This window comes from Streptomyces sp. cf386 (assembly GCF_900103585.1).
GTDB lineage: Bacteria > Actinomycetota > Actinomycetes > Streptomycetales > Streptomycetaceae > Streptomyces.
In genome coordinates, this window is record NZ_FNHV01000004.1 from 570,492 (window position 1) to 627,041 (window position 56,550).

General features: G+C 69.8%; 53 protein-coding genes and 1 pseudogene (1 of these 54 cut by a window edge). 28 read left to right on the forward strand and 26 right to left on the reverse strand.

What is annotated here, in order from left to right; translation table 11 throughout:
• From BLU79_RS13675 to BLU79_RS13705, 7 genes are all read right to left on the reverse strand, one after another.
• Positions 1 to 1,009 carry the 5' portion of a PHP domain-containing protein gene (locus BLU79_RS13675; protein WP_093905970.1) on the reverse strand. Its footprint begins 683 nt before the window's first position, so 1,009 of the gene's 1,692 nt are visible here — the first part of the coding sequence; its start codon is at positions 1,007 to 1,009; its stop codon lies off the left edge, out of view.
• Positions 1,010 to 1,025: 16 nt separating this feature from the next.
• Positions 1,026 to 2,852: a LamG-like jellyroll fold domain-containing protein gene (locus BLU79_RS13680; protein ID WP_093905971.1), complete on the reverse strand. Its 1,827-nt coding sequence runs from the start codon at positions 2,850 to 2,852 to the stop codon at positions 1,026 to 1,028.
• A 45-nt stretch (positions 2,853 to 2,897) separates the two neighbouring features.
• Positions 2,898 to 5,819: a glycoside hydrolase family 2 TIM barrel-domain containing protein gene (locus BLU79_RS13685; protein WP_093905972.1), complete on the reverse strand. Its 2,922-nt coding sequence runs from the start codon at positions 5,817 to 5,819 to the stop codon at positions 2,898 to 2,900.
• On the reverse strand, positions 5,816 to 6,655 hold the full coding sequence (locus BLU79_RS13690) for a carbohydrate ABC transporter permease (RefSeq protein WP_093905973.1): 840 nt from the start codon (positions 6,653 to 6,655) through the stop codon (positions 5,816 to 5,818). The genes BLU79_RS13685 and BLU79_RS13690 overlap by 4 nt, the downstream gene beginning before the upstream one ends.
• Before the next feature lie 14 nt (positions 6,656 to 6,669).
• Positions 6,670 to 7,620, reverse strand: a complete 951-nt coding sequence (locus BLU79_RS13695; RefSeq protein WP_093905974.1) for a carbohydrate ABC transporter permease — start codon at positions 7,618 to 7,620, stop codon at positions 6,670 to 6,672.
• Positions 7,620 to 8,906, reverse strand: a complete 1,287-nt coding sequence (locus BLU79_RS13700) for an extracellular solute-binding protein (protein ID WP_093905975.1) — start codon at positions 8,904 to 8,906, stop codon at positions 7,620 to 7,622. The genes BLU79_RS13695 and BLU79_RS13700 overlap by 1 nt, the downstream gene beginning before the upstream one ends.
• Before the next feature lie 77 nt (positions 8,907 to 8,983).
• Entirely contained in the window at positions 8,984 to 10,003 is a 1,020-nt protein-coding gene (locus tag BLU79_RS13705) for a carbohydrate kinase family protein (RefSeq protein WP_093905976.1), read from the reverse strand.
• A 152-nt stretch (positions 10,004 to 10,155) separates the two neighbouring features.
• Between BLU79_RS13705 and BLU79_RS13710 the strand changes: the two genes are divergently transcribed.
• The 4 genes from BLU79_RS13710 to BLU79_RS13725 are packed head-to-tail and all read left to right on the forward strand — an operon-like array spanning position 10,156 to position 16,623.
• Complete coding sequence (locus tag BLU79_RS13710) at positions 10,156 to 10,920, forward strand: DeoR/GlpR family DNA-binding transcription regulator (RefSeq protein ID WP_093905977.1); 765 nt, start codon at positions 10,156 to 10,158, stop codon at positions 10,918 to 10,920.
• Entirely contained in the window at positions 10,917 to 12,257 is a 1,341-nt protein-coding gene (locus BLU79_RS13715; RefSeq protein WP_093905978.1) for a 6-phospho-beta-glucosidase, read from the forward strand. Before BLU79_RS13710 ends, BLU79_RS13715 begins: the two co-directional genes overlap by 4 nt.
• A gap of 55 nt (positions 12,258 to 12,312) precedes the next feature.
• Positions 12,313 to 15,369: an alpha-mannosidase gene (locus tag BLU79_RS13720; protein ID WP_093905979.1), complete on the forward strand. Its 3,057-nt coding sequence runs from the start codon at positions 12,313 to 12,315 to the stop codon at positions 15,367 to 15,369.
• 3 nt (positions 15,370 to 15,372) lie between these two features.
• Positions 15,373 to 16,623 carry an alpha-L-fucosidase gene (locus BLU79_RS13725; RefSeq protein WP_177001005.1) on the forward strand — a complete coding sequence of 417 codons (1,251 nt, stop codon included), beginning with the start codon at positions 15,373 to 15,375 and terminating at the stop codon, positions 16,621 to 16,623.
• A 222-nt stretch (positions 16,624 to 16,845) separates the two neighbouring features.
• Here BLU79_RS13725 and BLU79_RS13730 read toward each other — a convergent pair whose 3' ends face one another.
• A complete protein-coding gene (locus BLU79_RS13730) occupies positions 16,846 to 18,528 on the reverse strand; it encodes a carbohydrate binding domain-containing protein (protein WP_093905981.1) in 1,683 nt (560 codons plus the stop codon).
• Positions 18,529 to 18,705: 177 nt separating this feature from the next.
• Positions 18,706 to 19,836, reverse strand: coding sequence for an ATP-grasp domain-containing protein (locus BLU79_RS13735; protein WP_093905982.1), 1,131 nt, complete (start codon positions 19,834 to 19,836; stop codon positions 18,706 to 18,708).
• 259 nt (positions 19,837 to 20,095) lie between these two features.
• Between BLU79_RS13735 and BLU79_RS13740 the strand changes: the two genes are divergently transcribed.
• Together BLU79_RS13740 and BLU79_RS13745 are read left to right on the forward strand one after the other, a co-directional pair.
• Positions 20,096 to 20,956, forward strand: a complete 861-nt coding sequence (locus BLU79_RS13740) for a metallophosphoesterase family protein (RefSeq protein ID WP_093905983.1) — start codon at positions 20,096 to 20,098, stop codon at positions 20,954 to 20,956.
• Positions 20,953 to 21,633 (forward strand): 4'-phosphopantetheinyl transferase family protein, encoded by a 681-nt coding sequence (locus tag BLU79_RS13745; protein WP_093905984.1) that lies wholly within the window; start codon positions 20,953 to 20,955, stop codon positions 21,631 to 21,633. Before BLU79_RS13740 ends, BLU79_RS13745 begins: the two co-directional genes overlap by 4 nt.
• A 25-nt stretch (positions 21,634 to 21,658) precedes the next feature.
• On the opposite strand, the gene BLU79_RS13750 is transcribed toward BLU79_RS13745, so the two are convergent.
• Positions 21,659 to 21,889: a hypothetical protein gene (locus BLU79_RS13750; protein WP_093905985.1), complete on the reverse strand. Its 231-nt coding sequence runs from the start codon at positions 21,887 to 21,889 to the stop codon at positions 21,659 to 21,661.
• Positions 21,890 to 22,144: 255 nt separating this feature from the next.
• On the opposite strand from BLU79_RS13750, the gene BLU79_RS13755 reads away from it, so the two are divergent.
• Positions 22,145 to 23,188 (forward strand): alpha/beta fold hydrolase, encoded by a 1,044-nt coding sequence (locus BLU79_RS13755; protein WP_093905986.1) that lies wholly within the window; start codon positions 22,145 to 22,147, stop codon positions 23,186 to 23,188.
• Between the two features lie 16 nt (positions 23,189 to 23,204).
• Here BLU79_RS13755 and BLU79_RS13760 read toward each other — a convergent pair whose 3' ends face one another.
• Positions 23,205 to 23,729, reverse strand: coding sequence for a toxin-antitoxin system, toxin component (locus BLU79_RS13760; protein ID WP_093906053.1), 525 nt, complete (start codon positions 23,727 to 23,729; stop codon positions 23,205 to 23,207).
• A gap of 38 nt (positions 23,730 to 23,767) precedes the next feature.
• A complete protein-coding gene (locus tag BLU79_RS13765) occupies positions 23,768 to 24,418 on the reverse strand; it encodes a helix-turn-helix domain-containing protein (RefSeq protein WP_093905987.1) in 651 nt (216 codons plus the stop codon).
• A gap of 222 nt (positions 24,419 to 24,640) precedes the next feature.
• Here BLU79_RS13765 and BLU79_RS13770 point away from each other — a divergent pair, with 222 nt between their 5' ends.
• The 13 genes from BLU79_RS13770 (at position 24,641) to BLU79_RS13830 (ending at position 39,386) form a co-directional block, all read left to right on the forward strand.
• Complete coding sequence (locus BLU79_RS13770) at positions 24,641 to 25,303, forward strand: MmyB family transcriptional regulator (RefSeq protein ID WP_177001006.1); 663 nt, start codon at positions 24,641 to 24,643, stop codon at positions 25,301 to 25,303.
• A gap of 111 nt (positions 25,304 to 25,414) precedes the next feature.
• Positions 25,415 to 26,566, forward strand: a complete 1,152-nt coding sequence (locus BLU79_RS13775) for an NAD(P)/FAD-dependent oxidoreductase (RefSeq protein ID WP_093905988.1) — start codon at positions 25,415 to 25,417, stop codon at positions 26,564 to 26,566.
• Positions 26,563 to 26,865, forward strand: coding sequence for a (2Fe-2S)-binding protein (locus tag BLU79_RS13780; protein ID WP_093905989.1), 303 nt, complete (start codon positions 26,563 to 26,565; stop codon positions 26,863 to 26,865). Before BLU79_RS13775 ends, BLU79_RS13780 begins: the two co-directional genes overlap by 4 nt.
• Positions 26,858 to 28,282 (forward strand): NAD(P)/FAD-dependent oxidoreductase, encoded by a 1,425-nt coding sequence (locus BLU79_RS13785; protein WP_093905990.1) that lies wholly within the window; start codon positions 26,858 to 26,860, stop codon positions 28,280 to 28,282. Before BLU79_RS13780 ends, BLU79_RS13785 begins: the two co-directional genes overlap by 8 nt.
• A gap of 29 nt (positions 28,283 to 28,311) precedes the next feature.
• Entirely contained in the window at positions 28,312 to 29,226 is a 915-nt protein-coding gene (locus BLU79_RS13790; protein ID WP_093905991.1) for a dihydrodipicolinate synthase family protein, read from the forward strand.
• Positions 29,227 to 29,304: 78 nt separating this feature from the next.
• The gene (locus BLU79_RS13795) at positions 29,305 to 30,306 is read left to right on the forward strand and encodes a proline racemase family protein (RefSeq protein WP_093905992.1); all 1,002 of its coding nucleotides are present in this window, start codon (positions 29,305 to 29,307) and stop codon (positions 30,304 to 30,306) included.
• An 86-nt stretch (positions 30,307 to 30,392) separates the two neighbouring features.
• Positions 30,393 to 31,091 (forward strand): GntR family transcriptional regulator, encoded by a 699-nt coding sequence (locus tag BLU79_RS13800; RefSeq protein WP_093905993.1) that lies wholly within the window; start codon positions 30,393 to 30,395, stop codon positions 31,089 to 31,091.
• 87 nt (positions 31,092 to 31,178) lie between these two features.
• Complete coding sequence (locus tag BLU79_RS13805; protein WP_177001007.1) at positions 31,179 to 32,177, forward strand: LacI family DNA-binding transcriptional regulator; 999 nt, start codon at positions 31,179 to 31,181, stop codon at positions 32,175 to 32,177.
• A gap of 154 nt (positions 32,178 to 32,331) precedes the next feature.
• The gene (locus BLU79_RS13810) at positions 32,332 to 33,681 is read left to right on the forward strand and encodes an ABC transporter substrate-binding protein (RefSeq protein WP_093905995.1); all 1,350 of its coding nucleotides are present in this window, start codon (positions 32,332 to 32,334) and stop codon (positions 33,679 to 33,681) included.
• Positions 33,682 to 33,687: 6 nt separating this feature from the next.
• Complete coding sequence (locus BLU79_RS13815; RefSeq protein WP_256333286.1) at positions 33,688 to 34,677, forward strand: carbohydrate ABC transporter permease; 990 nt, start codon at positions 33,688 to 33,690, stop codon at positions 34,675 to 34,677.
• Complete coding sequence (locus BLU79_RS13820) at positions 34,674 to 35,537, forward strand: carbohydrate ABC transporter permease (RefSeq protein WP_093905996.1); 864 nt, start codon at positions 34,674 to 34,676, stop codon at positions 35,535 to 35,537. The genes BLU79_RS13815 and BLU79_RS13820 overlap by 4 nt, the downstream gene beginning before the upstream one ends.
• A gap of 30 nt (positions 35,538 to 35,567) precedes the next feature.
• On the forward strand, positions 35,568 to 37,157 hold the full coding sequence (locus tag BLU79_RS13825; protein WP_093905997.1) for a glycoside hydrolase family 13 protein: 1,590 nt from the start codon (positions 35,568 to 35,570) through the stop codon (positions 37,155 to 37,157).
• A gap of 84 nt (positions 37,158 to 37,241) precedes the next feature.
• Positions 37,242 to 39,386 carry a discoidin domain-containing protein gene (locus BLU79_RS13830; RefSeq protein ID WP_256333287.1) on the forward strand — a complete coding sequence of 715 codons (2,145 nt, stop codon included), beginning with the start codon at positions 37,242 to 37,244 and terminating at the stop codon, positions 39,384 to 39,386.
• On the opposite strand, the gene BLU79_RS13835 is transcribed toward BLU79_RS13830, so the two are convergent.
• Genes BLU79_RS13835 through BLU79_RS13850 form a run of 4 tightly spaced genes read right to left on the reverse strand, consistent with a single transcriptional unit; the run spans position 39,355 to position 42,720 of the window.
• Positions 39,355 to 40,167, reverse strand: coding sequence for an ABC transporter ATP-binding protein (locus BLU79_RS13835; protein WP_177001008.1), 813 nt, complete (start codon positions 40,165 to 40,167; stop codon positions 39,355 to 39,357). The two genes, BLU79_RS13830 and BLU79_RS13835, sit on opposite strands and share 32 nt — an antisense overlap.
• A 20-nt stretch (positions 40,168 to 40,187) precedes the next feature.
• Positions 40,188 to 40,967, reverse strand: a complete 780-nt coding sequence (locus BLU79_RS13840) for an ABC transporter permease (RefSeq protein WP_093905999.1) — start codon at positions 40,965 to 40,967, stop codon at positions 40,188 to 40,190.
• Complete coding sequence (locus tag BLU79_RS13845; RefSeq protein WP_371131856.1) at positions 40,964 to 41,734, reverse strand: ABC transporter permease; 771 nt, start codon at positions 41,732 to 41,734, stop codon at positions 40,964 to 40,966. Before BLU79_RS13845 ends, BLU79_RS13840 begins: the two co-directional genes overlap by 4 nt.
• Before the next feature lie 17 nt (positions 41,735 to 41,751).
• Positions 41,752 to 42,720, reverse strand: a complete 969-nt coding sequence (locus BLU79_RS13850) for an ABC transporter substrate-binding protein (RefSeq protein ID WP_093906000.1) — start codon at positions 42,718 to 42,720, stop codon at positions 41,752 to 41,754.
• Between the two features lie 157 nt (positions 42,721 to 42,877).
• Here BLU79_RS13850 and BLU79_RS13855 point away from each other — a divergent pair, with 157 nt between their 5' ends.
• Positions 42,878 to 43,801 (forward strand): IclR family transcriptional regulator domain-containing protein, encoded by a 924-nt coding sequence (locus BLU79_RS13855; RefSeq protein ID WP_093906001.1) that lies wholly within the window; start codon positions 42,878 to 42,880, stop codon positions 43,799 to 43,801.
• Here BLU79_RS13855 and BLU79_RS13860 read toward each other — a convergent pair.
• The 3 genes from BLU79_RS13860 to BLU79_RS13870 are packed head-to-tail and all read right to left on the reverse strand — an operon-like array spanning position 43,716 to position 45,888.
• The gene (locus BLU79_RS13860) at positions 43,716 to 44,654 is read right to left on the reverse strand and encodes a PDR/VanB family oxidoreductase (RefSeq protein ID WP_093906002.1); all 939 of its coding nucleotides are present in this window, start codon (positions 44,652 to 44,654) and stop codon (positions 43,716 to 43,718) included. The two genes, BLU79_RS13855 and BLU79_RS13860, sit on opposite strands and share 86 nt — an antisense overlap.
• Positions 44,651 to 44,821 (reverse strand): hypothetical protein, encoded by a 171-nt coding sequence (locus BLU79_RS48220; protein WP_093906003.1) that lies wholly within the window; start codon positions 44,819 to 44,821, stop codon positions 44,651 to 44,653. Before BLU79_RS48220 ends, BLU79_RS13860 begins: the two co-directional genes overlap by 4 nt.
• Positions 44,818 to 45,888 (reverse strand): aromatic ring-hydroxylating dioxygenase subunit alpha, encoded by a 1,071-nt coding sequence (locus BLU79_RS13870; RefSeq protein ID WP_177001009.1) that lies wholly within the window; start codon positions 45,886 to 45,888, stop codon positions 44,818 to 44,820. The genes BLU79_RS48220 and BLU79_RS13870 overlap by 4 nt, the downstream gene beginning before the upstream one ends.
• A gap of 410 nt (positions 45,889 to 46,298) precedes the next feature.
• Between BLU79_RS13870 and BLU79_RS13875 the strand changes: the two genes are divergently transcribed.
• The gene (locus tag BLU79_RS13875) at positions 46,299 to 46,550 is read left to right on the forward strand and encodes a hypothetical protein (RefSeq protein WP_177001010.1); all 252 of its coding nucleotides are present in this window, start codon (positions 46,299 to 46,301) and stop codon (positions 46,548 to 46,550) included.
• Positions 46,551 to 46,644: 94 nt separating this feature from the next.
• Here BLU79_RS13875 and BLU79_RS13880 read toward each other — a convergent pair whose 3' ends face one another.
• On the reverse strand, positions 46,645 to 47,121 hold the full coding sequence (locus BLU79_RS13880) for a hypothetical protein (protein WP_093906004.1): 477 nt from the start codon (positions 47,119 to 47,121) through the stop codon (positions 46,645 to 46,647).
• Between the two features lie 36 nt (positions 47,122 to 47,157).
• On the opposite strand from BLU79_RS13880, the pseudogene BLU79_RS13885 reads away from it, so the two are divergent.
• Positions 47,158 to 47,361: pseudogene (locus tag BLU79_RS13885) on the forward strand (IS5/IS1182 family transposase); the annotation flags it as partial.
• Between the two features lie 764 nt (positions 47,362 to 48,125).
• Here BLU79_RS13885 and BLU79_RS13895 read toward each other — a convergent pair.
• Positions 48,126 to 48,758: a type III effector protein gene (locus BLU79_RS13895; RefSeq protein WP_093906058.1), complete on the reverse strand. Its 633-nt coding sequence runs from the start codon at positions 48,756 to 48,758 to the stop codon at positions 48,126 to 48,128.
• Between the two features lie 126 nt (positions 48,759 to 48,884).
• Here BLU79_RS13895 and BLU79_RS13900 point away from each other — a divergent pair, with 126 nt between their 5' ends.
• The 3 genes from BLU79_RS13900 to BLU79_RS13910 all read left to right on the forward strand — a co-directional run bounded on the left by BLU79_RS13900 (position 48,885) and on the right by BLU79_RS13910 (position 50,309).
• Positions 48,885 to 49,316 (forward strand): Hsp20/alpha crystallin family protein, encoded by a 432-nt coding sequence (locus tag BLU79_RS13900; protein WP_093906005.1) that lies wholly within the window; start codon positions 48,885 to 48,887, stop codon positions 49,314 to 49,316.
• 101 nt (positions 49,317 to 49,417) lie between these two features.
• Positions 49,418 to 49,813 carry a DUF2267 domain-containing protein gene (locus BLU79_RS13905; RefSeq protein ID WP_093906059.1) on the forward strand — a complete coding sequence of 132 codons (396 nt, stop codon included), beginning with the start codon at positions 49,418 to 49,420 and terminating at the stop codon, positions 49,811 to 49,813.
• 58 nt (positions 49,814 to 49,871) lie between these two features.
• A complete protein-coding gene (locus BLU79_RS13910) occupies positions 49,872 to 50,309 on the forward strand; it encodes a DUF2267 domain-containing protein (protein ID WP_093906006.1) in 438 nt (145 codons plus the stop codon).
• 122 nt (positions 50,310 to 50,431) lie between these two features.
• Here the strand turns inward: BLU79_RS13910 and BLU79_RS13915 are convergent, their stop codons facing one another.
• Genes BLU79_RS13915 through BLU79_RS13920 form a run of 3 tightly spaced genes read right to left on the reverse strand, consistent with a single transcriptional unit; the run spans position 50,432 to position 53,507 of the window.
• A complete protein-coding gene (locus BLU79_RS13915) occupies positions 50,432 to 50,932 on the reverse strand; it encodes a DUF5131 family protein (RefSeq protein ID WP_256333288.1) in 501 nt (166 codons plus the stop codon).
• A gap of 1 nt (position 50,933) precedes the next feature.
• Entirely contained in the window at positions 50,934 to 51,359 is a 426-nt protein-coding gene (locus BLU79_RS49950) for a DUF5131 family protein (protein ID WP_371131857.1), read from the reverse strand.
• 30 nt (positions 51,360 to 51,389) lie between these two features.
• A complete protein-coding gene (locus BLU79_RS13920; protein ID WP_093906007.1) occupies positions 51,390 to 53,507 on the reverse strand; it encodes a SpoIIE family protein phosphatase in 2,118 nt (705 codons plus the stop codon).
• Positions 53,508 to 54,029: 522 nt separating this feature from the next.
• Between BLU79_RS13920 and BLU79_RS13925 the strand changes: the two genes are divergently transcribed.
• Positions 54,030 to 54,290 (forward strand): hypothetical protein, encoded by a 261-nt coding sequence (locus BLU79_RS13925; RefSeq protein ID WP_143052498.1) that lies wholly within the window; start codon positions 54,030 to 54,032, stop codon positions 54,288 to 54,290.
• 401 nt (positions 54,291 to 54,691) lie between these two features.
• The gene (locus BLU79_RS13935) at positions 54,692 to 55,459 is read left to right on the forward strand and encodes a transposase (protein WP_093906009.1); all 768 of its coding nucleotides are present in this window, start codon (positions 54,692 to 54,694) and stop codon (positions 55,457 to 55,459) included.
• 24 nt (positions 55,460 to 55,483) lie between these two features.
• Here BLU79_RS13935 and BLU79_RS13940 read toward each other — a convergent pair whose 3' ends face one another.
• Together BLU79_RS13940 and BLU79_RS13945 are read right to left on the reverse strand one after the other, a co-directional pair.
• Positions 55,484 to 55,954: a GNAT family N-acetyltransferase gene (locus BLU79_RS13940; RefSeq protein WP_093906010.1), complete on the reverse strand. Its 471-nt coding sequence runs from the start codon at positions 55,952 to 55,954 to the stop codon at positions 55,484 to 55,486.
• A gap of 138 nt (positions 55,955 to 56,092) precedes the next feature.
• Positions 56,093 to 56,550: transposase family protein (locus tag BLU79_RS13945; protein ID WP_256333290.1), on the reverse strand; the 458-nt coding region annotated here is incomplete at its 5' end.

The window sequence follows — 56,550 nt, forward strand, 5'->3', positions numbered from 1 at the left end:
TCTTCCAGGTGTCGAAGACGATGCGGTGGGCGTCGGAGTTCGTGGTGATCGAGAACAGGCGGCCCTCCGCCAGCATCGAGTCCCACAGACCGCCGACCGTCGCGGTCGCCCAGTCGAAGCCGCCGTACGTCAGATACGCCTCCGCCGGATAGCCGGGCCAGGACTGGGCCGACGGCTTGTTCTCGTACTCGCCGCGCATCGAGGTGGCGCCGCGCCAGCCGGGGATGGCCGCGCCCTGGGCGCCGGGCGCGCCCTCCATGCCGATCATGATCTCGGGTGCCGCGTCCCGCCAGCCCCGTATCTCGTGCGGCGAGTCGATACCGAGGCGCATCGGGTGGTTGGCGAGGACGAGGATGTCGTCGACGTAGCCGGTGCGGCGCTGCTCGGCGAGCCACTTGATGCCCTTGACCGCGTGGGCTTCGTTGCGGGCGGTGTCCGCGTCGGCGGCGCCGCCCTTGTCGTAGCCGAGCAGCTTGCCGTCGTAGGCGCTCTCGAACTGCGTGAGCAGGTCGACCTCGTGCGCGCCGGGCGCCGAGAAGACCGTGCAGTGCTCGGCGGCCGGGATATACCACTCCAGGCCCTGGAAGATCAGCTGGCGCGGGTTCTCCGCGCGGGCCTTGCGGATCTCCTCGTGCTCCAGCGCGGCGCCGAACTTGGCGTGCCCGAAGTTGGAGTGCTCGGTGAACACCATCCAGTCGAGGCCGTACTTGGCTCCGGCGGCGGCCAGTTGGGAGAACGTGTACTTGGCGTCGTGGCTGTAGACCGTGTGGATGTGGTGGTCGCCGACGAGGTAGGCGAGGCGCGGGTCGTCGCCGCCGAGACGCCGGTCGCCCGTGGCCGAAGCCGGGGCCGCGGCCGCTGTCGCCGGTACGACCGCGGAGCCCAGCGCGAAGGCGGCGCCGAACAGGCCCGCGCGGTGCAGGAGGCCGCGTCTCGACACGCCCTGCGCGTCGAGGTGGGCGGGGGAGACGGCCGGGTCGGCCCAGGAAGGGAGCTGCTGCTCGGTCACGGTGATCCTCTGGAGGTCAGTGGTTCATGAAGGAGGTGACGGGCAGCGCCCGTTCGACGATACGGACGTCGCCGAGGCGGCCGTACAGGATCTGGTCGATCTTGCCGCCGTACTCGTAGCCGCCGAGCAGCCAGGGCAGGCCGACCGAGGTGAGGCCGATGGTGGTGGCGTGCGGGTTGCGGGCCACCGGGCAGCCCTGGACGTACATCGTGGTGTGTCGGCCGTCGTTGACGACGGCGACGTGCCACCAGGTCTCCCGCGCGGTCTCGTCGCCCCAGTTGGTGACGATGCCCTGATGGTTGAGGGGGCGGACCGCCCACTGCGGGCCGGGCCCGTCGGAGAGGGAGAGCGTGGCGAGCGGCTCGTCGGGGTCGCCCTCCGTCTTGCCGGCGGCCCCGCCCGTACCGGTACGGCTGACCAGACCGGCCCAGGCGTTGTGCGAGGGGTCCCAGCCGGCGGGGACCCGGTAGAACGCCTCGATGGTGTAACCGCTCCTGAACGTGGCCGAGTTGAGCGGGGAGCCGTCGACCGTGCGCAGGTACGCGCCCTTCAGCGGGGACTTGAAGCCCTCGAACTCCAGGCTGCCGTGGCCGGGCTGGTCGGGGTGGTGGTCGGCCGACCAGCCGAGGGTGCCGCCGCCGACGGAGACCACGGTGAGGTCGTTGCCGTTGCCGGACAGGTCACGGACGGTGCCCGACACGGCGGATTCGAAGCGCCAGTAGGCGGCCGTGCCCCGGATCAGCATCTTCGACGCGGGCCGTGCCGGGCGGGCGGGCACCGGGGCGAAGCCGGTGAAGCGCTCCGCGAAGTCGATGTCGACGGAGAACCGGTCGGCGTCGCCGCTGAGCTCGATCTCCTGCCGTTCGAGCTCGCCCAGGCCCTTCTTGGCCCGGCCCAGGATCCACGGGGACACCGTCTCGACGTCGATGACGTTCCGGTCGAGGTCGAAGTGGTAGAGGCGGATCATCGCCGCGCCGCCGAAGTAGCGATTCTGATAGTTCGTCAGGTGCAGGTGGACGTCGTTGCCCGCCGCGTTCTTGCGGACGGCCCGGCCCGCCGGCCAGTAGTGGCCGTTGAGGGTGAGGAAGATCTGGTCGTGGTCCTTGACCAGCTGGTCCCACAGCTGCTGACCGTAGGACGACAACGTGTCGTCCTCGACGACCAGTTCGTGCGTGGTGAGGATGACCGGCGACTTCGGGTGCCGGGCCAGGACGTCCTTCGCCCAGGCATAGCCCTGCGCCGACAGCCGCCAGTCCAGCGCGAGCACCATCCACTCGCGGCCGCCCGCCTTGAACAGGTGGTAGGTGTTGTAGCCGTCCGCGGACGCGCCTCCGAAGGTGGGCTTGCCCTGGAAGCGCTTCGGGCCGAACGTGTCCAGGTACGGCGTCGAGCCGCGCTGGTCGTTCGTGGACGACTTCACGTCGTGGTTGCCGGCCAGGACGCTGTAGCCGACGCCGCGCCGGTCGAGCAGCTCGAACGCCTCGCCGATCGCGGCGCATTCGTCCTTCGCGCCGTTCTCCGTGAGATCGCCGAGGTGGGACAGGAAGACGATGTTCTCCTCCCGGCCGTGCTCCAGCAGATAGCGCAGGGATGCCTCGATCGGGGCGGGGTTGATGCTCGGCCCGTCGAAGAGGTACTGGGTGTCGGGCATCACGGCGAGCGTGAAGCGGCGGCTGTTCGAGTCGGGCCGCCAGTCGCGCGCGGGCGCGGCCTCGGCGACCGCCGGGACGGCGACCGAGGCCGTCGCGGCGGCACCGAGCAGCGCGGTGGCCCGGAGGAAACCGCGTCGTCCGGCGCCGGCCTGCGCGGCCTCGCCCTGGGCATGGTCATGCGAAGTACACACGTGTGCTCCGTGAAGGGTGACAGGGGAGAGGAGGCGTGGGGGGAGTCAGAGAACGCGCAGGGTCCAGCTCCAGCGGTGGATGCCCGGTGCGACGCGGTAGGAGGGGAAGGTGTCGGGGCCGCACGACGCCGTGCCGAGACCCCGGTGCGCCGCGTCGATGTGCACCACACAGCCGGGCCGCGGCACCAGTTCGTCGTGGTGCCCGGCGGTGGCCAGGTCCTCGGCGCGGTAGCGGGTGACGGAGACCTGGCGCGGTTCGTCCAGCGCGACCGAGAGACCGGTGGCGTCCGGCGCCGACAGCGTGAACCGCCGTACGCCGTGCCGGCCGCCGCTCTCCTGCGGACGCAGATAGGGGGTGAACAACTCGTCGACGGGCACGGAGTGATGGCCGACGGGCGCGCCCGTGCTGCGGTCGGGGTACGACTCCCAAGGGCCCTGCCCGAACCACTCCAGCAGGTCGAGCCCCGCGACCGTCTCGAAGACCGTGCCGACCCGCGCCACATCGTGGAACGCCTCCGGCAGCTCGGCCTCCTCCTCGACCCGGACCCCGCCCTCGACGGCCGTGAGCACCTGCCGGTGCCGTACGACGCCGATCGTGCCCGCGTACTCGGCCACCACCGTCACCCGGCCCGCGTCCTCACGCACCGACACGACCTTGCGCACCAGCGCGTCGAGCCCCCAGTCCCGCCAGCGCGGCGCCATCCCGCCCAACTCGTCGTTGTCGGTGGGCGCCCGCCACAGCGAGAGCGCGGGCGCGACCGTCAGCAACGGGTGCACGAGCCGGCCCTCGCCGTCGATCTCCACGCGCCCGTCCACGGCGACGTCCGCGGCCACGGCGGGCCCGCGCAGCCGGATCTGCGGCACGCACACCTCGGTGCCGCGCGGCGCCCACGGCTCGTCCTCGGCCGTCGTCACCCGCAGCGTCAGCCAGGCCTCGCCGCCGTCGCGCGGCACTTCGAAGGGCAGCGGTACGGCGGCCGTCTCGCCGGGGCACAGGTCGGGGAGTTCGGCGGGAGCGGTCAGGGTCCGGCCGTCCGCGAGGACCAACTCCCATACGGCCGCGAGCCAGTTCAGGCCGCGGAAGTGCTGGTGGTTGCCGAGCACGATGCCCTCGTGCTTGAAGCACTCGATGCGCAGCGGCGCCGCGATCTCCCGGTGCTCGTACATCGCGGGCTTGGGCTTGCGGTCGGGAAACACCACGCCGTCCGCGATGAACGCGCCGTCGTGGTCGGGTTCGCCGAAGTCGCCGCCGTACGCCCAGCGGTACCCGGGCGCGGCGACACCGTTGTCATAGAGCCCGGCGCCCCCACGCCCGGCCGGTCTTCCGTCGCTCACGCGTTGCAGAATTCCGTGGTCCCAGAACTCCCAGATGAACCCGCCCTGAAGACCTGGGGTGGCCTCGATGGCGGCCCAGTGGTCGGCCAGCGTGCCGTTGCTGTTGCCCATGGCGTGCGAGTACTCGCACTGGATCAGCGGCCTGGTCTGCTCGCCGGACAGCGCGTGGGCGATGCAGTCCTCCAACGGCGCGTACATCGGACAGGCGATGTCCGAGGCGTCGTCCGTCGCCGCCCAGTCGAGCTTGGCCGCCCCCTCGTACTGGAGGGGCCGGGTCGGATCGTGCCGGCGCACCCAGCCCGCCGCCGCGTCGTGGTTGGCGCCGTAGTCGGACTCGTTGCCCAGCGACCAGATGATGACCGACGGGTGGTTCTTGTCGCGCAGCACCATGCGCGAGACACGGTCCACGAAGGCGTTCAGATAGCGCGGGTCGTCGGCGATCTCGTGGGCGTGGTCGTGGGACTCGATGTCCGCCTCGTCGACGACGTAGAAGCCGAGTTCGTCTGCGAGGTCGTACAGCGTGGGGTCGTTCGGGTAGTGGGCGGTGCGGATCGCGTTGAAGCCGAAGCGTTTGAGCACCAGCAGATCCGCGCGTATGTCGTCATACGACACCGTCCGCCCGGTCAGCGGGTGGAAGTCGTGCCGGTTGACGCCCCGGATGAAGACGCGCTCCCCGTTGACCAGCAGGTCCCGGCCGACGATCTCGACGTCCCGGAAGCCGATCCGGTGGCGGGAGATGTCGGCGACCGTGCCGTCGGCGCGGTGCAGGCGGACGGTCAGGTCGTACAGCTCGGGTGACTCCGCGTTCCAGGTGCGCACCTCGGGGGCCGTGGTCAGCAGCCGGGCCTCGCCGAGGAAGTCGGAGACACGCTCGTCCTCGACGTTGGCGCGGTCGAACTCGGGGTCCTGATCGAGGAGTTGACCGTCCAGCTCCCCGGTGACGTACCACCCCTCGGGCAGCGCACCGCCCGTGTCCCGCACCCGGCAGTCGACCCGCAGCTCACCGCTGTACGGTGCCCGCACGGTGACGTCCGCGAGGTACAGGGGATCCGTCGCGTACAGCAGCACCGAGCGGGTGATCCCGCCGTGCCACCACTGGTCCTGGTCCTCGATGTGCGAGGCGTCCGACCACTTCACGACCGTCAGCCGTACGGTGGCCCGCTCGCCGGGGCGTACGACGCCGGAGAGGTCGAACTCGGCGGCCAGATGGGAGTCCTTGGAGATGCCGACGGGCCGTCCGTCCACGTGCACCAGCAGCACGCTCTCGGCGGCCCCGACCTGGAGCGCGATCCGGCGCCCCGCCCACTCGGCGGGCACGTCCACCTCACGCTCGTACACGCCCGTCGGGTTGGCGGTGGGCGAGCCCGGCGGGAACTCGGGATACGGCATCCGGATGTTGAGGTACTGCGGGAGGTCGGCGGTGTCCTGCATGGTCCAGACACCCGGCACCCGGGCCGAGGACCAGGCACCGCCGACCGGCGCGTCCGGAACCGACAGCAGCTGGAAACGCCAGTCGCCGTCGAGGGGGAGTGCTCCGGAGCGCCGGTCGACGGCGTTCATGGGCAGCCGCCCCCAGGAGGTCACCTCGGGTGCCTCCCAGGGGCGCAGGGCGACCAGGGGATCGGTCGTCATCCGCGGACGGCTCCCTTCGCGAGGTCGCCGATGATCTGCTTGGCGCCGATCGCGAACACGATCAGCAGCGGGATGAGGGCGAGCAGGGCGCCGGTCATCACGATGCCGTAGTCGGTGGTGCCGTGGGTGCCGTTGAGCTGGGAGAGCGCGACCTGGAGGGTCACGTTGTTCGGGTTGGTGAGGGCGATCAGGGGCCAGGCGAAGTCGTTCCACTGGGCCATGAAGGTGAAGATGCCGAGGAAGGCGAGGCCGGGGCGGACCACCGGCAGCGCCACGTGCCAGTACTGGCGCAGGAAGTTCGCGCCGTCGAGCTTGGAGGCGTCGAGCAGCTCGTCGTGGATGGCGGTCTTCATGTACTGGCGCATCCAGAAGATGCCGAAGGCGTTGGCCGCGGCCGGCACGATCAGCGCGGTCATCGAGCCGATCCAGCCGATCTTCGCCATGACGACGAACTGCGGGATGACCGACAGCTGCGCCGGCACCATGAAGATGACCATGAGCAGCCCGAACAGCAGCCCCTTGCCGGGGAACTCGAACTTGGCGAAGACGAAGGCCGCCAGCGAGTCGAAGAGCAGGACCAGGAAGGTCACCGACACCGCGACCAGCAGCGAGTTCCACATCGACCCGAAGAAGTCGACGGCGTCGAAGAGGTTGCGGACGTTCTCCAGGAAGTGCGTGCCCGGCAGCAGCTTCGGCGGGTACGAGAAGATCTCGGACGAGCTGTGCGTCGACATGATCACGGCCCAGTAGAACGGGAAGGCCGAGATCAGTGTGCCGATGATCAGCGGGAGGTGCAGCGCGATCCCTCTGCGGCGGGATCCCTTGATGGAAGCCATGATGCGCGCCCTTCCTAGTCGCCCCGGCGCTGCACGAGGCGCCAGTTGATGATCGAGAAGAGGACGACGACGAGGAAGATGCCCCACGCCACAGCGGCGCCGTACCCGAAGTCGTTGTTGTCGAAGGTCTGCTGGAAGAAGTAGAGGACCATCGTCTGGCCCGAGTGGCCCGGACCGCCCGCGAACGTCGAGTCGTTGGACGAGGTCTGCAGCAGGACCTGCGGTTCGGAGAAGCTCTGCAGGCCCGTGACCGTCGAGACGACGAGCACGAACAGCAGGGTGGGCCGCAGCAGCGGCAGCGTGATCCGGAAGAAGGTCTGGACGGGGCCGGCGCCGTCCATGCGCGCCGCCTCGTACAGGTCGCTCGGGATGGTCTGGAGCCCGGCGAGGAAGATGATGGCGTTGTAGCCGGTCCATTGCCAGGTCATCAGCGCCGCGATGGTGACCTTGATGCCCCACGGCGTGTTCAGCCACGCCACCTGGTCGATCCCCACCGCGTTCAGGACGGCGTTCACCATGCCGGCGTTGGTGGAGAAGATCGAGCCGAAGACGATCGCGATGGCGACGACCGAGGTGACGTTCGGCAGGAAGTACGCGACGCGGTACAGGCCCTTGAACCGGACCGCGGAGTTGAGCATCACGGCCGTGATCATCGCCAGGAAGATCATGGGGAAGGTGGCCAGCGCCCAGATGAGGATCGTGTTGCCGATCGAGTTCCAGAAGTCGCTGTCGCTCAGCAGGTACTGGTACTGCGAGAGCCCGGCCCACTCCATCGAGCCGAGGCCGTCCCAGCGGTGGAAGGACAGGTAGAGCGAGAAGCCGACCGGGAACAGGCCGAAGCCCAGGAAGATCAGGTAGAAGGGGGAAATGGCGGCGTAGAGGTGCCAGTACTTGCGCCAGCCCTTCTTCGGCTGGACCGGGGCGGGCTGTGCCACGGCGGGCGGGGTCTGCTCAAGGACGGCCATCAGTAGCTCACCCCCAGGTGCTTCGCGATGCGACGGCACTTGCTCATGGCGTCACTCCAGGCCTTCTTCGGGTCCTTGCCGAGGACGCCGACGTTCTTGATCTCGTCCTTGAGGGGCTGCCCGAGCGCGATGTCGAACGGGCTGTTGTAGGCGACCACGATCTTCTGCGCGGCGGGTCCGAAGACGTCGGTCGTGACCTGGCCGCCGAAGAAGGGGTCGGGCTCCTGCATCTGCTTCAGGTCGTACGAGGCGGGCGTGGAGGGGAAGAGGCCGGCGTCGACGTAACCCTGCGCCTGGTTGGAGGCGTTGAGGAGCCAGGTGATGATCTCGAAGGCCTGCTCGGGCTCCCGGCACGCCTTGGTGATCGACAGGAACGAGCCGCCGTTGTTGGCGGGCCGCACGGGCATCTGAGCCACCCGCCACTTGCCCTTGGTCTTCGGCACGCCGTTCTTGATGTCGAAGCTGGCCCAGGAGGCGTTCAGCTGGCTCGGCAGCTTGCCGTCCTGGACGGCCGACTGCTGGTCCGGGGTACCGCTGACCAGGTCCGAGACGATCCCGCGCCGCTTGGCCTCCACGGCGAGCGCCCAGGCCCGGCGCACATGCTCCTCGTCGCCGATGAAGTGGCGGTCCTTGTCGACGTACCGCTGCGCGCCCTGCTGTACGACGTTCTCGAAGACCGAGTTGACGTCGGTGAGCAGCTTGGCCCCCGACACGCGCTTGCCCAGCTGCACGCCCGCGTCGAAGAACCTCTCCCAGGTGTTCAGCTCCTTCGACACGTCGTCGGGCTCGTACGGCAGCCCGGCCTTGCGGAAGATCTCGTACTGGTAGTAGTGCGCGACCGGCCCGCAGTCGATCGGGAAACCGACCATCGAGCCGTCGTCGGCGATGCCCTGGTCCCACTTCCAGGACAGGTACTGGCTCTTGTACTTCTCCGCGCCCAGCGTCCGCAGGTCGATGAACTGGTCCGCGTTCGGCAGGTAGGCGGCCATGTCCTCGCCCTTCAGCCCCGCGATGTCGGGGATGTGGGCCCGGCCGGTGATGGTGGTGATGAGCTTCGAGCGGTACTGGCCGCCGATCTGGATGGCATCAAGGTCGACGGAGCTGTCGTAACGCGCCTTGGCGTTCTTCACGACGGTGTCGCTCAGACCGCCGCTCCAGTACCACAGGACCATGTTCCGGCCGGTCGAGCCGGTCGGTACGGCGCAGCCGGACGCCAGGCCGCCGAGGGCCGTGGCGGCCGTACCGGCCAGGCCCGCGCGCAGCAGGCCTCTTCGTGAGAGCCGCACAGCTCCCACCGCCTTTCGGATCTGTTCGGGACTTCGCATGAGCAGGGGCATGTGGGGGATCGGGCAGTGGGGGGAGGTCAGTGCTGCCGTGCGGGTGGGGTGACGGGGGCGTACGCGAGCGGGGGACCGGGGTCCGCCGGGAGCCGGTCCGCGAGGAAGCCGTACGTCTGTTTCAGCACGGGGTCGGTCAGGGAGCGCCACCAGCGGTCGACGCCGTACCAGCCGGGGGCGGCCAGGGCGCCGCCGGCCCGCCCGACGGACAGCCCGGCGGCCAGGACGGCGAACCTGAGCCGTTCCTCCAGGGGCCAGCCGCCCAGCGAGGCCGCGACGAAGCTCGCCCCGAACACGTCGCCCGCGCCCGTCGCGTCGAGGACGTCGACGTCCAGGGCGGGCACCTCCGCGTACTCGCCGGTCACCTGGTCCACGGCGACCGCCCCGTCACCGCCGCGCGTCACCACGGCGACCGGCACCAGCTCGCTGAGCGTCCACAGGGCCGCGACCGCGCTGTCGGTGCGGGTGTACGCCATCGCCTCGGTCTCGTTCGGGAGGAAGGCATGGCACAGGCGGAGTTGGTCGAGCAGGTCGGTGGACCACTGCTGCGTGGGGTCCCAGCCGACGTCGGCGTAGATCTGCGTGCCGTTCGCGGCGGCTTTGGCGAGCCACTCGCGGGGTTCGGCCTCGATGTGCACGAGGGCGGTGCGCGCCTCGGGCGGGTCGCCCATCAGCGCGTCCTGCGAGTACGGGGGCTCCTGGCCGTGGGTGACGAGAGCCCGGTCGTGGTCGTAGGCGAGGGAGACGGTGACCGGGGTGGGCCAGCCCTCCGCCGTGCGGGACAGCGACAGGTCGATGTCCTCCTGGTCGCACAGGACGTCCCGGCAGTACTCGCCGTACAGGTCGTCGCCGAACACCGTGGCCAGCGAGGTGCGCAGGCCGAAGCGGGCGGCGGCCACCGCCAGGTTGGCGATGCCGCCGGGGCCGCAGCCCATGCCGCCCGTCCAGATCTCCTCGCCCGGCGTCGGCGGCTTCCCGAGCCCCGTCAGGACGAGGTCGTAGAAGAGCAGCCCGGTCAGCAGCACATCGGGCCGGTCGTCGTCCACGGTTACGTCCTCTCGTTCGGGACCCGCTCAGCAGAGCTCGTCAAAACTCTTCAATTCGGTGACCGGAATCGTGCGCCGCTCGGAGAGATTGGTCAATACCCGAGCAGAAATGAGCATGGCGATGATTGAAGATGACGAGTAGTGTTCACGGCGTGCTAGCGGAACGACGACACCAACTCATCCTGCGGGCCCTGCGTGCCGGTGGCCCCGCGGCCGTGACCGATCTCTCCGAACAGCTGGGTGTGAGCCCCGCCACGATCAGGCGTGACCTGGTCAAACTCGAGGAGGACGGTCTGCTCACGCGGGTGCACGGCGGCGCCGTCGTGGAGGAGGGCGACCAGCCCTTCGCCGAGGTCGCCGAGATGCGCGTGGCCGAGAAGGACGCCATAGCCGCGCGTGCCGCCGCGATGATCGAAGATGGTCAGTCGGTGCTGCTCGACATCGGGACCACCGCCTTCCGGCTGGCCCGCCAGCTGCACGGCCGCCGGCTCACCGTGATCACCAGCAACCTGGTGGTCTACGAGGAGCTCGCCGACGACGAGGGCATCGAGCTGGTGCTGCTCGGCGGCATGCTCCGGCGCGAGTACCGCTCCCTGGTCGGCTTTCTCACCGAGGACAACCTGCGCCAGCTGCACGCCGACTGGCTGTTCCTCGGCACCAGCGGGGTGCGCCCCGGCGGGCAGGTCATGGACACCACGGTCGTCGAGGTGCCGGTCAAGCGGGCCATGATCAAGGCCGGCGACAAGGTCGTCCTGCTCGCCGACGCGGCGAAGTTCCCCGGGCACGGGATGGCGAAGGTGTGCGGTCCCGAGGAACTGGACGTGGTGGTGACGAACGCGCCGGTCGACACGGCGACGCGGGCCTCTTTGCAGGAGGCGGGCGTCGAGGTCGTCGTGGCGGGAAAGGTGCAAGCGTGAAGCTGACGATTCTGGGCGGCGGAGGATTCCGCGTGCCGCTCGTGTACGGAGCGCTCCTGACGGACCGCGCCGAGGGTCGGGTCACCCATGTCGTACTGCACGACCTGGATGCGCAACGGCTCTCCGCGGTGACCCGGGTGCTCGCCGAGCAAGCGGCCGGCGTGCCCGACGCGCCCGAGGTGACCGCCACCACCGACCTCGACGAGGCCCTGCGCGGCGCCGACTTCGTCTTCTCGGCGATCCGCGTCGGCGGCCTGGAGGGCAGGGCGAACGACGAGCGGGTCGCGCTCGCCGAGGGCGTCCTCGGACAGGAGACGGTCGGCGCGGGCGGCATCGCCTACGGCCTGCGCACCGTCCCGGTCGCCGTCGACATCGCGCAGCGGGTGGCCCGCCTCGCGCCGGACGCCTGGGTCATCAACTTCACCAACCCCGCGGGCCTGGTCACCGAGGCCATGTCCCGCCACCTCGGCGACCGGGTCATCGGCATCTGCGACTCGCCGGTCGGCCTCGGCCGCCGTATCGCCCGCGTGCTCGGCGTGAAGAACCCGGGCGAGGCGTGGATCGACTACGTCGGCCTCAACCACCTCGGCTGGGTCCGCGGCCTGCGCGTCGCCGGCCGCGACGAACTCCCGCGCCTGCTCGCCGACCCCGACCTGCTCGGCTCCTTCGAGGAGGGCAAGCTCTTCGGCGTCGACTGGCTCCGCTCGCTCGGCGCGATCCCGAACGAGTACCTGCACTACTACTACTTCAACCGGGAAGCCGTACGCGCCTACCAGCAGGCCGACAAGACCCGCGGCGCCTTCCTGCGCGACCAGCAGGCCGGTTTCTACGAGCAGATGCGCAACCCGGACGCCGCCGCCCTGGAGGTCTGGGACCGCACCCGCGCCGAGCGCGAGGCCACCTACATGTCGGAGAACCGGGAGACGGCCGGCGCCGGCGAGCGCGACGCCGACGACCTGTCCGGCGGCTACGAGAAGGTGGCGCTCGCCCTGATGCGGGCCATCGCCCGCGACGAACGCACCACCCTGATCCTCAACGTCCGCAACCAGGCCACCCTGTCCGTCCTCGACACGGACGCCGTCATCGAGGTGCCCTGCCTGGTCGACGCCAACGGTGCGCACCCGGTCGCGGTCGCCCCGCTGCCCGACCACGCCACCGGGCTCGTCTGCGCGGTCAAGGCGGTCGAGCGCGAGGTGCTCGCCACCGCCGAGTCCGGCTCCCGGTCGACGGCCGTGAAGGCCTTCGCGCTGCACCCGCTGGTCGACTCCGTGAACGTCGCCCGTCGGCTCGTCGACGGCTACACCGACGTCCACCCCGGTCTCGCGTACCTTAAGTAAGCCCCCTGACGGAAAGCGCTTTCCCGCCAGCGCCAGCTCTCTCTGGAGACCCCTCATGCACGACGAACGCCGCCGCATCGAAGAGCGCGTCGAGCGCCTCCACGACCAGCGCATCAAGCCCGCGACGTACGCGGCCACCGTCCCCTTCGAGGTCGAGGCCTGGCAGGCACCGGGGGAGCCCGTGTCCTTCGAGGAGGCCGCGGCCGCCCGCTACGAACCCTTCGCGATGGACACCCCGTGGGGCCCGCCCTGGGGCACGACCTGGTTCCGCATGCGCGGCCGCGTGCCCGCCGAATGGGCCGGACGCCGCGTCGAGGCGGTCATCGACCTCGGCTTCGTCGGCGACTGGCCCGGCAACCAGGCCGAGGCCCTGGTCCACCTGCCCGACGGCCGGCCCCTGAAGGCGGTCAACCCGCTCAACCAGTACGTGCCGATCGGCAACCCGGTCTCGGGCGGCGAGGAGATCGACTACCTGGTCGAGGCCGCCTCCAACCCGGACATCCTGGCCAACAACTTCGTGGCCCCCACCCCGCTCGGCGACATCCGCACGGCGGGCGACAAGCCCCTCTACACCTTCCAGCGCGCCGACATCGCCGTCCTGGACGAGGAGGTCTGGCACCTCGACCTGGACCTCCAAGTGCTGCGCGAGCTCATGGTCCACCTCGGCGAGCACGAGCCGCGCCGGCACGAGATCATGCACACCCTCGACAAGGCCATGGACACCCTGGACCTGGACGACATCTCCGGCAGCGCCACCGCCGTCCGCGAGATCCTCGCCCCCGTCCTGGCCCGCCCCGCCCACGCCAGCGCGCACACCATCTCCGGCGTCGGCCACGCGCACATCGACTCGGCGTGGCTGTGGCCCATCCGCGAGACCAAGCGCAAGACGTCCCGCACCTTCTCCAACGTGACGTCTTTGGCCGACGAATACGACGACTTCATCTTCGCCTGCTCCCAGGCCCAGCAGTACGAGTGGGTGCGCGACAACTACCCGCACGTCTGGGCCCGCATCCAGGAGTCGGTGAAGAAGGGCCAGTGGGCGCCGGTCGGCGGCATGTGGGTGGAGGCCGACGGCAATCTGCCCGGCGGCGAGGCCATCGCCCGCCAGCTCATCCACGGCAAGCGGTTCTTCATCGAGCACTTCGGCGTCGAGACCAAGGGCGTCTGGCTGCCGGACTCCTTCGGCTACACCGCCGCCTACCCGCAGCTCGCCAAGCTGGCCGGCAACGACTGGTTCCTCACCCAGAAGATCTCCTGGAACCAGACCAACAAGTTCCCCCACCACACCTTCTGGTGGGAGGGCATCGACGGCACCCGCATCTTCACGCACTTCCCGCCGGTCGACACCTACAACGCCCGTTTCAGCGGTGAGGAGATGGACCGCGCGGTCCGCAACTACTCGGAGAAGGGCGGCGGTACGCGTTCCCTCGCCCCCTTCGGCTGGGGCGACGGTGGTGGCGGCCCCACCCGCGAGATCATGGAGCGGGCACGCAGGCTGGCGGACCTGGAGGGCTCGCCCAAGGTCGTCATCGAGCACCCGGACACCTTCTTCGCCACTGCCCGCGAGGAATACCCGGACGCCCCGGTGTGGGTCGGCGAGCTCTACCTGGAGCTGCACCGCGCCACCTACACCTCCCAGGCCCGCACCAAGCAGGGCAACCGGCGCAGTGAACACCGGCTCCGCGAGGCCGAGTTGTGGGCGACGACCGCGGCACTGCACGCGCCGGGCTACGCCTACCCGTACGAGAAGCTCGACCGGCTCTGGAAGACGGTCCTCCTCCACCAGTTCCACGACATCCTGCCGGGCTCGTCCATCGCCTGGGTGCACCGCGAGGCCGAGGCCGAATACGCCCGGGTGGCCGAGGAGTTGGAGGCGCTGACGGCGGAGGCGTTGGCCGCGCTGGGTGGCGGTGAGGCCCGGGTCTTCAACACGAGCCCGTTCGAGCGGGCCGAGGTGGTCCGTACGGCCGAGGACGCACCGGCGTATGTGCAGGTGCCCGCGAGCGGCAGCGCGCCCCTCGCCGCCGCCGAACCCGCGCACCCGGTCACGGTCTCCGGACGTGTCCTCGACAACGGCCTGATCCGGGTCGAGGTGGCGGAGGACGGCACGCTGGCCTCCGTACGGGACCTGCGGGCCGGCCGCGAAGTCCTGGCGGAGAAGGGCAACCTGCTCCGCCTGCACACCGACCTCCCGAACTACTGGGACGCCTGGGACATCGACAAGCACTACAAGAACCGCTTCACCGATCTGCTCGACCCCGAGTCCGTCAAGGTCGTCGAGGAGAGCCCGCTCGTCGGCGCGATCCGCGTCGAGCGGTCCTTCGGCAAGGGCTCGAAGATCACCCAGACGATCACGCTCCGCGCCGACAGCGCCCGAATCGACTTCGAGACCGAGATCGACTGGCACGAGGCCGAGAAGATCCTCAAGGCGGGCTTCCCGGTGGACATCCGTGCCCCGCACTCCTCCGCCGAGATCCAGTTCGGCCACATCCAGCGCCCCACCCACACCAACACCAGCTGGGAGGCGGCCCGCTTCGAGGTCTCCGGCCACCGCTGGGTGCACATCGCCGAGCCCGGCTACGGCGTCGCGGTCATCAACGACTCGACGTACGGTCACGACGTCTCCCGCACGGTCCGCGAGGACGGCGGTACGACGACCAGGGTCAGCCTCAGCCTGGTGCGCGCCCCGCGCGTCCCGGACCCCGAGGCCGACCAGGGCAAGCACCGCTTCACCTACTCCCTGCTGCCCGGCGCGAGCATCGAGGACGCGGTCGCCGAGGGCTACGCGCTCAACCTCCCCCTGCGGGTGGCGGCCTCGGCCGGCGCACCCGAGCCGGTCGTCTCGCTGGACGGCGACGGAGTGACGGTCGAGGCGGTCAAGCTGGCCGACGACCGGTCCGGCGACGTCGTCGTACGCCTCTACGAGTCCCGTGGCGGCCGGGCCACCGGCGTCGTCCGCACCGGCTTCCCGCTCGCGGGCGCCCAGGTGACCGACCTGCTGGAGCGCCCGCTGGAGGAGGACGCGGAGATCACCGCCGACGGCGGGGTCGCGGTCGCCCTGCGCCCGTTCCAGGTCCTCACGCTCCGCCTGAAGCGCGCCGGGGGGAACTGAACCGTGCCGATGCAACCCTGGTTCACCGACGCCAAGTTGGGGATCTTCATCCACTGGGGCATCTACGCCGTGGACGGCGTACAGGAGTCCTGGTCGTTCTACGACGACATCGTCCCCTACGACCAGTACATGTCCCAGTTCGACCGCTTCACCGCCTCCCGCTACGACCCGCGCGACTGGGCGAAGCTCTTCGCGCGGGCCGGCGCCAGGTATGCCGTCCTCACCAGCCGCCACCACGACGGCGTGGCCCTCTGGGACACCGCCCACGGTGACCTGAACGTGGGCCGCGACCTGATCGCCGGCTACGCGGACGCCCTGCGCGAGCAGGGCCTCAAGGTCGGCCTCTACTACTCCCACTCGGACTGGAGCCACCCCGACTACGCCTCCACGCGCAAGCCGGGCCGCCCGCCGGAGCAGGAGGACAACCGGTACTCCGAAGTCGCCGCGGAGTTCGAGGACCTGGACGCCTGGGAACGCTTCATCGCCTACCGGGACGGCCAGATCCGCGAACTCACCTCCCGCTACAAGCCGGACCTGCTGTGGTTCGACGGCGAGTGGGACCGCAGCGCGGAGCAGTGGCGCATCCCCGAACTCGCCGCGCTCATCCGCTCCGAGGTGCCGGACGTAGTCTTCAACGCCCGCATGCTGACCGAGGGCGACTACGCGACGCCGGAACAGGGCGCCCCGGTCATCCCGCCGGAGGGCCCCTGGGAACTCTGTCTGACGCTCAACGACTCCTGGGGCCACCAGCACCACGACCATAACCACAAGTCGGTCGACCAGCTGATCCGCTACTTCGCCGAGACGATCGGGGGAGGCGGCAACCTGCTGCTCAGCGTCGGTCCGAGGGAGGACGGCACGATCCCGCGGGAGCATGTCGAGCGACTGGAGGGGCTCGGTGACTGGATCGCCAAGCACGCGGAGGCGGTGTACGGCACCGAGCGCGGCCTCCCGGCCGGTCACCACTACGGCCCGAGCACCCTCTCCAAGGACCACCGAACCCTGTACCTGATCCTCTTCGACGCCCCCCGCGCCGAGATCAACGTACGCGGACTGCTCGGTTCGGTACGCCGGGTCACGGTGCTCGGCAGCGGCACGGAACTGGCCCACCGCATCACCGGTGGCCTGCACGAGACACCGGGCGTCCTCTGGATCGAACCGCCCGCCGAGGCGGACCTCGACCCGCACGCCACGGTGCTGGCCGTCGAACTGGACGGCGAGCTGGAGCTGTACCGGGGCGCGGGCCGCTTCTGAGCCCTCCGGCCCCGCAGACCAACTCGGACCGGTCGGCCGCCGCCCCCGTGAACAGCGGTCGGCCGGTCCGAATCCCCCGTGCTTCCCCCGTGGTGGTGCATTCCCCCGTTGTTCCCCCGTTGCCTTTCACTCCTTTAGAGCACGCGGTCGGCGCCCTGATACACCCGCGGCGGGAAAAAGTTTCCCGGCGCGGGTGATCTCACGGCGCGGGTGAACGCGGCCTCAGCCGGTGAAGCCGGCCGTGATGGACGTGAACTGCCAGTTGCTCTGGCTGATCCCGGAGCAGTTGCTCGTCACGCCGCCGCCCGGGCACGGCCGGTCGCGGTTGACCGACCAGAACGCGAGACGGGCGATGTGGTGGGAGTTCGCCCAGTCACGGATCTGGGTCCAGGTCGCGGGCGAGGTGAGTTCCTGCTGGTCGGAGAGGCCGTTCATGCCGGAGATGCCGATGTGGGCGTAGGCCGTGGCGTCGTCCCACCCGAAGGTGGACTTCAGCTTGTTCTTCAGCCCCTCCGTCGCGTTCACGGTGTTGCCGTACATGTCGGCACCGCCGCCGAAGTCGAACGGCATGATCGTGAAGACGTCGATGTTCGCGTTCAACGCCTTGGCCTGCTCGATGAGCCGGTTGCCCCAGTAGGTCGGGCCGGACGTCGTGGTGCCGAAGGTGATGATCGTGCGCAGTCCCGGATTGTTGGCCTTGACGATCTTCAGAGCGTTCAGGATCCGGTCCTGCACGGTCGCGTTCTCGAACTCGTCGGTGTTCTCGATGTCGACGTCGATCGCCTTCAGCCCGTACGCGTCGATGACCCTCTGATACGCACCCGCCAGCGCTTCGGCGGTCGCACAGTTCGGCCCGAGCTTGTTGCCGCTCCACCCGCCGATCGACGGCACGATGTCACCGCCCGCGGAACGGATGCTGTTGATGACGCTCTGGTCGTTCCCGCCGGTCAGCGGACGCTGCCCGTCCCAGGCGGGGTTGCAGCCGCCGGAGGACAGGATGAACGCCATCGTGTACCACTTGATGCCGGTCGAGCTCATCACCGACGTCGCGCTCGGCGGGTCGCCCCAGCCCAGGTACAGGTAGGGCGCGGCCTGCTTGAACCCGGTGTCGCCACCGCCCGCGTCCGTCGTGACGGTGACGGCGTTGGAGGCCGCCGAGACGTTCCCGGCCGCGTCCCGTGCCTTGACCGTGAAGGTGTGACTCGTGCTCGCCGACAGCCCGCTGACCGTGGCACTGGTGCCGGACACACTGAGCACCTGACTGGCGCCCCGATAGATGTCGTACGCCGTCACCCCGACGTTGTCCGTCGAGGCGTTCCACGCCAGCGACACACTCGACGACGTCTTGCCGGTGGACCGCAGGCTGCCCGGCACACTCGGCGCCTGACTGTCCGAACCACCGCCACCGGGCCCGTCGAGACTGACGTCGTCGGCGTAATAGGTGCCCTGGGCGTACCAGCCGTGGACGTAGACGGTGGCGCTGGTCTGCGACGCGCCGGTAGTGAAGGAGACGGACAGCTGGCTGTACGCCGACGGCGACGACGTCCATGTCGAGGCACCGCCGTCCACGCCGAGGTAGACGTAGGACCCGCGCACCCAGCCGCTGAGTGCGTACGTCGTGTTCGGCTGGACCGAGAGGGTCTGACTGCACTTGGCGATGTCACTCGAACTGACCGCCCCGGCAAGGGCTTTGGAGCCGCCGCGCACGGGGGAGGAGACGACGGACCCGAGGTTGCCGGTGCAGGACCAGGGGGAGAGGGAACCGGATTCGAAGCCGGGGTTGGTGAGGATGTTGGCCGCCTGGGCGGTACCGGGCAGCGCGACGGCCCCGGCGACCGCGAGGGCGGCGGAGCCGAGGAGAGCGAGAAGTCGACGTCTGGAACGTCTGAACAGTGAGGTGCGCACGCGATCTCCCTGAGGATGTGGGGTGGTTCGGGAGTGCAGGGACATGCGAAACGGTGCGCAACCAAGTTGGTATGGACCAATCCCGGTGTCAAGGTCTGACACCGGGATTGGTCAACGCCCTCAGGGGCGCGGGGAACTGCGCGACCCACCACACGCAACCCGCACCCGGCAGACAACCTAAAGCGGCAGTACCTGAGCCGCCCCGGCTGCACCGACGGAGTCAACCGGCGCCGGCATCGCAGGCAACAACCGCTCCGTCTCCTCCGCCCGCTGCTGCGGAATGGACACGGGCCTGACCTGCCGCGGCCCGGACACCACCGTGTAGTCCTGCCCGAGGAACGGCGGGACGACCTCCCCCGGATCCTCCCCGAGCGCCAGCTGAACAGCCAGCCAGGGCACATTGACCCCGCACAGCGACAGCTGATGCAACCCACCCGCGGGCCGCGTGTTGACATCCATCAGTACCGGCGTCTCCCCGAACATCCGGAACTGGATGTTGGACAGATAGTGCAGCCCGAACCCTTCCGCGATCTGCCGCGCCGGCTCCAGCCACTGCTCCTGCAACGTGAACCCACGACGCCGACCGTTCTTGCTCCGGCCGATCGCCAGCCGCACCCGGTTGTCCGGACCGGTGAGGCAGTCCACCGACACCTCCGGCTGTTCGAGCCGCGGCATGACCAGCCAGTCCACCGGCTCGTCGGCCCGCCGCAGCGCGTCCACCACCAGGTCCAGCTGCACATACGGGGTCGGGAACCCGTTGAGGTGCATCAGCGAGAAGGGGGAGCGCGTGATCACCCGGAAGCCCACCCCGCCCGCACCGGACGCCGGCTTGAAGCAGGCCTTGTAGCCGCCCGCCTCCAACTCCTCGACGGCGGCGACGAGTTCGTCGGCGGTACGCACCCGCCACCACGGCGGCACCGGCACCCCGATCGCCTGCACGGCCTCGTAGGCGATCACCTTGTCCTGGAAGACCGCCACGGCCTCCGGCGGCGGCGCCAGCAGCGCCGTGCCGACCGCCTCGAACTCCGCGCGGTGCGCGACGATCGCCGACTGGTGCATCCGGGGCACGAAGACATCGATGCCGCGCCGCCGGCACTGGGCGAGCGCGTACTCGACATACCCGGCCGGGGACAGGCCCTCCGGCTCCAGATCGGCGGTGTCGGCGGCGGCCAGCACCGGTGAGTCGGCGTCCCCGTGCGTCGCATGGATATCGACCGCCCGATCACTGGGATTTCTCCGCAGCTGATCCATGAAGAACACGTTCTCCGCGTACGTGCGGTTGAGCCAGACGCGTACGCGAGAGACCATGCAGGGCCGTCCTTCCGGGGTTCGCGGGCAGGGCAAAGCGAGCCCGTGCCCGGGCAGGGTGATTGGAGGGACACCAAATCGCCCCGTGCGAAGGGACGTTCAGAGCGGTGGTGTTGGGGCGATCATACGGCTTTCAAAGGGTGCCGCGTGCAACGTACGTGTTACGGATTTCCCGATCATGCCGACGTGATCCCGCCTTGTCCTCGCGCGGCCCGATGTGGTCTCGTGGAGTCATTCGGATCATCGGAAGGGGCGAGGGGTGACGTCGACGGCCGGCGGTGCCGGACAGCTGCTGGCCATCAGTGACCTGCACATCGGCTACGAGGAGAACCGCGCCCTCGTCGAGAAGATGCGCCCCGAATCGGATGACGACTGGCTGCTCGTCGCCGGTGACGTGGCCGAGACCGTGGCCGACATCCGCTGGGCCCTGGAGACCCTCGCCGGCCGCTTCCGCAAGGTCGTCTGGGCGCCCGGCAACCACGAACTGTGGACCCACCCGAAGGACTCCGTCACCCTCCGCGGCGTCGCCCGCTACGAGCACCTCGTCGAGATGTGCCGGGAACTCGGTGTGACCACCCCCGAGGACCCCTACCCGGTCTGGGAGGGCCCCGGCGGCCCGGCGGCCGTGGCGCCGCTGTTCCTCCTGTACGACTACTCCTTCCTGCCTTCCGGCTGCACCACCAAGGAGGAGGGGCTGAGGTACGCGCACGGGACCGGGATCGTGTGCAACGACGAGTTCCTGCTGCACCCCGACCCCTACCCCTCCCGCGAGGCCTGGTGCGAGGCCCGGGTCGCCGAGACCGAGCGCCGGCTCGCCGCGCTGCCCGCGGACCTGCCCACCGTCCTCGTCAACCACTACCCACTGGACCGGCACCCCATGGACGTCCTGTGGTACCCCGAGTTCGCCATGTGGTGCGGCACCGAGCGGACCGCGGACTGGCACCGCAGGTTCCGCGTGGAGACCATGGTCTACGGACACCTGCACATCCCGCGCACCACCTGGCACGAGGGCGTCCGCTTCGAGGAGGTGTCGGTGGGGTACCCCCGGGAGTGGCGAAAGCGCGCGGATCCGCCGGGCCGGCTGCGCCGGATTCTGCCCAGGGAGGACGGGACCCGTTGATCGAGGAACTGCTGCCGGACTCGGTCGTCACCGTCGAGGCGTACGGCGACGAGGAGCTCCCGAACACGGCCCTCTACCCCGAGGAGGAGGCGGTCGTGGCCAAGGCGGTCGCCAAGCGCCGCCGGGAGTTCGCCGTCGTACGCTCCTGTGCTCGCCATGCCATGGAGAAGCTGGGCGTGCCGCCGCAGCCGATCCTGCCGGGTGAACGCGGCGCCCCGAGCTGGCCGGCCGGCCTGGTCGGCAGCATGACCCACTGCGACGGCTACCACGCAGCCGCCCTGGTCCGCGCCGCCGACCTGGCCTCCCTCGGTATCGACGCCGAGCCCCACCAGACGCTCCCGGAGGGCGTCCTGCCGGCCGTCGCCCTGCCCGCCGAGGCGGAGCGGCTGCGCCGACTGGCCGGCGACCACCCCGCCGTCCACTGGGACCGGCTCCTGTTCAGCGCGAAGGAGTCCGTCTACAAGGCGTGGTTCCCCCTCACCGGAAAGTGGCTGGACTTCACCGAGGCGGACATCGACCTCTTCGCCGACCCCGGTGAGCAGTACGGCGGCGGTTTCCGGGCGCGGCTCCTCGTACCGGGCCCGTGGGTGGGCGACCGCCGGGTGGACCTCTTCGAAGGCCGGTGGACGGTCCGGCGAGGGCTGGTGGCGACAGCGGTGAGCGTGCCGCACACCTGAGCCCCCTTGCACCCTGCGGGCTCCGCTACGGCTCCGCCGGACACCAGCTCTGCAGCAGCCGGAAGAACTCCTCCTCGTTGCCGCTCAGTCCCGCGTTCGCCAGGGCCTGTTCCGCCTCGGCGAGGACGGAGGGCGGGACCACGGGTGGTCGGCGGGAGCCGGGGGGACCGTCGAACGCGGCTCGTACGGTGTGCAACAGCCGCAGATAGGCCTGGACGGCGGTGCGCTCGCGGTCGGTCAGTACGGCGGTGGGCATCGGTCGGCTCTCCCCAAGTCGGCGTCGTCGCGTCACGCCCCGCATATGAGGGCGTACCACCAGCTTGCCGCCCACCACTGACAATCGGGCCCGGCCACACCTCCGTTCGCCCGCTTAGCGGAGGCGAAACCTCCCCGAAATCCCTTGTGGGAAAGCCGTCCTACGCTGGGGGAAGGGCTCTCGGCCGCGCTCTCGTGGCAGGCGACGGGGCCAGGAACGGGCAGTGGAACGGCGACAGGAACTGGGGCGAGAAGCGTGGTCGACATCCCGGGACCGCGCCCGGCGCGCGCCGTACGGCTGCGCTCGGTGGGCGACGGAGAACTCGAGTTGCAGTACCGCGTAGTGCACGGCTACCGGCGCGCGTTCCGGATGGCCGGCGAGGGCCCGGCGCTGGTGCTGATCCACGGCATAGGCGACTCCTCCGACACCTGGGCCGAGCTGATCCCCGACCTCGCCCGCACGCACACCGTCATCGCCCCCGACCTGCTCGGCCACGGCGCCTCGGACAAGCCGCGCGCCGACTACTCGGTGGCCGCGTACGCGAACGGCGTGCGCGATCTGCTGACCACCCTCGGCATCGAGTCGGCGACGCTGATCGGGCACTCGCTGGGCGGGGGAGTGGCGATGCAGTTCGCCTACCAGTTCCCCGAGCGCACGGAGCGGCTCATCCTGGTCAGCGCGGGCGGGGTGGGCCGCGAGGTCAACCCGGTGCTGCGGCTGGTCTCGCTGCCGGGCGCGCATCTGATGCTGTCGACACTGCGGCTGCCGGGGATGCGGCTCCAAGTGGGGCTGACCGTACGGCTGTTGAAACTGCTGGACACCGATCTCGGCCAGGACGCGCCGGAACTGCTCACTCTGGTGGACGCGCTGCCCGACGAGACCTCGCGCAACGCCTTCATCCGTACCCTGCGGGCCGTGGTCGACTGGCGTGGCCAGGTGGTCACCATGCTGGACCGCTGCTATCTGACCGAGGGCATGCCGACCATGCTGCTGTGGGGGGACCGGGACAGCGTGGTGCCGGTGCGGCACGCGTTCGGGGCGCACGAGGCGATGCCGGGCAGCCGGCTGGAGATCTTCGAGGGGGCGGGGCACTTCCCGTTCCACACCGACCCGGCCCGGTTCGTGGCGCTGGTCGAGGAGTTCACGGCCACCACCGCCCCCGCCGACTGGAGCCGTGAGACCTGGCGTGAGCTGCTGCGGACGGGCCGGCCCGGGACGGCCGTCGGGCAGCCGGACACGGCCTTTTCTCGCGCGAGGGAACGCGACCTGCGGGAGGCGAGCGAACGCAGCGCGACCTGAGCCGAGGCGCGCCCGGTCAGCCCTGTGGCCCGAGGTAACCGAGCGACGCCTCGATCCGCCCCGCCAAGTGGTCCCGCTGGCCCCGCACCGACGAAACCGCCAGCCATGCGCGGCACTTGCTGGCAAGTAAGAGGCCGAAGGCCTCGGCTTCCTTCTCCTCGGCCTGGTCGAAGTGGCTGCGGGCGGCGACCTTCAGGACCGTCGAGCGCAGATCGGCCCCGTCGTCCAGGAGACGGGCCGCCACGGTGGCGCCCTCGATGCTGTGGCTGCAGTGGCCGGCCTTCATGTGCCACAGCTCATGGCCGAGGATCACCAACTGGTGGTCGGGCGCGGTGCGCTCCTCGATCACGACGAGGTCCTGGTCGGGCATGTCCAGCCACAGCCCGCTCGCGGTGCCGGGCGGGAAGGCGGACGTACGGAAGAGGACGGGACGGCCGCGGCGTCTGCTCATCGCGTCGCACAGGGCGCCGTACAACTTCTCGGGCGCCGCGGGCGCGGGAAGCGTCAGCTCCGCGACCAACTCGCCGCACAGGCGGCGCATTTCCCTACCGATGCCCACAAGTCTCCCGTTCTCCCGCATCACGACTCGGGCCGCTTGACGCTCTCCAGGAGCATGTCCAGCCACTCGGCGACCTTGTCACGGTGCTGGTCGGTGGGCAGTTGGGCGGCCCGCCAGGCGATTCCGCGTACGCCGTGGTCCTGGAGGAGCTTCTCCAGCGGATCCTCGGTGGCCTGCGCCGCCTCGCGCTCGGCGAGCTTCTGCAGCAGATCCTGCTCGGGGCGCTGGAGGGCGCCCGCGAGCGCCTCGGGGTCCTCGGCCGTGAGGAATCCGGCGTGCACGCGGAAGAAGCGCTGGATGGCGTCGCAGTGCTCCATGGTGGGGCGCCGGTCGCCGTTGATCAGGGCGCCCGCCTGCTGGCGCGACATGCCCGCGCCGTCGGCGATCTCCTGCTGGGTGTACTTGCGGCCGTTCGGCTTGAGGCGGGTGCGGCGCAGGAGGTCCAGGCGCTGGAGGAAGCGGGCCTGTACGTCGGGCTCACCCGCGGGACGGCCGCTCAGCAGGGCCTTGACCACGGGCTCCGGGACGCCTGAGGCAACGGACAGGCGGCGGGTGTCGAAGACCTCCGCGTGTGGCACGCCGAGCCGGTCGGCGAGCGCGGTGATACGAGCGACGACGGCCGGCAGCGCAGCCGTCGACGTGGCGCCCGGACCCTCGATGCCATCCGTCACCGACAGATCTCCTACGTCTCTCACAGGCTTCTCACAAGCGGTTGCCGTGAACTGGACGGAGATTACCCGCTGGTTCGAACTCACATCCAGGTCTCGCCACAACTGTGGCCAATTTCAGCCGTCAACAAGCATGGAATGCCACGATAGTTGACATGGTCCGACCCGGGCCGCAGGATCAAGACGCCGCGTGAAGGCCGCATAGGCAAGAGGGGTGACCTCCCGATGGCATATCAGGCAGGTGGGCAGCGGTTCGAGCCGCGGCCCGTCCCCGAGAGCTGCGAGGCCCAGGCCTATCTGCGGGACTACGCCACTCTCGTGGAGGCCGTGCCCTTCCCGTCCGTCATCCTCGACCACTGCTGGGACGTCGTTCTGGCGAACACCGCTTTCGCGTCACTTTTCCGCGGCGTGGGCCCGCATCCGACGGCCATGCCCGACGACAACCTCCTCAGGTTCGTCCTCTTCCACCCGGACGCGAGCACCGTCCTCGGCGAGCACGAGTCCAGCTGGTGCCTGCCGATGCTGGCCCACTTCGCCGCCGCCCTGGAACGGCAGGGCCACGACCACGGGCTGCAGGCCATTCGCCGGGAGATCGCCCAGGACCCGATCATGGAGGCCGCCTACCGGCAGGGCCTGCCGCACTGGATCCGGGCGGTCGGCGAACGTGCCGTCGCACAGGACGGTGCCGTACGACCGCTGCTGCACCCCGACCCGCGCTGGGGTGCGACCGAGTGCCGGGTCGTCGACGAGACGCCCAGGACCCTTCAGGAGATGGGCTACACCCGGCTGACCCTGGTACTGCGCGAGGCGCGCCGCGACCGGCCCAGGGGGCGTGGGGTGCGCCGCACCGCGAGCCATCTGAGCGTCGTGCCCAACCCCGAGGACTGAACGGGGCACCGTCGGCGTTCAGGTCGTCGACGGCGCCCCGTCAGCACGGTTCGGTTCGAAGACGTCGTCTGTCCTGTTCCCTGTCCTGGTGGTGTGTGACATAGTACTGATGTGAGCAAGCGACTGACCTGCGATGTCGTGGTCGTCGGAGCCGGAATGGTGGGCGCGGCCTGTGCCCTGTACGCGGGCCGGGCGGGCCTCGACGTGATCGTCGTCGACCGTGGCCCGGTGGCCGGCGGCACGACCGGGGCCGGGGAGGGCAACCTCCTCGTCTCCGACAAGGAACCGGGCCCCGAGCTGGACCTCGCGCTGCTGTCCGGCCGGCTGTGGGACGAGCTGGCGCAGGAGTTCGGCGCGGCCGTCGAGTACGAGGCCAAGGGGGGAGTGGTCGTGGCCTCCTCGCCCGGCGGGCTCGCGGCGCTGGAGCGGTTCGCCGCAGGGCAGCGTGCCGCCGGGGTCGTCGCCGAACCGGTGGCGGGTGACCGGCTCCATGACCTCGAACCTCATCTGGCCCCCGGCCTGCCCGGCGCCGTCCACTACCCCCAGGACGCCCAGGTCATGCCCGCCCTGGCAGCCGCCCACCTGCTCCGCGCCTCCGGCGCCCGCCTGCTCACCGGCCACACCGTGACCGACGTCCTGCGCGGGCCGGACGGCACCGTGCGCGGGGTCCGCACGGACAAGGGCGACATCCACGCGCCGGCCGTCATCAACGCGGCCGGCACCTGGGGCGGCGAGCTCGCCGCACTCGCCGGCGTCCACCTGCCCGTCCTTCCCCGGCGCGGCTTCGTCCTCGTCACCGAACCCCTCCCGCGCCGGGTCCGCCACAAGGTGTACGCCGCCGACTACGTGGCCGACGTGGCCAGCGACTCGGCCGCGCTGCAGACCTCACCGGTCGTGGAGGGCACGGCCGCGGGGTCGATCCTCATCGGGGCGAGCCGGGAACGGGTCGGCTTCGACCGGACGTTCTCGCTTCCGGTCGTACGGGCGCTGGCCGCGGGGGCGACCCGGTTGTTCCCGTTCCTGGAGCGGGTGCGCGCGATGCGCTCCTACCTCGGCTTCCGCCCGTACCTGCCCGACCACCTGCCCGCCGTCGGACCGGATCCCCGTGTCCCCGGGCTGTACCACGCCTGCGGTCACGAGGGCGCGGGCATCGGACTCGCCACCGGAACCGGCCACCTGATCGCACAGGCGCTGACCGCGAAGACCCCCGACCTGGACCTGACGCCGCTGCGCCCCGACCGTTTCGCCGAGGAGGCCACGTGAGAACCCCGCTGGAGCTTGCCGACGCCCGGCCGGGCCCGGCGTTCACGGTCACCCTGGACGGCCGTGAGATCCAGGCACTGCCCGGCCAGACGGTCGCCGCGGCGCTGTGGGCCGCCGGTGTCACCTCGTGGCGCAGCACTCGGGGCCAGGGTCGGCCGCGCGGGGTCTTCTGCGGCATCGGCGTCTGCTTCGACTGCCTCGTGACCGTCAACGACCGCCCGAACCAACGGGCCTGCCTGGTGCCATTGCACCCGGGTGACGCCATCCGCACCCAGGAGGGGACGGGCCACGATGACTGACCCGAACCGCGAAGGGGCGGTCCCTCACCTCGCCGTGATCGGCGCGGGTCCGGCGGGGCTGGCCGCGACCGTGGCCGCCGCGGCACTGGGCGTCCGGGTCACGTTGGTCGACTCGGCGGCGGAGGCGGGCGGGCAGTTCTACCGCCGGCCCGCGGCCGGGCTGCGCGCCCGCAGACCGCAGGCCCTGCATCACCAGTGGCGCACCTGGGAGCGGCTGAGGGATGCGTTGGAAGGGCACCTCCGAGCGGGCACCGTACGGCACTTGACGGAGCATCACGTCTGGTTCGTCGAGCGGCGTGCCGAGCCGGACCGGGGCTTCACCGTCCACGCACTCCTCGGCCCCGAGCAGGAGGAGCCGGCCGAAGTGCGCGCCGACGCCGTGCTCCTGGCCACCGGCGGCTACGAGAAGGTGCTGCCCTTCCCCGGCTGGACCCTCCCCGGTGTCATCACCCCGGGCGGCGCCCAGGCCATGCTCAAGGGCGCCCTCGCGGTCTCGGGACGCACCGCCGTGGTCGCCGGGACCGGCCCGCTGCTGCTCCCCGTGGCGACCGGACTCGCCGCGGCCGGGGTCGAGGTGGCCGCGCTGGTCGACTCCGCCGACCCCAAGGCCTTCGTACGGCAGTCCCGCGCGCTGGCGGCGCAGCCCGGCAAGGTCGTCGAAGGGGCCGGATTCGCTGCCCGACTGCTGCGCCACCGGGTGCGCCTCCTCGCCCGGCACACGATCGTCGAGGCGCACGGCAGTGAGCGGCTGGAGGCCGTGACCGTCGCCCACCTCGACGGCGACGGGCGGGTCAGGCCCGGCAGTGAGCGCCGTATCCCCTGCGACACCCTCGCCGTCGGCCACGGCATGCTCCCGCACACCGACCTCGCCGAGACCCTGGGCTGCCGGCTCGACGGGCTCGGCGTGCACGTCGACGCCGAACAGCGCACCGACGTGCCCGGTGTCTGGGCCGCCGGAGAGACCACGGGCATCGGCGGCAACGGCCTCTCGCTCGCCGAGGGCCATATCGCCGGACGCTCGGCCGCGGCGCGCCTGTGCGGTACCGCACCCGACCCGGGCGCATGGGCGGCGGCCGCCAAGGTCCGTACCCGACTGCGCACTTTCTTCGCCGCGCTCGACTCCGTGTACGCCCCGCCCGCTCACTGGACCGAGCAGGTCACCGACGACACCGTCGTGTGCCGCTGCGAGGAGGTCACCGGCGGGGCGGTCCGGGAGGCCGTGGCGGAGCTCGGTGCCGGTGATCCGCGCACCGTGAAGCTGCTGACGCGGGCCGGGATGGGCTGGTGCCAGGGGCGGATGTGCGGGCCCGCGGTCGCGGGGCTCGCCGGGTGCGAACTGACGCCGTCCCGGCGGCCGTTCGCCCGGCCGGTACCGCTCGGGGTTCTGGCCCGGGCCGGAGAGACCGACCAACAGTAAAATGTCACATGCTATTGAGAGGGAAATTCATGACCCATAGTTCCACCACCCTCGATTCCGGCAACCGCCCCTGGCGCGGCGTCCTGGTCGCCACCGCGCTCCCGCTGAACGACGATCTCTCCGTCGACTACGGCAGGTTCGCCGAGCACTGCGCCTGGCTGGTCGAGAACGGCTGCGACGGCGTCGTGCCGAACGGCTCGCTCGGCGAGTACCAGGTCCTCACCCCCGAGGAGCGGGCCAAGGTCGTCGAGACGGCCGTCACCGCCATCGGCGGCGCGCGCGTGATGCCCGGCGTCGCCGCCTACGGGTCCGCCGAGTCCCGTCGCTGGGCCGAGCAGGCGCGCGACGCGGGCTGCGGGGCCGTGATGCTGCTGCCGCCCAACGCCTATCGCGCCGAAGAGCGTTCCGTCCTCGCCCACTACGCCGAGGTCGCCGAGGCGGGTGTGCCGATCGTGGCGTACAACAACCCCATCGACACCAAGGTCGACCTCGTACCCGAGCTGCTCGCCAAGCTGCACGGCGAGGGGTATATCCAGGGTGTCAAGGAGTTCTCCGGCGACGTCCGCCGTGCCTACCAGCTCGCCGAACTCGCCCCGGAACTCGACCTGCTGATCGGCGCCGACGACGTGCTGCTGGAGCTCGCGATCGCGGGTGCGAAGGGCTGGGTGGCCGGCTACCCGAACGCGCTGCCGAAGTCCTCCGTCGAGCTGTACCGCGCCGCCGTCGACGGCGACCTGGGCACGGCCAAGAAGCTGTACGAGCAGCTGCACCCGTTGCTGCGCTGGGACTCCAAGGTGGAGTTCGTGCAGGCCATCAAGCTGTCCATGGACCTCGTCGGCCGGCACGGCGGTCCGGTCCGCCCGCCGCGGGTTCCGCTGCTGCCCGAGCAGGAGGCGGCCGTCCGCGCCGCCACCGAGAAGGCCGTCGCCGCAGGGCTGGCGTAACCGCACTCACGTCATCGCAACTCACGTCATCGCAACTCACGTCATCGCAACTCGCGTCACCGCAAAGGAGGCTGGACCGTGCGCAGCAGACTCGTCCTGCACGCCGTCGACTCGCACACCGAGGGCATGCCCACCCGCGTGATCACCGGCGGCATCGGCACGATCCCCGGCGCGACCATGAACGAGCGGCGCCTGTACTTCCGTGAGCACCGCGACGACATCAAGCAGCTCCTGATGAACGAGCCGCGCGGCCACTCGGCGATGAGCGGCGCCGTCCTCCAGCCGCCCAGCCGCCCCGACTGTGACTGGGGCGTGATCTACATCGAGGTCTCCGGCTATCTGCCGATGTGCGGGCACGGCACGATCGGTGTGGCGACCGTGCTCGTGGAGACCGGCATGGTCGAGGTCGTCGAGCCGGTCACCACGATCCGGCTCGACACCCCGGCGGGCCTGGTCGTCGCCGAGGTGGCGGTGGAGGACGGCGCCGCGAAGGCGGTCACCCTCCAGAACGTGCCGTCTTTCTCCGTCGCCCTCGACCGCAAGATCGCACTGGCCGACGGGCGCACGGTGACATACGACATGGCGTACGGCGGCAACTTCTACGCCATCCTGCCGCTGGAGGAGTTCGGGCTGCCCTTCGACCGGTCGCGCAAGGACGACATCCTGGAGGCCGGGCTCTCCCTCATGGCCGCGATCAACGCCGAGGAGGAGCCCGTCCACCCCGAGGACCCGTCCATCCGCGGCTGTCACCACGTCCACCTGATCGCCCCCGGCGCCACCGCCCGCCACTCCCGGCACGCCATGGCGATCCACCCCGGCTGGTTCGACCGCTCACCCTGCGGCACGGGCACCAGCGCGCGGATGGCGCAGCTGCACACCCGCGGCGAACTGCCGCTGCACACCGAGTTCGTGAACGAGTCCTTCATCGGGACCCGGTTCACCGGACGCCTCCTCGGCACCACGGAGGTCGCGGGGCGCCCCGCCGTCCTGCCGAGTTTCACCGGCCGCGCGTGGATCACGGGCACGGCGCAGTACCTGCTCGATCCGTCGGACCCCTTCCCAGCCGGGTTCGTGCTCTGAGCCGTCGAGGATAATGAGGGCGCATAACGCGTGACATTGCACTGCGTTGGCCGCCCAGCGCGACATCGCACAGTTCGAGGAGACCCATGGCCGCCCAGCGCACCAGCGCCCCGTCCGCCGCAGCCGCCCCGGCGCTGCCCACCCTGGGCGGCAAGAAGAGCAGCTACCGGGAGCGGGTCGCGGACGCCCTGCGCGCCGCGCTGATCGCCGGGGAACTGCTGCCGGGCGACGTGTACTCGGCGCCGACGCTGGCCGCCCGCTTCGGTGTCTCGGCGACGCCGGTGCGCGAGGCCATGCTGGACCTGGTCAAGGAGGGCCTGGTCGACACCGTTCCCAACAAGGGGTTCCGGGTCACCGCGGTCTCCGAGAAGCAGCTCGACGAGTACAAGCACATCCGGGCGCTCATCGAGATCCCCACGGTGGTGGAGCTGGCGAGGACCGCCGACAAGGTCTCCCTGGAGGCGCTGCGCCCCGCCGCACGGGAGATCGTCCAAGCCGCCGTCTCCGGTGACCTCATCGCCTACGTCGAGGCGGACACCCGCTTCCACCTCGGCCTGCTCGCCCTCGCCGGCAACGCCCACCTCGTCGAGGTTGTCGGTGACCTCCGCAAGCGCTCCCGCCTCTACGGGCTCACCGCACTCGTCGAGGCGGGCCGCCTGCTGGCCTCCGCCGAGGAGCACCTGGAACTCCTCGACGCGCTGATCGCCCGTGACGAGGAGGGCGTACGCGAGGTCATGACCCGCCACCTCGGGCACGTCCGGGGACTGTGGGCGGCGAAGAAGTAGGCGGCTGCGCAAGGTGAGGCGGGCAACGCGACGTGAGGTGACAACACAACGCAAGCCGTTTGCGTTTCTTGCGCTATTCTTGCGCGCATGACGCGGCGACTTGCTGAAGTGGCGAAGAAGGTCGGGGTCAGCGAGGCCACGGTCAGCCGGGTGCTCAACGACAAGCCCGGCGTCTCCGAGGCCACCCGGCAGGCGGTGCTGTCCGCCCTGGACGTCCTCGGCTACGAGCGGCCCACCCAACTGCGCGGCGAACGCGCCCGGCTGGTCGGCCTCGTGCTCCCCGAACTGCAGAACCCGATCTTCCCGGCGTTCGCCGAGGTGATCGGCGGAGCGCTCGCCCAGCTCGGACTGACCCCGGTGCTGTGCACGCAGACCAAGGGCGGCGTCTCCGAGGCCGACTATGTCGCGCTGCTGCTGCAACAGCAGGTCTCCGGCGTCGTGTTCGCGGGCGGGCTGTACGCCCAGGCCGACGCGCCCCACGACCACTACAAGGAGCTCGCCGACCGCAACATCCCGGTCGTCCTGGTCAACGCGGCCATCGAGCACCTGGGCTTCCCGGGCGTGTCCTGCGACGACGCCGTGGCCGTGGAGCAGGCCTGGCGCCATCTGGCCTCGCTGGGCCACGAGCGCATCGGGCTGGTGCTCGGGCCGGCCGACCACGTGCCGTCGGCACGCAAGCTGGCCGCCGCGCGGGGTGTCGCCGGGGAGCTGCCCGAGGAGCACGTCGCGCGGGCGATCTTCTCGATCGAGGGTGGTCACGCGGCTGCCTCCCGGCTGATCGACCGGGGGGTGACCGGCATCATCTGCGCCAGCGACCCGCTCGCGCTCGGGGCGATCAGGGCCGCCCGCCGCAAGGGACTTGACGTCCCGTCGGAGGTCTCAGTGGTCGGGTACGACGACTCGGCGTTCATGAACTGCACGGAACCTCCCCTGACCACCGTCCGCCAGCCCATCGAGGCCATGGGCAGGGCGGCCGTGGAGCTGCTGAACGCGCAGATCGCGGGCACGGCCGTACCCGTGGAGGAGCTGCTCTTCGAGCCGGAACTGGTGGTGCGCGGATCCACGGCGCAGGCGCCTCGTCCTTGAGGTCCCACCCGATCCCGCCGAGGGCCACTCGCCCGTTCCACTGAGATCCAGTCGGCTGTTCAAAAATTTCAAACTACGCGCGACATCTTGCGGACCCCCGTCGCCGGTGCTTGAGTGTGCGGCGCCCACCGCTCCTGCCCAGAGGGGTCCATCGATGAGAAGCACCGGGTTCCGCCGTACCCTTGCCGCGCTGAGCGTCTGCTCTCTCGCCCTGGCCGTCTCCGCGTGCGGGTCGGGCGACGACGAGTCGGCGAGCGGCAAGACCCGCATCACGGTCAACTGCATGCCGCCCAAGAGCGCCAAGGTCGACCGCCAGTTCTTCGAGCAGGACATCGCCTCCTTCGAGAAGCAGAACCCGGACATCGACGTCGTCGCCCATGACGCGTTCCCCTGCCAGGACCCGAAGACCTTCGACGCCAAGCTCGCCGGCGGGCAGATGGAGGACGTCTTCTACACGTACTTCACCGACGCCCGGCACGTCGTCGACATCAACCAGGCCGCCGATCTCACGCCGTACGTCAAGGAGTTGAAGAGCTACGAGACCGTCCAGCAGCAGCTGCGCGACATCTACACCGTCGACGGCAAGATCTACGGCATACCGCGCACCGGCTACTCGATGGGCCTGATCTACAACAAGAAGCTCTTCGAGGAGGCGGGCCTCGACCCCGAGAAGCCCCCGGCCACCTGGGACGAACTGCGCACCGTCGCCAAGAAGATCGCCGGTCTCGGAGGCGGCACCGTCGGCTACGCCGACTACAGCGCCCAGAACCAGGGCGGCTGGCACTTCACCGCCGAGCTCTACTCGCAGGGCGGCGACGTCGTGAGCGCCGACGGCAAGAAGGCGACCGTCAACACCCCCGAGGGCCGCGCCGTGCTCCAGAACCTGCACGACATGCGCTGGACCGACAACTCCATGGGCAGCAAGCAACTGCTGGTCATCAACGACGTCCAGCAGATGATGGGCTCCGGCAAGCTCGGCATGTACCTCTCCGCCCCCGACAACATCCCGATCCTGGTCAAGGAGAAGGGCGGCGACTACAAGGACCTCGCGCTCGCCCCCATGCCCGGCGGCGAGGGCACGCTCATCGGCGGCGACGGCTACATGTTCAACAAGAAGGCGAGCCCCGAGCAGATCCGTGCCGGTCTGAAGTGGCTCGACCACATGTTCCTCACCCCCGGTGACGGCTTCCTCGGCGACTACGCCCGCGCCAAGAAGAACGATGCCCCCGTCGGACTGCCCGAGCCCCGGCTGTTCACCGGTGCCGCCGACGCCAAGGACCAGCAGGTCAAGGAGGCCAACGCCAACGTCCCGGTGGAGAACTACCAGGCCTTCCTCGACGGCAACCAGAGCCTCGACATGAAGATCGAGCCGCCGAGCGCCCAGCAGATCTACTCCGTCCTCGACGGGGTCGTCTCCGCCGTCCTCACCAAGGAGGACGCCGACATCGACCAGCTCCTGAGGGACGCCTCCGGGAAGATCGACAGCATCCTGGCGCGGGGCTGACGGGCCGTGACCAGGACGGCCCAGCGGCGGACCAGGGAGCAGACCGCGGAGAAGGCCGCGGAAAGGGCTGCGGGCAAGGTCGCGGCCCGCCCGGTACAGGCGCCGCCCCCGGCAGGGGACCGGAGGCGGCGTCGTCTCACCGACCAGGCCCGTGCCTACGGCTTCCTCCTCGGCGGCGTCATCTGCTTCGCGCTCTTCTCCTGGTACCCGGCGATCCGAGCGGTCGTGATCGCCTTCCAGAAGTACACGCCCGGCAGCGACCCCGAGTGGGTCGGCACCGCCAACTTCACCCGTGTCTTCGCCGACCCGGAGTTCGCGGCGGCCTGGCGCAACACGCTCACTTTCACGCTGCTCGCCCTGCTGATCGGCTTCGCGATCCCCTTCGTACTCGCCCTGGTCCTCAACGAGTTGAGGCACGCGAAGGCGTTCTTCCGGGTCGTGGTCTATCTGCCGGTGATGATCCCGCCGGTGGTCAGCGCCCTGCTGTGGAAGTGGTTCTACGACCCCGGCACCGGCCTCGCCAACGAGGCGCTGCGGTTCCTGCACCTGCCCACGTCGAACTGGTCCAACGGCGCCGACACGGCCCTGGTCTCCCTTGTCATCGTCGCCACCTGGGCCAACCTGGGCGGCACCGTCCTGATCTACCTGGCGGCGCTTCAGTCCATCCCGGGGGAGCTGTACGAGGCGGCCGAACTGGACGGCGCGAACCTGCTGCAACGCGTCCGCCATGTGACGATCCCGCAGACCCGCTTCGTGATTCTCATGCTGATGCTCCTTCAGATCATCGCCACGATGCAGGTGTTCACCGAACCGTTCGTGATCACGGGCGGCGGCCCCGAGAACGCCACGGTCACCGTCCTCTACCTCATCTACAAGTACGCCTTCCTCTACAACGACTTCGGCGGCGCCTGCGCGCTGAGCGTGCTGCTCCTCGCGCTGCTCGGCGTGTTCTCCGCCGCCTACCTGAGGCTGACCCGCTCCGAGGGGGACGTATGAGCACCACCCGCACCCTCGTCTCCCCGGCCGTGCTCGCCCGCCCGCGCGGCAGGGCCGTCTACTGGACCGTCTTCACCGGGGTCGTCGTGCTCTTCGCGCTCGCCTTCCTCTTCCCGGTCTACTGGATGGTGACCGGCGCGATGAAGTCCCCGGACGAAGTGGCGCGGACGCCTCCCACGCCGGTCCCGGAGCAATGGCACCTCAGCGGCTACACCGACGCCTGGGACCTGATGCAGTTGCCGACGCACCTGACGAACACGGTGGTCCAGGCGACCGGCGCCTGGGCGTTCCAGCTCGTGTTCTGCACAGCCGCCGCATACGCCCTGTCCAAGCTGCGGCCCGCCTTCGGCAAGGTGATCCTCGGCGGCATCCTCGCCACCCTCATGGTCCCGGCCCAGGCGCTGGTGGTGCCGAAGTACCTGACCGTGGCCGACCTGGGCCTGCTCAACGACCCCCTCGCCATCTGGCTCCCGGCCGTCGCCAACGCCTTCAACCTCTACCTGCTGAAGCGGTTCTTCGACCAGATCCCGCGCGATGTGCTGGAGGCCGCCGAGATCGACGGGGCCGGCCGGCTGCGCGTCCTGTGGTCGATCGTGCTGCCCATGTCCCGGCCCGTGCTCGGCGTCGTGTCGATCTTCGCGCTGGTCGCCGTCTGGCAGGACTTCCTGTGGCCGCTGATGGTCTTCTCCGACACCGACAAACAGCCGGTCAGCGTGGCCCTCGTGCAGTTGTCGCAGAACATCCAGCTCACCGTGCTCATCGCGGCGATGGTGATCGCCAGCATCCCGATGGTCGCGATGTTCCTGGTCTTCCAGCGGCACATCATCGCCGGCATCAGCGCGGGCGGCTCGAAGGGCTGACGTCGCCCCTCCGACAGAAAGGCACCCACCGTGGGACAGCCCACCCATGCCCGGAAGCCCCGTGGGGCGCAGGACTGGTGGCGCAGCGCCGTCATCTATCAGGTGTACGTCCGTAGCTTCGCGGACGGCGACGGCGACGGCACCGGTGACCTCGCGGGCGTCCGCGCCCGGCTGCCGTACCTCGCCGAACTCGGCGTGGACGCGCTGTGGTTCACGCCCTGGTACGTCTCACCGATGAAGGACGGCGGCTACGACGTCGCCGACTACCGCGCGATCGACCCGGCCTTCGGCACCCTGGCCGAGGCCGAGAAACTCATCGCCGAGGCGGACGCACTCGGTATCCGCACCATCGTCGACATCGTGCCGAACCATGTCTCGGACCAGCACCCCTGGTTCCGGGCGGCGCTGAAGGGCGGCCCGGAGCGGGAACTGTTCCACTTCCGCGCGGGCCGCGGTGCACTCCCGCCCAACGACTGGCGCTCCGAGTTCGGCGGGCCCGCCTGGACCCGGCTGCCCGACGGCGACTGGTATCTGCACCTGTTCGCCCCGCAGCAGCCCGATCTCAACTGGGCCCACCCGGCCGTCCGGCGGGAACACGAGGACATTCTGCGCTTCTGGTTCGAGCGGGGCGTCTCCGGCGTCCGTATCGACTCCGCCGCACTCCTCGCCAAGGACCCCCGTCTGCCGAACTTCACCGAGGGCCGGGACCCGCACCCGTACGTCGACCGCGACGAACTCCACGACATCTACCGCGCCTGGCGCGCGATCGCCGACGAGTACGGCGGCGTCTTCGTCGGCGAGGTCTGGCTCCCCGACACCGAACGCTTCGCCCGCTATCTGCGCCCCGACGAACTCCACACGGCCTTCAACTTCTCCTTCATGACCTGCCCCTGGGACGCCGGACGGCTGCGCACGGCCATCGACGAGACACTCGCCGAGCACGCTCCGATCGGCGCCCCCGCGACCTGGGTGCTGTGCAACCACGACGTGACGCGCACGGTCACCCGCTACGGCCGGACCGACACCGGCTTCGACTTCGCCACCAAGGCCTTCGGCACCCCGACCGACCTCGCCCTCGGCACCCGCCGGGCCCGCGCGGCCGCGCTGCTGTCACTCGCCCTGCCCGGAGCCGTCTACGTCTACCAGGGCGAGGAGCTGGGCCTGCCCGAGGTCGACATCCCCCTCGGCCGTGTCCAGGACCCGATGCATGCCCGCTCCGGCGGCACCGACCCGGGCCGGGACGGCTGCCGGGTCCCGTTGCCGTGGACGGCCGACGCGCCGTACGCGGGCTTCGGCTCACATGAGGAGCCGTGGCTGCCACAGCCCGCCGACTGGGGGTCGTACGCGGCCGACCGTCAGACCGCGGACCCCACGTCGATGCTCGCCCTCTACCGCCGCGCGATCGCGCTCCGGCCGTTGTTCGGGGATGGCCCGCTCACCTGGCTGCCCGCCCCCCACGGTGTGCTCGCCTTCACCCGCGCACCGGGCGTGACCTGCGTGCTGAACCTGGCGGACGAGCCCGCCGACCTGCCCGCCCACACCGAACTCCTCCTCGCCAGCGGCCCTTTGGAGGACACCGGTCGGCTGCCGAAGGACACCGCGGTCTGGCTGCGCGCCTGAGACCGCGGCCGCTATCCCCGCACCCCCACCCCGAAGGGATCAGCCATGCAGCACACGCGCAGATTTGTCATGATCGCGCCAACCATGACCGCGACCGCGATCACCGTCGCCCTCACCGCCGGCCTGCTCACCGCCACGACCCCCACCGCCCACGCGGCCGCCGGCGCCACCCTCCCCTTCACCTCGGTCGAGGCCGAGTCCGCCACCACGACCGGCACGAAGATCGGCCCCGACTACACGCAGGGCACCCTCGCCTCCGAGGCCTCCGGACGCCAGGCCGTCCGCCTCGCCGCCGGTCAGCGCGTCGAGTTCACGGCACCGGGCGCGGCCAACGCCCTGAACGTGGCCTACAGCGTCCCCGACGGACAGTCCGGCTCGCTGAACGTGTACGTCAACGGAACCAAGCTCGCCAAGACCATCGCCGTCACGTCCAAGTACTCCTACGTCGACACCAGTTGGATCCCCGGCGCCAAGACCCACCACTTCTACGACAACGCCCGACTGATGCTCGGCCAGAACGTGCAGGCGGGCGACAAGGTGGCCCTGGAAGCGGCCCACACTCAAGTCACCGTCGACGTCGCCGACTTCGAGCAGGTCGCCGGGGCCGCAACCCAGCCCGCCGGGTCCGTGTCGGTGACGGCCAAGGGTGCGGACCCCAGCGGCCAGGGCGACTCCACCCAGGCCTTCCGTGACGCCATCGCCTCGGCGCAGGGCGGGGTGGTGTGGATCCCGCCGGGCGAGTACAAGCTCACGTCCTCCCTCGGCGGCGTCCAGAACGTCACCCTCCAGGGCGCGGGCAGCTGGCACTCGATCGTGCGCACCTCGCGCTTCATCGACCAGTCGAGCTCTTCCGGCAACGTCCACATCAAGGACTTCGCGGTCGTCGGCGAGGTCACCGAACGCGTCGACTCCAACCCCGACAACTTCGTCAACGGCTCGCTGGGGCCGAACAGTTCCGTCTCCGGTATGTGGCTCCAGCACCTCAAGGTCGGCCTCTGGCTGATGGGCACCAACGACAACCTCGTCGTCGAGAACAACCGCTTCCTCGACATGACCGCCGACGGCCTCAATCTCAACGGCAACGCGCGCGGGGTGAAGGTCCGCCACAACTTCCTGCGCAACCAGGGCGATGACGCGCTCGCCATGTGGTCCCTGTACGCGCCGGACACGAACAGCAGCTTCGAGAACAACACGATCACGCAGCCGAACCTGGCCAACGGCATCGCGATCTACGGCGGCACCGACATCACCGTCAAGGACAACCTGATCTCCGACACCAACGCCCTCGGCAGCGGCATCGCGATCTCCAACCAGAAGTTCCTGGACCCCTTCCATCCGCTGTCCGGCACGATCACGGTCGACGGCAACACGCTCGTCCGCACGGGCGCGATGAACCCCAACTGGAACCACCCGATGGGCGCTCTGCGCGTCGACTCATACGACAGTGCCATCGAGGCGAACGTCCGCATCACCAACACCACCATCACCGACAGCCCGTACAGCGCCTTCGAGTTCGTCTCGGGCAGCGGGCGCGGCTTCGCGGCGAAGAACGTCACCGTCGACGGCGCCACCGTACGCAACACCGGCACGGTCGTCGTCCAGGCCGAGACCCAGGGCGCCGCCACCTTCCGCAACGTCACGGCGACCGGCGTCGGCGCCGCGGGCATCTACAACTGCCCCTACCCGGCCAACTCCGGCACCTTCACCCTCACCGACGGCGGCGGCAACTCCGGCTGGAGCAGCACCTGGTCCGACTGCTCGACGTGGCCGCAGCCCGGCCAGGGCAACCCCGACCCGGATCCCACCCGCAACCTGGCCAAGGGCCGCCCGGCCACCGCCACCGGCTCGCAGGACGTCTACACACCCGGCAAGGCCGTCGACGGCGACGCGAACACCTACTGGGAGTCGGCCAACAACGCCTTCCCGCAGTCCCTGACGGTCGACCTCGGTTCGAGCGAGGCGGTCCGCCGGCTGGTGCTGAAGCTGCCGCCGTCCTCGGCCTGGGGCGCGCGCACCCAGACCGTCACGGTGCTGGGCAGCACCGACGGCTCGTCCTACTCGACGGTCGTCGGCGCAACCGGCTACCGCTTCGACCCGGCCACCGGCAACACGGCCACCGTCTCCCTGCCCGGCAGCACGAACCTGCGGTATCTGCGGCTGTCCGTCAGCGCCAACACCGGCTGGCCGGCCGGTCAGTTCAGTGAGGTGGAGGCGTATCTGACTTCGTGACCGAGTCGCGCACGACCCCGCGCTTCGCCGCCTGGATCTGCTCGTACACATGGGTGCGCAGCTCGGCGAAGCGCGGGTCCACGCGGGTGTGCAACTGGTCGCGCTGGGCGGGCAGTTCGACCTTCAGCTGCTCCTGGACGACGGTGGGGGAGGCGGACAGTACGATCACCCGCTCGCCCAGATAGACGGCCTCGTCGATGTCATGGGTGACGAACAGGATCGTGATGCCGCGCTCCCGCCAGAGCCCCCGGACCAGGTCCTCCAGATCCGCCCGGGTCTGCGCGTCGACCGCCGCGAACGGCTCGTCCATCAGCAGCACACGGGGCTCGTACGCCAGCGCCCGGGCGATCGCGACCCGCTGCTGCATCCCGCCGGACAGCTGCCACGGATACGCCCCCACGGCATCCGCGAGACCCACCGACTCCAGCGCGTCCCGCACCAACTCCCGGCGCCGCCCCTTGCTCAAGTCCTTCTGTTTGAGGGGAAGTTCGACATTCTCGCCGACCCGCATCCAAGGAAACAGGCTGCGTCCGTACTCCTGGAACACGAAGGCCATTCCGGGCGGCGGGCCGGTCACCTTCCGCCCCTCCAGGAGCACTTCACCGCCGGTCGGGGCGAGCAGTCCGCCCATGCACTTCAGCAGCGTCGTCTTGCCGCAGCCCGACGGGCCGACGAGGCAGACGAGTTCCCCGGCGTCGACGGTGAAGGTGAGGTCGCGGACCGCCTCCACCCGACGCCCCGACCCCTCGTAGACCTTCTTCAGTCCGCGTACGTCGAGCATGGACCGCCCCTTCTCGATGTTCACGGCGACCGCCGGGCCGAGGCGCGCAGACCGTGGTACCAGCCGAGCACCCGCCGCTCGACCAACTGGAAGACGACCGACAGCACAAAACCGAGCAGACCGAGCACGAGGATGCCGGTCCACATGTCCGGGATCGCGAAGCCCCGCTGGAACTGGACGATGGTGAAGCCCAGACCGTTGCTGGCAGCGAACATCTCGCTGATCACCATCAGGATGATGCCGATGGACAGGGCCTGGCGCAGGCCCGCGAAGATCTGCGGGCTCGCCGAGCGCAGGACCAGGTGCCGCAGACGCGCCACGCCCGTGACGCCGTACGACCGTGCCGTCTCCGCCATCACCGGGTCCACCGCTCGCACGCCCTCGACGGTGTTGAGCAGGATCGGCCACACGCAGCCGCTCGCGATCACCGTGATCTTCATGGTGTCGCCGATGCCCGCGAACAGCATGATGACCGGCACCAGCACAGGCGGCGGCACCGCCCGCAGGAACTCCAGGACCGGCTCGCACACGGCCCGCACCCGCCGATAGGAGCCGATGACGGTACCGACCGCCACGCCCACCACGGCCGCCAGTGCGTAACCGCCCGACAGCCGCAGCACACTGGGCAGCACGTCCTCCCGCAGCCGCTCCGCCGTCCATACGTCCGGGAAGGCCTCCAGGATCGTCCGCAAGGGCGGCCAGTACACGTCCGTACTCCCGGCGGAGGCCACCCACCAGACGGTGACCAGCAGCGCGGGCAGCGCGAACACGAAGACCAGCCGCAGCAGTACGCGCGTCACACCGCCACCTCCCCGCGCACCGACTGGTGCCAGGCCAACGCCCGCCGCTCCACGGTCCTCGCACCCACGTTGATCAGCAGCCCCAGCAGTCCGGTCACCACGATCAGCGCGTACATCTCGGGCACCGCCTGCGACGCCTGCGCGACGCCGATGCGCTTGCCCAACCCCGGCGCGCCGACGACTAGTTCGGCGGTGATGGCGAGGATCAGCGCGACGGCCGCCGCGAGCCGCACGCCGGTCATGACGTACGGCAGCGCGGTCGGCCACAGCACATGCCGGATCCGCGCCCAGGTGCCGAGGCCGTACGACCGCGCCGTCTCCTCGGCGACGGGGTCGACGTCCTGGACGCCGTACAGGACCTGGATCAGCACCTGCCAGAAGGAGGCGTAGATGACGAGGAGGAGCACGGAGCGCAGCTCGGTGCCGTACAGCAGCACGGCCAGCGGGATGAGCGCGACCGACGGGATCGGGCGCAGGAACTCGATGGTGGAGGCCGTCGCCTCGCGCAGATACGGCACGACCGAGACGAGCACGCCGATCACGATGCCCGCGCAGGACGCGATCGCCAGGCCCAGCGCCCAGCCGGTGAGCGTGTCGCCGAGCGCGGTCCAGAAGGCGGAGTCGGCGGCCTCGTCCGCGAGCGCGTCGGCGATCCGGCTGGTCGGCGGGAAGTAGGCCTCCTTGACCAGGCCGAGTCGCGGCACCGCCTCGCCCAGGGCGAGGAAGGCCGCGAGCCCGGCCGCGCCGAGGGCGACGTTCGAACCCATTATGCGTCTGAAGTCCCTCACGGTAGCAGCGCGTCCAGGTCGGGCGTCTTCTTGAAGAGGCCGTCCTCCTCGCCCAGCTTCATCAGGGCCTCTATGGAGGAGCGGTTCGCCTCGGCAGGCCACTTGGGCAGGGTCACCTGGTCCAGCACGTTCGCCGGGATCTTGGTGTACGTCGTGACGATCTGCCGGGCCTCGTCCGGATGGGCCTCGGCGTACGCGAGGGACTCGGCGGTGGCGTCCTGGAACTTCTTGACCACGTCCGGGTTCTGCTGCGCGTACTGCGTCGAGGTGAAGTACATGGCGACGGTGAGCTCGGGCGCGACGTCGATCAACGGCGAGGCGATCTCCCGGCCGCCCTGGCTCCGGATGGTGGCGGTCGCCGGCTCGACCACGCACGCGGCGTCGATCTGGCCCTGGTCGAGGGCGGCGGGCATCTGGTCGAAGGCCATCTCGACGAGGGTCACCTTGTCCGGGTCGCCGCCCGCCACCCGTACCGCCTGGCGGACCGCGGTCTCGTTGATGTTCTTCAGGGTGTTGATGGCGACCTTCTTGCCCTCGAGCTGTTTCGCCGACTTGATCGGGCTGTCCTTCTTGACCATCAGGCCGTTGAAGTCCTTGCCCCGCACGCCGGTTGACGCGATCCCGTTGGCGACGGCCTTCACGGGGACGCCGTTGGACTGGGCCACCATCAGGGACGTCACATTGCTGAACCCGAACTGGAACTGCCCGCTCGCCACACCCGGCACGATCGCCGCACCGCCCTGAGCGGCGGTGAACTCCAGCTTCAGGCCCTGCTTCTCGAAGAAGCCCTTCTTCTGGCCGAGATACAGCGGTGCGACATCGACGATCGGGATGAGCCCGAGCTTGACGGTCGTGACACCGCCGGACGACGTGCCGGCGGCCGGTGAACCGCCGTCGGACGAGCCGCAGGCCGTCGCGACGAACAGCAGAGCGCCGGCGGTGAGACCGGCGGACAGACGACGCATGGCTCCTCCTGTACAGACAACGGTGCAACGGTGTTCCGACAGGTTGTGCGCAAGGCGCACAGTAGTGCGCGAGGTTGCTCAGCGGGAAGGTAGAAGCCTCAAGCGGATCCGGTCAATGGGTTCACCGACAACATTGTTGACACTTCTGGAGGTGGCGATGTCCGCCGACGTACGCGCACCGCACTTCGTGAAGTCCTTCGAGCGCGGCCTCGCCGTGATCCGCTCCTTCGACGCCGAGCATCCGGCCCGCACGCTCAGCGAGGTCGCCCAGACCTGCGACCTGACCCGCGCCGCGGCCCGCCGCCTGCTCCTGACCCTCGCCGACCTCGGCTACGTCCACCAGGACGGCCGTCTCTTCCGCCTCACCCCGCGCGTGCTGGAACTCGGCTACTCCTACCTCTCCAGCTACACCCTGCCCCAGATCGCCGAGCCGCATCTGGAGCAACTCGTCGCGCAGGTACGGGAGTCGTCGTCGCTGTGCGTCCTCGACGGCGACGACATCGTGTACGTCGCCCGGGTCCCGACCCGGCGCATCATGACGGCGTCCATCACGGTCGGCACCCGATTCCCAGCGTATGTGACGTCCGTGGGCCGGGTGATCCTCGCCCATCTACCGGACGAGGAGGTCGAAGTCCGGCTCACCCGCGCCGAGTTGAAGCCCTTGACCGGGCGCACCCTCACCTCGCCGGACGCCCTGCGGGCGGAGCTGCGCCGCGTCCGCAGGCAGGGTTACGCGGTCGTCGACCAGGAGCTGGAGGAGGGGCTGAGGTCGGTCGCCGCCCCGGTGCGGGATCGGGGCGGCGAGGTGGTCGCGGCCGTCAACATCGCCGTGCACGCCGGCCGCAACTCCGTCGACTCCGTACGCCGGGACCTGCTGCCGCATCTGCTGGCGACCGTCGCCGGGATCGAGGCGGACCTGCGGATGACGCATCCCGGACGGATCACGGATCCAGGAGGGGTTGCAGATCCGGGACAGGCCACAGATCCGGGACAGGTTACAGATCCAGGACCAGCCGCTGTCCCCGGCACCGCGACACGCAGATCATCATCGTCTCGCCGCTCTCCTGCTCCTCCGGCGTGAGTACGGAGTCCCGGTGGTCCGGGGTGCCGTCCAGGACGTCGGTCTCGCAGGTCCCGCACGTGCCCTCGGTGCAGGAGTAGAGCACCTCGACGCCGGCCGCCCGCACCGTGTCCAGCAGGGAGACACCCGGCGTCACGGTCAGCGTCAGCCCGCTCCGGGCCAGCTCGACCTCGAACTCCCCGTCCTCGCCGACCGGTTGCTCCTTCGCCTGGAACCGCTCGATGTGCAGCACCCCGGACGGGCACCGCTCCTCGACGGCGTCCAGCAGCGGACCGGGGCCACAGCAGTAGACGAGGGTGCCGTCGGGTACGTCGTCGAGCGCGGAGGCGAGGTCCAGCAGCCCCGACTCGTCCTGCGGGGCGACGGTGACCCGTCCGCCGTGCCGCCCCAACTCCTCGGTGAACGCCATCGATCGACGGGTACGCCCGCCGTACAGCAGCGTCCATTCGGCGCCCGCCGCCTCGGCCGCGGCCAGCATCGGCAGGATCGGGGTGATGCCGATGCCGCCCGCGATGAACCGGTACCGGGGAGCGGGCTCCAGGCGGAAATGATTGCGGGGACCGCGCACCCGCACCTTGTCCCCCTGCCCCAACTGCTCGTGCACATGGGCGGATCCGCCGCGCCCGTCCGGCTCCCGCAGCACAGCGATCCGCCACTGTGTCCGGTCGGCCGGATCGCCGCACAGCGAGTACTGCCGCTCCAGCTCCGGCCCGAGCACCACGTCGATGTGGGCGCCGGGTTCCCAGCCGGGGAGCTGCTCGCCCAGCGGGTGGCGCAGAATGAGGGCGAGCACGCCGTCGGCCGCGAATTCTCTGCGGTCGACGACGAGTTCGGCTTCGTACACGTCGCTCATGAACTGTTTCCTCGCGGCTCGTGTCCTTGCGGGTGCGCGAGCATCCACTCCCACATCTCCACCGGGTCCTTCGCGGTGTGTTCGCGGCCGCAGTGACAGGTGCCGTGCAGGACGTCGGTGCCCGGCAGCCAGTCGATGCGGTAGATCTCGCCGGTAGGGCCCGTCACTGGACCTTCTCCATCGGCTTGGCGCCCTCCTCGACCAGCCGGGCGAGGATACGGCGGGCGGCGAGTCCACCGGTGTCGATGTTGATGCTCAGCTCCTGGTAGCCGTGGCGCTCGGTGCCCAGGGTCTTCTGGAGCAGGTTGAGGGCGGTGACGTCCTGCATGACCACCGTGTGGTTGTTGCCGCGCAGGAACTCGGTGACCTCCTCGTCGTCCGTCGCCCAGTCCCGTGAGACCGCCCAGAAGTCGTACACCTTGCCGTCGCCGGACGGCGTGATGGCGTATGTGACCTCGGTGTGGAAGCCGCCCGGGTCACTGCCGTCCGCCTCGGGCACCACGCCGACGGGAGCGACGCGGCTGTGCAGCAGATACAGACACGGGGCGTGGTACTCGATGTCCTGCCAGCGGGTGATCCGGCCCTCGATACCGGTCGACTTGGCGTAGAACGGCGGGCACTCGGCGTCGTCCATGTGCCGGCTGACCCGGACGATGCCGGCGCCCTCGTCGACCTCGGTGGTGATCGGCGTCTCGGCGACCTCGGGGGTGCCGATGTACCCGCCGTGCAGATAGGTCTCGTGGGACAGGTCGAGGAGGTTGTCGACGAGCAGACCGTAGTCGCAGTCGATGGGCTCCATGCCGCGCACGGTGACCCAGCCGGGGGAGTCGAGGTGCCTGGCCCGAGGGATGCTCTCGGGGTCGGCGAGCGCCGGGTCACCGATCCACACCCAGATCAGGGAGTCCTGCTCGACAACGGGGTACGAGGCGACACGCGCCGTCCGAGGGACACGCTTCTGCCCCGGCACGTACACACACGCACCGGTCGTGTCGTACGTGAACCCGTGGTACCCGCACACGATCCGGTCACCGTCGAGCCGGGTCGGCGCCTCGGACAGCGGGTAACGGCGATGCACACACCGGTCGTGCAGGACGACCGGCGTCCCGTCCTCCTCCGTGCGGTAGAGGACGAGGGTCTCCCCGAGAATCGTCCGTCCGAGCAACTCGCGCCCGACCTCGTGGCTGTAGGCGGCGACGTACCACTGGTTCCTGGCGAAGGCGGTCATGTGCGGCATCGTTGCGGCTCCCGTCTGTCTGCTGTGGTGGCATCGTCCGGAAGGGCACCGCCGTGCCGCAATACCCCTTCCGCCTCACGGAAGAGGATCGGTAAAAGGCCTGTTCAGAGGGTGCAATCTCTCGTGGGGCTGGGTCGGGATGGAGTCGGGCCATTCCGTGGCACCGTGCCTACATCGGCGGGATGCGCGTCCCTTTCGGTGTTGTCGACTTACGAGACTGATACCTATTGGGACTCTTGTGGTGATTCGGTTTCTGTAATTCGTTGGTACAGCGGCAGAAGTTGCATCACTTCTGATCGGGTGTGGTCGTAGCCGTGAAGGAGGCCGTGGGGGTCGAATCCGGGTCGAATTCGCCGCTGTTTTGCCTCTGTAGCGCATAAGCGCGGGTCAGGGGGGTGGGGGAAGGGTATGTGACGTGTCACTCGACGCTGCCGGGCTCGGCGCCCGCAGGTGTCGAGCCGGCGATCTGCCACGGGTTCGACCGCCTCCGAGAGGCAGCGGATCAAGGCTGGCTCGGCGAGGTTGCCGCCATCGAGACCGCCATGGCCGCCGCCGCGCAGAAACTGGAGGCCATGCGCGAGCGTGCAGCCCAGCCGTCCACCGTCCGCCTCGGCATGCCCGACATCCGCAGCACCGTTGGTCGCATTACTCCGGAGCCGTGACAGACACTGCCGCCCAAGAAGTCAGCATCGCTGGGAGGGTCGGCCCCTCGCCCCAAGGGCTGTCCCGTAAAGGATCTTCGGAGGCTGGCGGCCGCTATCCCATGACCGCACGAGCCGCGTCGAGGAACGCCAGCCGGTTGCCTTCCAGGTAGTCCCGCACGCTCTCGCCGTCGGGCAACCCTTCCCACACCGTCCGGTTGAGGTCGAGGAAGTACGCGCGTGCCGAGTCGTGTACGGGCAGGGGGAATTGGATGCGGATGAGTCGTTCCGCGACCCACAGCCTGTTCATCGCGTCCTGGGTCGTCAGGTACCAGTTGTGGGTGTCGTCCCACTCGTCAGGCCGACTGAACGCGGCGCGTTCGGCTTCGGCCCCCACCTCGATGAACCGCTCCAGCAACGCCAGCCGTTCCGCGCGCCTGGCTTCCGACAGGGTGATCTGCTGTCGTTGCTGTTCTGCGCGTTCTGCCGAAAGCTGAGTCCTGTGCTGGACGAGGTAGGACAACAGACCGCCGAGGACAACGCCGCCCACGGATATGAGTGACACCCAGACCTGACCTGACATGGCAGTCATCGTTTCATGCTGTCCGATCTTTGGGACGATCCAGATGTGGCTGCTGTGATCACGGCGTCGGAGCCGTCCTGGATAGTCCCGTTCACCGGGCTGAGCCCGCGTCAGTTCGGCAAGCTGGTCACTGCGCTACAGCGCCAGGGGGTGGATCCGGTCCGCAAGGGCCGACCGTGGAGCCTGCCGCTGGAAGACAGGGTGTTGCTGGTGGCTGCGTCCTGGCGGACGAACCTGACCTCGCGGCAACGGAACTGGTGGCCAGCACTCCGGAGATCTTTTACGGGACAGCCCAGGGTTGCCCGAACGGTGCCATGTTGGACTTCCCAGGCTCGCCACTCGCACCAACGGCAGCTGCGGTCGAGCATCATCTGGCGAGCGGCCTCGGCGAGGAGTTCCCAGAAGTCGACTGTCACGGGGTGGACATCCCCGATCTCGATGAGAACGCCGAGCACCATCTCCCACTCCTGGCGCCCGATGTCCTCGCGAACATCCCCAACCGTCTGCCCGTTCTCTGCTGCGGCGTCCTCGGACAGCAGGTCGACGGCCCGCCGAAGGAGTGTGAACGCGTCATCCATATCCTGCATTGTCCCCTGTCCCCGGACGCCCGTTCATCGGCGACAAGGCAGGAGTCAGCCGCACGACACGCCCGGATGGTCCCAGCAGGCGGGATTTCTGTCCCACTACTTTCAGCAACTCGACGGCGATCCACCCCACCGGGCGGCCAGCTGGGCTAGTTCGGATAAGCCTGTATCCGATGCCCGATGCTGTCGATCAACCCCAAGATGCTGCCCCGGCTCGACGAGTCGAAGGCCGACCTCCTGGCCCGTCGTCAACGCGCGATCGACGAAGGCTGGCGCGGGGAGGTCGAAGGCCTCGACCTCCCCCTGAGGTTCCTGGCCAGCAAGCGCGCCCAGGCCCACCGGGCTTCCGCGACAGCCAGTGTGGACCTGGGCATGCCACCACGGCCCGGGCCCGAGCAGGAACGGAACAGAGAACCGGAACGGGTGGGTTCAGGGGGGTGCGAGGGTGTCGAGTTGCGCAGCGAGGTCGGGGTGGGTGGTGGTCAGGTGGGGGCGGGTGGCGTAGAGGGGGCGGATGAGCTCGGCGGGATCGTCGTGGGCAAGGGCCGCGTGGAGCTGGCTGAGCGGGAGGCGGGCCGTGGTGGGCAGGTCGGTGAGAGCGGTGATCTGGCCGGCGATGCGGCGCAGGTCGGCTGCGTTGCGGCGGGCCCAGTTGGCGTTGGTGCGTTCAGCGGCGCGGCTTTCGCGGGTGGCCTGGACGCGTTGTTCACCAGTGGTTCCGGCGGGGCCGGGGCGGCCGCGCAGGTAGCGGCGTTCGGCTGCCTGGCGGCTGGCGACGCCGAGGGGGCGGGCGAGATCGGCCCAGCTGGCTCCCGCGTCGCGGGCGGTTTCGATCAAGCCGGTCTCCCATCCGGCGAGCTGCTCGCGTACCTGCCGCAGCAGCATCAGGGAGGCCAGCGCCTGCTCCGGCACGGGGCCGGGAGCATCCGGGGTGTCCGGGGACTGTCGCTGGGCGTCGCGCAGGGCGCCGTCTATGGCGTGCAGGGCCGCTGCGGCGGCGAGGAACGACGCCGGGCTGTGGGCATTCGTGCTGGTCGGGGACGGCTGGTCGGCCTGGGTCACGGACACCTCCCTTGTCGTCATCATGTAGACGACATCGTGTTTGTCATCCATTGGATGACATGTTACAACGGTGTCAGTGAGGCGCATTGGCAGCAACTGCCTGAACCTGCTGGAGGTGTATTCACGATGTTGATGCGCACTGACCCCTTCCGTGAGCTGGACCGGCTGGCGCAGCAGCTGATGGGCCCGGGGACCTGGTCCCGCCCGTCGGCGATGCCGATGGACGCCTACCGCGAGGGCGACGAGTATGTGGTGGCCTTCGACCTTCCCGGCGTCACCGCGGACGCGATCGACATCGACGTCGAGCGGAACATGCTCACCGTCAAGGCCGAACGGCGGCCGGTGGCGAAGACCGACGACGTACAGATGGAGCTGTCCGAGCGGCCGCTGGGTGTCTTCTCCCGCCAGATCGTGCTCGCCGACACCCTCGACACCGAGCACATCCAGGCCGACTACGACGCGGGCGTGCTCACTCTGCGCATCCCGATCGCCGAGCGCGCCAAGCCCCGCAAGATCTCCATCGGTGTCGGATCCGGCCGCAAGGAGATCTCCGGCTGACACCGGCCGGACGGGTGCGGAAGGCGGGTACCTGATCTCCCCCTCACCCCGCTCTCCGCACCCCCGCGGGCAGTCTGAAGAAGAAAGGGGTGGCAGCCGAGATGACTCTGCGATGCGAAGCGTTCCTCGGCAGCGTGAAGGAACGCGGCGAGTACGACTCTGCGGAGGAAGCCGAGCGCGCGGCCCGTGTGGTACTTGCCCTCCTCGGCGCGCACCTGGTGGGCGACGTCCGCGCCCAGCTGGCGGCGCGCCTGCCTGAGGCGTTCGCCCTGATCCTGCTCAACCCGCTGCAGAGCGCCGAGCCGCTGCTCCCGGAGCGATTCGTGCGCGCAACCGCCGCGTGGATCGAAGGCGCCACCGAGCAGACCGCGGCCTGGGACGTCAGTGCCGTGCTGTCGACCGTCGCCGACGCCGCCGGCGAGGACCTGCTGGGCCAGATCCTGCTCCAGCTCCCCGCCGGCTACGACCTGCTCTTCGGCCGCCCCCAGTCCACCTGATCATCACGTGTACCCCGGTGCCCGACCACCGGCCACAGTAAGAAAGGCAACTACCCCAGTGATCTCCGACCGGCACGCACCGCACCAGCAGTCGTACGGGACGGCATACGAGCAGATGCTGGAGAAGGTCCGCTACGAGGGCGCCTACCCCACCCGCGAGAGAGCCGACGAAGCCGTCCGCCTGGTTCTTGCCGGACTGGGGCGCCAGCTGACCGGCGACGAACGCGTCGACCTGGCGCGCTGCCTGCCCTGGGAAGCCGCACGCGTACTGACCGCGCAGATCCCCGACACCCAGCCCCTGACCGGCTGGGCCTTCGTCAAGGACCTCGCCGCCCGCACCGGCGCCTCCCTGGCCACCACCCGCTGGGACACCGGCTCCGTCTTCTCCGCCGTCTCCGCCTACGCCGGCCCCAACCTGATCACCCGCATCCTCCACCAGCTCCCCACCGGTTACGCCCTGCTGTTCGGCCGCGCCGAACTCACCCCGGCCGCGTAGACGGCGATGTGCGTACTCGGGGCGGGCGCGACGACCACTGCGTCGCTGTCCGCCCTACGCCCCCGACGTGTTGCCTTCCTGGCCGGGGCCCGGCCCCAGGGGCTCTTGGACGGATAGCTGGATCACACACCCACCACGTCCGCCGCGGCGGCACAGGCGGGCACAGCCACCCGAAGATCGACACACCGGTCTCGAATGTCGCGAACCCAGGCCAAGTCCAGTCCAGCGGCGGCACTGGCCCAAGCAGCGGCTCCAGCGACAGGAACCGGATGGCAGCCGGGGATACCCCGCAGCTCATCAGCCCGCCAGCAGTACTCATCCGACTCGATCGACGTGCCGATCCAGACGTTGGGCAGTGGCCACGAACTCAAGGCGTTCCAGTTGGCCACGCGCTTGCGCACGTCCTCGCGTACGGTCCTGGCCAGCGGGACAGCATCGTCCTCTGACAACCGTTCCATCTCGGCCCAGACTGCGTCCACGAACTTGTGCGATTCCAGCAGGCGACGCAGACGCCGCGGCCTCTTGGTAAGTACCTGGAACTGGCGCTGCGGCGCCAGCGCCATCGTCGCGAAGGTCCTGGCCACAAACTCCGCGGGGACACGAGCGTGGCCGATGTCGCTCACTTCACGAACACCTTGCGCGGCCGACGCCACCGTAGCGGCTCGAACAAGGCGTCCTCGTGCACTGTGACCCCGAACCCGGGGCCGCTGGTCCGCGGATCACCGTCGCGCTGGTAGTTTGCCTGACCCATTGCCTGAGCCGCTTCGCCAAGGTCAGTGCATGGCAGTGGTCGCAGCCCGGCGAGATGCGATCGCACCCGGTCGCCGCATTCCAGGTGGTCTCGGTCCACTTGATAGCCGTTCCGGTGCTCACCGCACACCACCGGCCGCGACTGTGCCCTTCGGCTTGGTGCAGAGAAGCATGCAGAAAGAGGTTCCGAGCCGAGGCGCAGGTACTCGAGGTCCTTCGAGAGGCAAACAAGCACCGTCCCAGCCAGCCGAACGTCCGCTTTGCCGCCCAAACGGTGCGGGACCACCGCGAACAGGGCACTGCTGAAGACGGTGCCCCCCACCCGGGTGGCTAGTGGCGGCGGTGTGCCCGATCTGGCGTGCTGCGCCGTGCGCGGGCGATCAGCAGGGCGACGTCGTCGTGGTTGTCGGGGTGCCGGAGGTCGTGAAGAAGCCGGTCGCAGGTTTCTTCCAATGGGGAGTCGGGTGCGTCGAGGAGGCGGAGGAGGGTGTGGAGGCGTTCGTCGATGGGCTGGTGGCGGGTCTCGACCAGTCCGTCGGTGTACAGGACCAACCGGTCGCCGGCGGCGAAGCGCACGGTGGTGGTTTCGAAGGGGATACCGCCGACGCCGAGGGGAGTGCCGGTGGGCAGCTCGAGCAATTGGGGGTGCCTGCCCTGGCGGATGAGGACGGGGGGCAGGTGGCCTGCGTTGGCGATGTGGCACTCGCCGCGGTGGGGGTCGTAGGCGGCGTAGATGCAGGTGGCGATGTACTGCTCCAGCCCGGAGGTGATCGCGTCGAGGTGCTCAAGGACCTGGGCGGGGTCGAGGTCCAGGCGGGCGAAGGCGGTGGTGGCGGTGCGCAGGCGGCCCATGGTGGCGGCGGCGTCGATGCCGCTGCCCATGACGTCGCCCACGACGAGGGCGGTCTTGTCACTGCCGAGCGGGAGGACGTCGTACCAGTCGCCGCCGATCTCGTAGGCGGCCTGTGCGGGCAGGTAGCGGGAGGCGACCTGCAGGCCGGGCAGGTGGGGCGGGTGCTCGGGGAGCAGGCTGCGCTGCAGGGTCTCGGCGGCGTTGCGCACGCTCTGGTGCGTGCGGGCGTTGTCGATGCACACCGCGGCGCGGAAGGCCAGTTCGGTCGCGATGGCGAGGTCGTCCTCGTCGAAAGGCCGCGGATCGCGGGCACGGCTCAGCCCCAGGAAGCCGAGGACGGTGCCGCGTGCGATGAGCGGTACCGCCATGTAGGAGTGCACGCCGGCGCGGGCCAGCAGCGTGGCGGCGCGCTCGTCGCGGGCGATGCGCGTCAGGTCGTTGCCGTCGGCGTGGCGGATCAGGACGGGCCGCCCAGTGCGCACACACCGGGTGGCGAAGCGGTCGGCGTCGTAGGCGGTGATGTGGCCGGGCGGATCGGCGGCGTGAACGGCGTCGGTGGGGTAGGCGGCCTTCACCGCGAGAGCACGGAAGAGCGTCGGGCCGTCTCCGGTGGCGGGGCGGTGCTGGTCGACCACGGAGTCGAGTACGTCGACGGCGACCAGGTCGGCGAAGTCGGGAACGGTGACCTCGGCCAGTTCCCGGGCGGTCTGGTCGATCTCCAGGGTGGTGCCGATGCGGGCGGAGCCGTCGGCGATCAGGGCCAGGCGGCGCCGCGTCTCGGTGGCCTCCAGGGCCGACCGGTACCGCTCGGTGACCTCCACCACGATGTCGGCCACCCCGAGAACGCGGCCCTGGGGGTCCTCCAGCCGGTACAACGAAATCGACCAGGCGTGCTGGTGTCCCGGGTCCGCTGGGGTGCGGCCGACGATGGTGGACTGGTCGACCAGGGGTATCCCGGTCGTGAGGACCTGCCGCATCGCGGCCTCGGGCACCTCGAACTTCGTGGCCTTCATGATCTCGCGGTAGTGGCGGCCGAGGTGCTGTGCCGCAGGTATGCCGTGCATGCGCTCCAAGGCGGGGTTGACGGCCACGTACCGGAGGTCGGTGTCGAGGATCGCGATCCCGATGGGGGACTGGAAGATCAGCCGGGTGGACAGGGCGACGTCCCGCTCCACCTCGCGCAGCATGGGCGAGTCGGCGCCGAGTCCGAGGGCGTAGAAGTCGCCGCGGTCGTCCAGCAGCCGCATGTTGCGCAGCTCCACCAGCCGGGTGCTGCCGTCCTTGCATCGGATGGGGAACGTGCCGCCCCAGCTCTGGCCGGTCTCCATGACTTCGGCGAACTTCTTGATCACCCAGTCCCAGTGCTCTTCGTGCACCAGCAGCCGCGCAGCGTACTGCCCGAGGGCCTCCTGGGCGCTGTAGCCGTACAGCTCCTCGGCCTGCGGACTCCACAGGACGACCCGTCCGTCGGCGTCCAGCAGCACCGCCGCGACACCAAGGAGGTCCATCAACCCGCTCGGCTGCGACGACCCGCTGTCTGGTCGGCCGATGTCCGCCCAGCCGGGGTCGGCGGGAGGCCGGTCGGCTTCGCTCATCGCAGGCATTCCTTCCGCCGGCCGGCGCTACGTGGGCGCGGCGTCGGCCTGACTGGAGCGGGCCTGTCCGGGTCTGCAGGCTCTTCGGTTTCTATGGTCCCCCCGGACCCCCAAACAACACACCCCCTTCTCACCGTGCTGCTCGGACAGAAGGATCGATGTCACCGTGTAGACAGTCGTCGAGCACCCGCCCTCTGTCTGCCAGGAACGACTCGGCGTGCGTCTTCGGTGACGGCCTGTGCGGAGGCGACCCTATCCGTATGCGGCCTGTGCCATGGTCGCGTCAGGTATAGGGTGCCGGGCTCATGTGGTAGCCACGGCCGGCCGTTCCTCGGGCGTCCATACGCCGTAGATCTCTCTTCCTCGGCCGCGTGGTCCAGGAGGCGCTGAGGCACCTGCGCCCGGCTGGATATCCCGCGCTGTGGTCGTCGGGACGGCCTGAGGCGGCACAGGCTGCTTGCCAACGCGCCGTCGAAGCCAGCCGTGCCGGGGGGGAGTCCCCTGGTTGAGGCGGCGATTCTAGTGACCTGTACTCAGCTGGACGACCTCACACCACAGCAACAGATCGCCTGCTTCTTGCAGGCAGAAGCGGCCCGCAAGCAAGCCAACGCCCGTGACCTCCACGCCCATGCGTTGTGCGGTATCGGCATGGCATTGACCACGTCGGGTGACAGAGACCAGGCCGTCACCTACTTCGTGCGCGCGGAGCGCATGTTCGAAGACCTCGGCCTCACGGAGGAAGCAGGGCAAATTGGCGACCTGCTCGCCGCCCTCCAGACTTAACCATTGGTCTGGCGCCCTGCTCATGGCGCTTCTGCATGGGGCGGGGTGAGATCGGGTGGGTAGCCCTTTGCACGAAGCCAGGTGTCGAGGGCCAGGGCGACGATGTCGCCGGGGGGAACGTCGTGGTCGGCGTTGTAGCGGCGGATGCGTCGCTGGAGTTGCAGGATGTCAGGTACGGCGTAGTTGAGCTGTCCGCGTTTGATGTGGCGGTTGCCGATGGCCGTAAGAGTGTCTGGATGCGAGTGAGTGGATCGTCGGTGTGCTCGGACTGCGCTTCGAGTGCGTCGGCTACGTCGCGTAGCCGTCGGGCGTGGTGGGTGAGGTCGGGCACGGTGTTGTTCCGGTCGGTCTGGCTAGATGTTGTCCCGTAACCGGTGAGGCAGTTGGTGCGTTGGCTGGGCATGGGTGGGGTGATCTCAGCGGATGATCCGAAGTGGATCGAGCCGTTCTCCGGGCTGAGCGACTGGCAGTTCGCCAGGCTGGTGGCGTTGGTGCGGCGTCGCGGTGGCGATGTTCAGCGCGGCCGTCCCTGGCGGCTGCCGCTGGCAGACCGAGTATTGCTGGTGGCGACGTACTGGCGCACGAACCTGACGTTGCGGCAGGTGGCGCCGTTGTTCGGGGTCTCGAAGTCTGCTGCCGACCGCATCCTCGATCACCTGGCGCCCTTGCTGGCCATCTCGCCGGCTCGGCGGTCACGCAAGGACACCGTCTACATCGTCGACGGCACGCTGGTGCCCACCCGTGATCGCAGCGTGGCCGCGTCCAGTAAGAACTATCGGTACTCGACGAACCTGCAGGTCGTGATCGACGCCAACAGCCGCCTGGTGGTGGCGATCGGCCTGCCGCTGCCCGGCAGCCGCAACGACTGCCGGGCGTTCACGGAGTCCGGCGTCGACCGGGTCTGCCGCGGCACGCCGACCATCGCCGACGGCGGATACCAGGGCACCAGTCTGCTCATCCCACATCGCAAACGACGAGGGCAGGTACAGCTCAGCGCGCAGCAGGAGTCGGAGAACGCCGTCCACCGCCGGGCTCGAGCCCGGGTAGAACACGCCCTGTCCCGGCTGAAGAACTGGAAAATCCTGCGGGACTGCCGGCTCAAGGGCAACGGCGTTCACCAGGCCATGCTCGGCATCGCCCGCCTGCACAACCTCGCATTGGCCGGTTGAGCGGTCCTGACAGCGGCGGCATGCTCAGCTCAGCGTCAAGTGCACCAGGTCGATGTCCTGGTCACGAGCCCGGGCGAAGCACCGGCTCTTCCCCGTAACGATGAAGCCGCACTTCTCCAGCACGCGGATGGAGCCAGCATTGTCAGCGGCGGCATCAGCGTGCAGCGGCCGCGCGGGCTCCAGCTTGATAAGTTCAGCCAGGGCCGCAGTGGCAATTCCCTGGCCCCAATGTGCTCGCCCGATGACGTACGTGACCTCACGCTCCGACGGCGGACCGAAGACAGCGGCGTGTCCTGCTACAGCGCCGTCAGCGAGAACGGTTCGCAAGATCACGGACGGATCCGAGCGCACCTTCATCCAGTGCTGGTCGAAGTGGCCGCGGTCGTAGTGATACTTCCTGGTCACGGCTGCCATCTGCTGCAACTCGGGATCCGTCAGCTGCTGCCAGAAGACCGGCAGGTCGCTGTCCTCAAGCTCGCGCAGGGATATGCCCATAGGCGCAGTCTCACTCTCCAGAAGATCGGTACCCAGGTAGCTGGTTCAGACTAGGCCCAGCTCGCAGTTACGGGACAACCTTTACGACCTCGTGCATGGTTGGCCGTGGCACGTCGAGGTCTACGGCACTGACCGTGTTCACCCTCGAAAGCTGCGGGAGAGGCTGGCGGATTGTTGGTGTGAGAGCAGTCCGGCGACGGCTTGGACGATGTCACTCATGTGCTCGCGGCGGCCGAGGTGACGGGCGAGAGCCCGCCAGTTCTGCAGATGCGCGATGCCGTGCTCGACGCGGATGCGCCGTGAGGAGTGCGCCTTGCGTTGCTGCTCGTGCCTCTCCTCGTACCAGGCGGGAGCGTTCTTCTTGAACTTGCGGTGTGGCGCAGTCACCACCCGTCCGCCGGTCTGTGCTCCCATGCCCTGATAGCCGGCATCCGCGAGGATCTCCATGAACGGACCGTCGGCCAGGAGCGTGGCGAGTCCGAGGTGTCGGGCCTGGGTGATGTCCGCGCAACTGCCCGGCCGGACCGGGCTGCAGAACAACACGCGCCCCTCGGCGTCCGTGACGACCATGGACTTCACGGCGTTCTGCTTGGTCT

Excerpts from the sequence above, each read along its gene's own strand:
- BLU79_RS13685 (WP_093905972.1), bottom strand. The coding sequence starts at position 5,819 with ATGACGACCGATCCCCTGGTCGCCCTGCGCCCCTGGGAGGCACCCGAG.
- BLU79_RS13690 (WP_093905973.1), bottom strand. The coding sequence starts at position 6,655 with ATGGCTTCCATCAAGGGATCCCGCCGCAGAGGGATCGCGCTGCACCTC.
- BLU79_RS13695 (WP_093905974.1), bottom strand. The coding sequence starts at position 7,620 with ATGGCCGTCCTTGAGCAGACCCCGCCCGCCGTGGCACAGCCCGCCCCG.
- BLU79_RS13720 (WP_093905979.1), top strand. The coding sequence starts at position 12,313 with ATGCACGACGAACGCCGCCGCATCGAAGAGCGCGTCGAGCGCCTCCAC.
- BLU79_RS13735 (WP_093905982.1), bottom strand. The coding sequence starts at position 19,836 with ATGGTCTCTCGCGTACGCGTCTGGCTCAACCGCACGTACGCGGAGAAC.
- BLU79_RS13750 (WP_093905985.1), bottom strand. The coding sequence starts at position 21,889 with ATGCCCACCGCCGTACTGACCGACCGCGAGCGCACCGCCGTCCAGGCC.
- BLU79_RS13760 (WP_093906053.1), bottom strand. The coding sequence starts at position 23,729 with ATGCGCCGCCTGTGCGGCGAGTTGGTCGCGGAGCTGACGCTTCCCGCG.
- BLU79_RS13770 (WP_177001006.1), top strand. The coding sequence starts at position 24,641 with ATGGCATATCAGGCAGGTGGGCAGCGGTTCGAGCCGCGGCCCGTCCCC.
- BLU79_RS13785 (WP_093905990.1), top strand. The coding sequence starts at position 26,858 with ATGACTGACCCGAACCGCGAAGGGGCGGTCCCTCACCTCGCCGTGATC.
- BLU79_RS13790 (WP_093905991.1), top strand. The coding sequence starts at position 28,312 with ATGACCCATAGTTCCACCACCCTCGATTCCGGCAACCGCCCCTGGCGC.
- BLU79_RS13800 (WP_093905993.1), top strand. The coding sequence starts at position 30,393 with ATGGCCGCCCAGCGCACCAGCGCCCCGTCCGCCGCAGCCGCCCCGGCG.
- BLU79_RS13805 (WP_177001007.1), top strand. The coding sequence starts at position 31,179 with ATGACGCGGCGACTTGCTGAAGTGGCGAAGAAGGTCGGGGTCAGCGAG.
- BLU79_RS13810 (WP_093905995.1), top strand. The coding sequence starts at position 32,332 with ATGAGAAGCACCGGGTTCCGCCGTACCCTTGCCGCGCTGAGCGTCTGC.
- BLU79_RS13820 (WP_093905996.1), top strand. The coding sequence starts at position 34,674 with ATGAGCACCACCCGCACCCTCGTCTCCCCGGCCGTGCTCGCCCGCCCG.
- BLU79_RS13830 (WP_256333287.1), top strand. The coding sequence starts at position 37,242 with ATGACCGCGACCGCGATCACCGTCGCCCTCACCGCCGGCCTGCTCACC.
- BLU79_RS13835 (WP_177001008.1), bottom strand. The coding sequence starts at position 40,167 with ATGCTCGACGTACGCGGACTGAAGAAGGTCTACGAGGGGTCGGGGCGT.
- BLU79_RS13845 (WP_371131856.1), bottom strand. The coding sequence starts at position 41,734 with ATGGGTTCGAACGTCGCCCTCGGCGCGGCCGGGCTCGCGGCCTTCCTC.
- BLU79_RS13850 (WP_093906000.1), bottom strand. The coding sequence starts at position 42,720 with ATGCGTCGTCTGTCCGCCGGTCTCACCGCCGGCGCTCTGCTGTTCGTC.
- BLU79_RS13855 (WP_093906001.1), top strand. The coding sequence starts at position 42,878 with ATGTCCGCCGACGTACGCGCACCGCACTTCGTGAAGTCCTTCGAGCGC.
- BLU79_RS13860 (WP_093906002.1), bottom strand. The coding sequence starts at position 44,654 with ATGAGCGACGTGTACGAAGCCGAACTCGTCGTCGACCGCAGAGAATTC.
- BLU79_RS13870 (WP_177001009.1), bottom strand. The coding sequence starts at position 45,888 with ATGCCGCACATGACCGCCTTCGCCAGGAACCAGTGGTACGTCGCCGCC.
- BLU79_RS13880 (WP_093906004.1), bottom strand. The coding sequence starts at position 47,121 with ATGACTGCCATGTCAGGTCAGGTCTGGGTGTCACTCATATCCGTGGGC.
- BLU79_RS13900 (WP_093906005.1), top strand. The coding sequence starts at position 48,885 with ATGTTGATGCGCACTGACCCCTTCCGTGAGCTGGACCGGCTGGCGCAG.
- BLU79_RS13905 (WP_093906059.1), top strand. The coding sequence starts at position 49,418 with ATGACTCTGCGATGCGAAGCGTTCCTCGGCAGCGTGAAGGAACGCGGC.
- BLU79_RS13920 (WP_093906007.1), bottom strand. The coding sequence starts at position 53,507 with ATGAGCGAAGCCGACCGGCCTCCCGCCGACCCCGGCTGGGCGGACATC.
- BLU79_RS13935 (WP_093906009.1), top strand. The coding sequence starts at position 54,692 with ATGGGTGGGGTGATCTCAGCGGATGATCCGAAGTGGATCGAGCCGTTC.
- BLU79_RS13940 (WP_093906010.1), bottom strand. The coding sequence starts at position 55,954 with ATGGGCATATCCCTGCGCGAGCTTGAGGACAGCGACCTGCCGGTCTTC.